47 protein-coding genes (1 of these 47 running past the window's edge) are annotated in these 57671 nt (G+C 46.4%); 23 read left to right on the top strand and 24 right to left on the bottom strand.

Features of this window, described 5'->3' with window-relative positions; all coding sequences use genetic code 11:
- On the bottom strand, positions 1 to 372 hold the 5' portion of the coding sequence (locus QUB06_RS16545) for a phosphate-starvation-inducible PsiE family protein (RefSeq protein ID WP_333436188.1). The gene continues 156 nt to the left of window position 1, outside the view; the window shows 372 of its 528 coding nt (coding positions 1-372); it begins with the start codon at positions 370 to 372; its stop codon lies off the left edge, out of view.
- Between the two features lie 381 nt (positions 373 to 753).
- On the opposite strand from QUB06_RS16545, the gene QUB06_RS16540 reads away from it, so the two are divergent.
- Positions 754 to 1356, top strand: a complete 603-nt coding sequence (locus QUB06_RS16540) for a superoxide dismutase (RefSeq protein ID WP_333286234.1) — start codon at positions 754 to 756, stop codon at positions 1354 to 1356.
- 421 nt (positions 1357 to 1777) lie between these two features.
- Here the strand turns inward: QUB06_RS16540 and QUB06_RS16535 are convergent, their stop codons facing one another.
- Positions 1778 to 4498 carry a bifunctional acetate--CoA ligase family protein/GNAT family N-acetyltransferase gene (locus QUB06_RS16535; RefSeq protein WP_333436187.1) on the bottom strand — a complete coding sequence of 907 codons (2721 nt, stop codon included), beginning with the start codon at positions 4496 to 4498 and terminating at the stop codon, positions 1778 to 1780.
- 418 nt (positions 4499 to 4916) lie between these two features.
- Here QUB06_RS16535 and pflB point away from each other — a divergent pair, with 418 nt between their 5' ends.
- From pflB to clpS, 4 genes are all read left to right on the top strand, one after another.
- Positions 4917 to 7145, top strand: a complete 2229-nt coding sequence (gene pflB, locus QUB06_RS16530; protein WP_333436186.1) for a formate C-acetyltransferase — start codon at positions 4917 to 4919, stop codon at positions 7143 to 7145.
- 299 nt (positions 7146 to 7444) lie between these two features.
- A complete protein-coding gene (gene pflA / locus QUB06_RS16525) occupies positions 7445 to 8185 on the top strand; it encodes a pyruvate formate-lyase-activating protein (protein ID WP_333436185.1) in 741 nt (246 codons plus the stop codon).
- A gap of 124 nt (positions 8186 to 8309) precedes the next feature.
- A complete protein-coding gene (gene adhE / locus QUB06_RS16520; protein WP_333436184.1) occupies positions 8310 to 10943 on the top strand; it encodes a bifunctional acetaldehyde-CoA/alcohol dehydrogenase in 2634 nt (877 codons plus the stop codon).
- A gap of 227 nt (positions 10944 to 11170) precedes the next feature.
- Positions 11171 to 11464, top strand: coding sequence for an ATP-dependent Clp protease adapter ClpS (gene clpS / locus QUB06_RS16515; RefSeq protein ID WP_006633998.1), 294 nt, complete (start codon positions 11171 to 11173; stop codon positions 11462 to 11464).
- Between the two features lie 70 nt (positions 11465 to 11534).
- Here clpS and QUB06_RS16510 read toward each other — a convergent pair whose 3' ends face one another.
- A complete protein-coding gene (locus QUB06_RS16510; RefSeq protein ID WP_333436183.1) occupies positions 11535 to 12035 on the bottom strand; it encodes a plastocyanin/azurin family copper-binding protein in 501 nt (166 codons plus the stop codon).
- A 103-nt stretch (positions 12036 to 12138) separates the two neighbouring features.
- On the bottom strand, positions 12139 to 13257 hold the full coding sequence (locus QUB06_RS16505) for a tocopherol cyclase family protein (RefSeq protein ID WP_333436182.1): 1119 nt from the start codon (positions 13255 to 13257) through the stop codon (positions 12139 to 12141).
- Positions 13258 to 13453: 196 nt separating this feature from the next.
- Between QUB06_RS16505 and QUB06_RS16500 the strand changes: the two genes are divergently transcribed.
- Positions 13454 to 14035 carry an Npun_F5749 family FMN-dependent PPOX-type flavoprotein gene (locus QUB06_RS16500; protein WP_333436181.1) on the top strand — a complete coding sequence of 194 codons (582 nt, stop codon included), beginning with the start codon at positions 13454 to 13456 and terminating at the stop codon, positions 14033 to 14035.
- A gap of 128 nt (positions 14036 to 14163) precedes the next feature.
- Here QUB06_RS16500 and cysE read toward each other — a convergent pair whose 3' ends face one another.
- Positions 14164 to 14970: a serine O-acetyltransferase gene (gene cysE, locus QUB06_RS16495; RefSeq protein WP_333436180.1), complete on the bottom strand. Its 807-nt coding sequence runs from the start codon at positions 14968 to 14970 to the stop codon at positions 14164 to 14166.
- 333 nt (positions 14971 to 15303) lie between these two features.
- On the bottom strand, positions 15304 to 15786 hold the full coding sequence (locus tag QUB06_RS16490; protein ID WP_333436179.1) for a hypothetical protein: 483 nt from the start codon (positions 15784 to 15786) through the stop codon (positions 15304 to 15306).
- A gap of 545 nt (positions 15787 to 16331) precedes the next feature.
- On the opposite strand from QUB06_RS16490, the gene mrdA reads away from it, so the two are divergent.
- Positions 16332 to 18158, top strand: a complete 1827-nt coding sequence (gene mrdA / locus QUB06_RS16485) for a penicillin-binding protein 2 (RefSeq protein ID WP_333436178.1) — start codon at positions 16332 to 16334, stop codon at positions 18156 to 18158.
- Here mrdA and QUB06_RS16480 read toward each other — a convergent pair.
- Positions 18155 to 18331, bottom strand: a complete 177-nt coding sequence (locus QUB06_RS16480) for a hypothetical protein (protein WP_333436177.1) — start codon at positions 18329 to 18331, stop codon at positions 18155 to 18157. The two genes, mrdA and QUB06_RS16480, sit on opposite strands and share 4 nt — an antisense overlap.
- A gap of 190 nt (positions 18332 to 18521) precedes the next feature.
- A complete protein-coding gene (locus QUB06_RS16475) occupies positions 18522 to 20276 on the bottom strand; it encodes a DUF3352 domain-containing protein (RefSeq protein ID WP_333436176.1) in 1755 nt (584 codons plus the stop codon).
- Positions 20277 to 20526: 250 nt separating this feature from the next.
- Here QUB06_RS16475 and QUB06_RS16470 point away from each other — a divergent pair, with 250 nt between their 5' ends.
- On the top strand, positions 20527 to 21153 hold the full coding sequence (locus QUB06_RS16470) for a Uma2 family endonuclease (RefSeq protein WP_333436175.1): 627 nt from the start codon (positions 20527 to 20529) through the stop codon (positions 21151 to 21153).
- A gap of 9 nt (positions 21154 to 21162) precedes the next feature.
- Here the strand turns inward: QUB06_RS16470 and QUB06_RS16465 are convergent, their stop codons facing one another.
- Positions 21163 to 21768, bottom strand: coding sequence for a pentapeptide repeat-containing protein (locus QUB06_RS16465; RefSeq protein WP_333436174.1), 606 nt, complete (start codon positions 21766 to 21768; stop codon positions 21163 to 21165).
- Between the two features lie 135 nt (positions 21769 to 21903).
- Here QUB06_RS16465 and purL point away from each other — a divergent pair, with 135 nt between their 5' ends.
- From purL to QUB06_RS16415, 10 genes are all read left to right on the top strand, one after another.
- The gene (purL, locus tag QUB06_RS16460) at positions 21904 to 24567 is read left to right on the top strand and encodes a phosphoribosylformylglycinamidine synthase subunit PurL (protein ID WP_333436173.1); all 2664 of its coding nucleotides are present in this window, start codon (positions 21904 to 21906) and stop codon (positions 24565 to 24567) included.
- Between the two features lie 218 nt (positions 24568 to 24785).
- On the top strand, positions 24786 to 26867 hold the full coding sequence (locus QUB06_RS16455; RefSeq protein WP_333436172.1) for an SUMF1/EgtB/PvdO family nonheme iron enzyme: 2082 nt from the start codon (positions 24786 to 24788) through the stop codon (positions 26865 to 26867).
- Positions 26868 to 27223: 356 nt separating this feature from the next.
- On the top strand, positions 27224 to 27583 hold the full coding sequence (locus QUB06_RS16450; RefSeq protein WP_333436171.1) for a DUF433 domain-containing protein: 360 nt from the start codon (positions 27224 to 27226) through the stop codon (positions 27581 to 27583).
- Positions 27584 to 27587: 4 nt separating this feature from the next.
- Positions 27588 to 27935: a DUF5615 family PIN-like protein gene (locus tag QUB06_RS16445; protein WP_333436170.1), complete on the top strand. Its 348-nt coding sequence runs from the start codon at positions 27588 to 27590 to the stop codon at positions 27933 to 27935.
- A gap of 17 nt (positions 27936 to 27952) precedes the next feature.
- Complete coding sequence (locus QUB06_RS16440; protein WP_333436169.1) at positions 27953 to 28399, top strand: hypothetical protein; 447 nt, start codon at positions 27953 to 27955, stop codon at positions 28397 to 28399.
- Between the two features lie 230 nt (positions 28400 to 28629).
- Positions 28630 to 30678 (top strand): bifunctional serine/threonine-protein kinase/formylglycine-generating enzyme family protein, encoded by a 2049-nt coding sequence (locus QUB06_RS16435; RefSeq protein ID WP_333436168.1) that lies wholly within the window; start codon positions 28630 to 28632, stop codon positions 30676 to 30678.
- 243 nt (positions 30679 to 30921) lie between these two features.
- Positions 30922 to 31170 carry a type II toxin-antitoxin system ParD family antitoxin gene (locus QUB06_RS16430; RefSeq protein WP_333409209.1) on the top strand — a complete coding sequence of 83 codons (249 nt, stop codon included), beginning with the start codon at positions 30922 to 30924 and terminating at the stop codon, positions 31168 to 31170.
- Complete coding sequence (locus tag QUB06_RS16425) at positions 31167 to 31493, top strand: type II toxin-antitoxin system RelE/ParE family toxin (RefSeq protein WP_333436166.1); 327 nt, start codon at positions 31167 to 31169, stop codon at positions 31491 to 31493. The genes QUB06_RS16430 and QUB06_RS16425 overlap by 4 nt, the downstream gene beginning before the upstream one ends.
- Before the next feature lie 693 nt (positions 31494 to 32186).
- A complete protein-coding gene (gene purF, locus QUB06_RS16420) occupies positions 32187 to 33653 on the top strand; it encodes an amidophosphoribosyltransferase (RefSeq protein WP_333436165.1) in 1467 nt (488 codons plus the stop codon).
- 729 nt (positions 33654 to 34382) lie between these two features.
- Positions 34383 to 35468 carry a DUF3474 domain-containing protein gene (locus QUB06_RS16415; protein ID WP_333436164.1) on the top strand — a complete coding sequence of 362 codons (1086 nt, stop codon included), beginning with the start codon at positions 34383 to 34385 and terminating at the stop codon, positions 35466 to 35468.
- A gap of 222 nt (positions 35469 to 35690) precedes the next feature.
- Here QUB06_RS16415 and QUB06_RS16410 read toward each other — a convergent pair whose 3' ends face one another.
- The 8 genes from QUB06_RS16410 to QUB06_RS16375 all read right to left on the bottom strand — a co-directional run bounded on the left by QUB06_RS16410 (position 35691) and on the right by QUB06_RS16375 (position 44350).
- On the bottom strand, positions 35691 to 36368 hold the full coding sequence (locus QUB06_RS16410) for a cysteine hydrolase (protein ID WP_333436163.1): 678 nt from the start codon (positions 36366 to 36368) through the stop codon (positions 35691 to 35693).
- On the bottom strand, positions 36359 to 36721 hold the full coding sequence (locus tag QUB06_RS16405) for a cupin domain-containing protein (protein WP_333436162.1): 363 nt from the start codon (positions 36719 to 36721) through the stop codon (positions 36359 to 36361). Before QUB06_RS16405 ends, QUB06_RS16410 begins: the two co-directional genes overlap by 10 nt.
- A 17-nt stretch (positions 36722 to 36738) precedes the next feature.
- Complete coding sequence (locus QUB06_RS16400) at positions 36739 to 38328, bottom strand: ABC transporter ATP-binding protein (RefSeq protein WP_333436161.1); 1590 nt, start codon at positions 38326 to 38328, stop codon at positions 36739 to 36741.
- Positions 38329 to 38574: 246 nt separating this feature from the next.
- Complete coding sequence (gene biuH, locus QUB06_RS16395) at positions 38575 to 39264, bottom strand: biuret amidohydrolase (protein WP_333436160.1); 690 nt, start codon at positions 39262 to 39264, stop codon at positions 38575 to 38577.
- Between the two features lie 29 nt (positions 39265 to 39293).
- Positions 39294 to 40220, bottom strand: a complete 927-nt coding sequence (locus QUB06_RS16390; protein ID WP_333436159.1) for an ABC transporter permease — start codon at positions 40218 to 40220, stop codon at positions 39294 to 39296.
- 41 nt (positions 40221 to 40261) lie between these two features.
- Positions 40262 to 41368 (bottom strand): ABC transporter permease, encoded by a 1107-nt coding sequence (locus QUB06_RS16385; protein ID WP_333436158.1) that lies wholly within the window; start codon positions 41366 to 41368, stop codon positions 40262 to 40264.
- Positions 41369 to 41440: 72 nt separating this feature from the next.
- Positions 41441 to 42727 carry an RNA-guided endonuclease IscB gene (iscB, locus tag QUB06_RS16380; protein ID WP_333436157.1) on the bottom strand — a complete coding sequence of 429 codons (1287 nt, stop codon included), beginning with the start codon at positions 42725 to 42727 and terminating at the stop codon, positions 41441 to 41443.
- A 441-nt stretch (positions 42728 to 43168) separates the two neighbouring features.
- On the bottom strand, positions 43169 to 44350 hold the full coding sequence (locus tag QUB06_RS16375) for a BMP family ABC transporter substrate-binding protein (protein ID WP_333436156.1): 1182 nt from the start codon (positions 44348 to 44350) through the stop codon (positions 43169 to 43171).
- Positions 44351 to 44904: 554 nt separating this feature from the next.
- Between QUB06_RS16375 and QUB06_RS16370 the strand changes: the two genes are divergently transcribed.
- Positions 44905 to 45489, top strand: a complete 585-nt coding sequence (locus QUB06_RS16370) for a hypothetical protein (protein WP_333436155.1) — start codon at positions 44905 to 44907, stop codon at positions 45487 to 45489.
- Between the two features lie 303 nt (positions 45490 to 45792).
- Here QUB06_RS16370 and QUB06_RS16365 read toward each other — a convergent pair whose 3' ends face one another.
- From QUB06_RS16365 to QUB06_RS16350, 3 genes are all read right to left on the bottom strand, one after another.
- A complete protein-coding gene (locus QUB06_RS16365; RefSeq protein WP_333436154.1) occupies positions 45793 to 46671 on the bottom strand; it encodes a calcium-binding protein in 879 nt (292 codons plus the stop codon).
- A gap of 986 nt (positions 46672 to 47657) precedes the next feature.
- Positions 47658 to 48242 (bottom strand): hypothetical protein, encoded by a 585-nt coding sequence (locus QUB06_RS16355; protein ID WP_333436153.1) that lies wholly within the window; start codon positions 48240 to 48242, stop codon positions 47658 to 47660.
- A 237-nt stretch (positions 48243 to 48479) separates the two neighbouring features.
- Complete coding sequence (locus tag QUB06_RS16350; RefSeq protein WP_333436152.1) at positions 48480 to 48869, bottom strand: DUF1830 domain-containing protein; 390 nt, start codon at positions 48867 to 48869, stop codon at positions 48480 to 48482.
- 375 nt (positions 48870 to 49244) lie between these two features.
- Here QUB06_RS16350 and QUB06_RS16345 point away from each other — a divergent pair, with 375 nt between their 5' ends.
- Together QUB06_RS16345 and QUB06_RS16340 are read left to right on the top strand one after the other, a co-directional pair.
- Positions 49245 to 50825, top strand: a complete 1581-nt coding sequence (locus QUB06_RS16345; protein WP_333436151.1) for a photosystem II high light acclimation radical SAM protein — start codon at positions 49245 to 49247, stop codon at positions 50823 to 50825.
- A 565-nt stretch (positions 50826 to 51390) separates the two neighbouring features.
- Positions 51391 to 51840: a hypothetical protein gene (locus QUB06_RS16340; protein WP_333436150.1), complete on the top strand. Its 450-nt coding sequence runs from the start codon at positions 51391 to 51393 to the stop codon at positions 51838 to 51840.
- 261 nt (positions 51841 to 52101) lie between these two features.
- On the opposite strand, the gene QUB06_RS16335 is transcribed toward QUB06_RS16340, so the two are convergent.
- The 3 genes from QUB06_RS16335 to ntcA all read right to left on the bottom strand — a co-directional run bounded on the left by QUB06_RS16335 (position 52102) and on the right by ntcA (position 54935).
- Positions 52102 to 52497: a pre-16S rRNA-processing nuclease YqgF gene (locus tag QUB06_RS16335; protein ID WP_333436149.1), complete on the bottom strand. Its 396-nt coding sequence runs from the start codon at positions 52495 to 52497 to the stop codon at positions 52102 to 52104.
- Between the two features lie 36 nt (positions 52498 to 52533).
- Positions 52534 to 54192 (bottom strand): DUF3084 domain-containing protein, encoded by a 1659-nt coding sequence (locus QUB06_RS16330; RefSeq protein WP_333436148.1) that lies wholly within the window; start codon positions 54190 to 54192, stop codon positions 52534 to 52536.
- 77 nt (positions 54193 to 54269) lie between these two features.
- Positions 54270 to 54935 (bottom strand): global nitrogen regulator NtcA, encoded by a 666-nt coding sequence (gene ntcA / locus QUB06_RS16325; RefSeq protein ID WP_006634020.1) that lies wholly within the window; start codon positions 54933 to 54935, stop codon positions 54270 to 54272.
- A gap of 639 nt (positions 54936 to 55574) precedes the next feature.
- Here ntcA and fabI point away from each other — a divergent pair.
- Both fabI and hisB read left to right on the top strand, forming a co-directional pair.
- A complete protein-coding gene (fabI, locus tag QUB06_RS16320) occupies positions 55575 to 56351 on the top strand; it encodes an enoyl-ACP reductase FabI (protein WP_333101974.1) in 777 nt (258 codons plus the stop codon).
- Positions 56352 to 56558: 207 nt separating this feature from the next.
- The gene (gene hisB / locus QUB06_RS16315; RefSeq protein WP_333436198.1) at positions 56559 to 57197 is read left to right on the top strand and encodes an imidazoleglycerol-phosphate dehydratase HisB; all 639 of its coding nucleotides are present in this window, start codon (positions 56559 to 56561) and stop codon (positions 57195 to 57197) included.
- Between the two features lie 45 nt (positions 57198 to 57242).
- On the opposite strand, the gene QUB06_RS16310 is transcribed toward hisB, so the two are convergent.
- A complete protein-coding gene (locus QUB06_RS16310) occupies positions 57243 to 57467 on the bottom strand; it encodes a hypothetical protein (RefSeq protein ID WP_333436147.1) in 225 nt (74 codons plus the stop codon).
- Positions 57468 to 57671: the final 204 nt, after the last annotated feature.

Here is a 57671-nt window from a genome sequence, read left to right as displayed (position 1 = left end):
GCCTGTTGATAATATTTGAACCGAGGGAGTTTCCAGCACTCCCCGCACTATCACTTCTCGCAAAACTGATACAATACAAACTTCCACAGCTACGCCGATCGAAACTCTTTTTTCTTGCAAGTAAATAATTAGCAACCGAAATAATTCCACTAAAACTAATAGAAACAAAATATCTGCCGTGACTTCCTGGAAATTCAAAGGAGGTAGCAGCGAAAAGAACATTTCTCGCAGTTCTAGCACCATGAAACAAAACAAGCCAATACATAGGGAAATTACAATTAAGTCTTGGACTGTTTCCAGAGCGGTGACGATTAATTGCAGATTCAACCATTGAGGGGGGTGACTGGACGAGTTGTTTAAACGCTTTTCCATTGACAGCTCCTGCAACTTGTTTGACTTTTTTACAGCTTAATTGAACTTAGGTTAATCTTTGACAATTTACAGGTTTAATCTATTTATCAGTCTCATAAAATTTCGATTGGTTGACAATTTCACACACACTTTTATTTGCCACCCAGGTGGCTTGACATTTAGTGATACTTTATGCTATGTGAAGCCTGCAATAAGTAGCTTTGATATCTCAAAAATACAAGTCTGAATGCTGGAATGCCCCAACTGCTATAAAATATGAAAATTGTAAAGAATTATTTACCACAGCTTGATAAACTCAAGCTAGCGACTCTCGGCTTTAATCATACAACAGCCGGAAAGTTAGCCCAAAAACCAAAAGTAATCCAGAGAGGATTGAACACAATGGCATTTGAACTTGCACCATTACCCTTCGCCGCTGACGCCCTAGAGTCAGGTCATATGTCGGCCAACACTTTTTCATTCCACCACGACAAGCACCACGCTGCTTACGTGACCAATCTGAATAAACTGATTGAAGGAACTGAAATGGCGAGCAAATCCCTTGAAGAAATTGTCAAGGAATCTGCTAAAGACCCATCCAAAGCCGGCATTTTCAACAATGCAGGTCAAGTTTGGAACCACAATTTTTTCTGGAATTCCCTCGCACCGGGCGGCGGTGGCACTCCGACAGGAGCTTTAGCTGAGAAAATCAACGCCGACTTCGGCAGCTTCGACAAATTCAAAGAAGAATTTAAGACTGCTGCGACAACTCAGTTCGGTAGCGGCTGGGCTTGGCTGGTTTTGGACAACGGCACTTTGAAAGTCACCAAAACTGCTAACGCTGACACTCCGGTAGCACACGGCCAAACTCCGTTGCTGACTTTGGATGTGTGGGAACACGCTTATTATTTGGATTTCCAAAACCGCCGTCCCGACTACATTACTAATTTCTTGGATAATTTGGCTAACTGGGAGTTTGCAGCAGCAAATTTGGCTGCGGCTTAGTAGCTTCTGAGTTTGAGGACTAAAGTCCTCACTACAAACTTTATAGGTTTGTAGTGAGAACTTTAGTCGTGATAAATGAGAATTATATCGATTCCGGTTGCACCGTTCGTCATTGTTGACTGTTGACTGTTGACTGTTGACTGTTGACTGTTGACTGTTGACTGTTGACTGTTGACGGTGAATCAAAAAACTGGAAATGGCGCGCTTATTTGTTGGCAGCTTGGTTCGACTTTTTCAGGACGATGAAACGCGGATTTGATATCATTGCGGCGCAGCCGGAATTGATATTATAGCGGTTCTCAAGCGTGGTGAGGTATGGGGGCGAATCCTATGCCCTATGCCCTATGCCCTATGCCCTATGCCCTATGCCCTATGAGCACCTCATGTTACTGAGAAAGGCTATATTTAACCAAACTTGCTATTAGCAGACAAAAACAGCTTTCAACATTCCTTCGCCTCGGTCTGGTTGGAGTTCAAATCCTAGTTTTTTACAGAGGCTCTGCATCTGGTAGTTGCTATTGAGAATGTAGCCAACGATCGCCTCTAATTTCTCTTCCTGACCAATTTGCAGCATCCGCCTCAATAATTCTGTTCCCAAACCGCGCTTCTGATAGCTATCGCTAACGATCAGCGCAAATTCGGCTTGGTTTGTGCCGTGGAGTTTGCTCAGACGGGCTACTCCCAAAACCCGGTGTTCTGAGGTTTCCGGGTCTTGACGATCGGCTACTAACACCATTTCGCGATCGTAGTCAATAAAACAAATCCGGGTCAAACGTTCGTGAGCGATGCGGTGCTTTAACTTTACCATGTGAGCGTAGCGCAAATACACGCTCTCTTCCGAAAGTTCTTGGTGGAAGAGCACCATCAGCGGCTCATCTTCTGGGCGAATCGGACGGATCGTGAGGGGACGATCGCCGTTTGTTGACCATTTTTGAACGTATTGCGTAGGATAGGGGCGAATCGCGGGTGAAATGCGGTTTTCTGTTGTCTGGAGAACAACGCGGGCATCAAGAGCGATCGCACCTTCAGGAGAAACCAACAGCGGATTAATATCAATCTCGGAAATTTGAGGTTGCTCTACAATTAGTTGACTGAAACGAACTAATAACTGTTCGAGTTGTACCAGGTCAATTGCCGATCGACCGCGCACTCCTTGCAAAGCTTTATAGATGCGCGTTTGCTCCATCATCCGCCGCGCTAGGGTCGTATTTAAAGGCGGAAGTGCCAGCGATCGATCTTGAAAGACTTCCACTAATTGTCCCCCGGAACCAAACAGCATCACCGGCCCAAATTGTGGGTCAATACTGCTACCCAAAATTAGTTCATAGCCTTCCAAATGCACCATCGGCTGCACGGTTACGCCAAGCAACGCTGCAGGATCGATCGCCCGTACCCGCTGGGAGATCCCCTCAAAGGCACTAATTACAGCGTTAGCATCGCCTAAATTTAGTTTTACACCCCCCACATCGGTTTTGTGAGTAATCGTCTCAGAATGGAGTTTTAGCACCACTGGATAACCGAGGATCTCGGCAATTTCCACAGCTTCGGCCGCACTTGCTGCAATTTCTGTCGCTACGGTGGGAATGCCGTAAGCTGCTAGCAACTGTTTTGATTCGTACTCGGTTAATAGAGTGCGATTGTTTTGGCCCGCGGCAGTCAAAATCTTCGCAGCAGTCGCACACCCGGAAGTCTCGATTTCGCAATCAGCGGGGAGAGATGGCGTTTCGTAGATAGCGCGCAGGTTGTATGTGTACCGCCACATATAGTTGAATAACCTGACGGCGGTATCGGGATAAGGGAAAGTCGGAATATTTGCCTGATTGAGAATTTGCGTTCCCGCTGACACTTCCACACCGCCCATCCAGCTTGCTAATAAGGGCTTTCCGAGTTGGCTGTAAGACTTGAGTTTTTCTGCGGTTTGGGTGGGATTTGTCATCGCTTGTGGCGTCAGGATGACCAGCAATCCGTCACTATTGGGATCGGGAGCGACCACTTCTAGAGTTTTGGCGTAAAGATCGCTACTAGCATCGCCCAAAATATCGATCGGGTTGTGATGACTCCACTGAGGCGGCAAAAACTCATCAAGCTGCTGCACCGTCTCCGGTGACAGATTTGCCAGCGCACCGCCGTCGCTAATTAAGGCATCAGTGGCGATCGCCCCTGGGCCTCCTGCATTGGTGACGATCGATAGGCGGTTGCCCTGCGGTCGCGGTTGCTTGGCCAGAATTTCTGCCATGTCGAACAAATCGGAAATCGTATGTACCCGCAACGCGCCACAGCGGCGGAAAGCAGCGTTAAGCACGTCATCGCTGCCGGTCAAAGCTCCCGTATGGGATGCGGCGGCTTGGGCGGCGGCGGCGGTACGTCCTACCTTGAGAATGATGATCGGTTTGTCGATCGCCACTGGGCGGGCGGCGGACAGAAACGAACGAGCATCACCCATAGATTCCATGTACAAAACGATACTGTGAGTATGGGGATCGTCCCCGAAATACTCGATCAGATCGCCCCAACCGACATCGAGCATAGAGCCGATCGACACAAAGGCGCTAAAACCGACATTTTCCCCCAAACTCCAGTCGAGAATCGAAGTACAGAGGGCGCCGCTTTGACTGATGAAGGCGACATTACCCGGACGGGCGATCGTACCTGCAAAAGTAGCATTGAGGCCAACCACAGGATTCATCACACCGAGGCAATTTGGGCCGATAATCCGCATTCCGCCCAGACGCGCTTGGGCGAGAACTTGCTGTTCTAAAGCCTCCCCAGCCGCACCAATCTCTTTAAAGCCGGCAGAAACAATAATTGCCCCTTTCACCCCAGCAGCGATACATTCGCGGATCACTTGCGGCACCCCAGCAGCAGGCGTAGCAATCACCGCCAGATCCACTCTTTCCGGGACGCTAGCAATGTCAGGATAAGACTTGAGTCCCAAGACGCTGTGGCGCTGGGGATTCACTGGAAAAACTGTTCCGCCAAACGGATTCCGAATCAAGTTCCACAGGAGAGTTCGTCCGACGCTTCCTTCTCTCTCTGTTGCGCCGATTACAGCCACGGAGCGAGGCCGAAAAATCCGATCGAGCGGATGACGCTGTTCTTTCCAAATATCGTGAGCCCGATCGCTCGCAGTGCTTTGATTCATTGAATTTATCTGCATAATACCTACTTCAATTAATCAGCAATTAATATTGCTCTGCTTTCGATAACAATCACCGAATCAAATCCGAACTCTTTTTCGGCTTTTTCTTCATCTTTCTCTCGTGTTCGCGGTTCGTGACCCAAAAATCTCATTCCCGTTGCCGATCGACCCGCCCTTAAACAACATTTCCGTTGTCCAAGTGTTAGTTGGGGAGCCAAGTTGCTCAGAGCTTCCTCAACAATAATTCAAGAGGATGCTCTGGATACTATCTATCTTAATTCTTCCCACGGAATTAGCAAGTCAACTTTTGTAACAAATAGCGAACTGAGGATTTAAAATAGTGAAATTAAATATATACTAGATGTAGTGGTCGAAGAAGAAAAGATCGATCGCTAACAAAAAATTGAGGGGAAAGCAAGCTATGTTTGCAGAATGGCACGGCTTTACTGAAGGCAACTGGACAAACGAAGTCAACGTCAGAGACTTCATCCAAAAGAATTACACCCCCTACGAAGGGAATGCAGAATTTCTCACAGCACCAACCGAAAAAACCCAGCAGCTTTGGCAAAAAGTTCTGGAATTAATGAAGCAAGAGCGCGAAAAAAGTGTATTGGATGTTGATACAAAAGTTCCCACATCTATCACGGCTCATGCAGCAGGATACATCGATCGCGACTTAGAACAAATAGTAGGTTTGCAAACAGATCGACCTTTGAAACGCGCGATTATGCCCTTGGGGGGAATTCGCGTGGTCAAGTCCGGTTTAGAAGCTTACGGCTATCAGCTCGATCGGCAAACAGAAGAAATATTTACGAAATATCGCAAAACTCATAACGATGGTGTATTCGATGTTTACACGCGCTCGATGCGTCTGGCGAGACGTTCTGGTATCATCACAGGTTTGCCAGATGCCTATGGACGCGGGCGGATCATCGGTGACTATCGGCGCGTTGCTTTGTACGGTGTCGATCGCCTAATTGATGATAAAAAAACCCAGCAAGAATCACTCGAACTAGAGGCGATGGACGAGGCAACAATTCGTTTGCGCGAAGAGTTATCCGAGCAAATTCGGGCATTGTTTGAGTTAAAAGAAATGGCTGCTAGCTACGGCTTTGATATTAGCCGTCCGGCGGCAAACGCACGAGAAGCTGTCCAGTGGGTGTATTTTGGCTACTTGGGAGCAGTGAAAGAACAAAACGGGGCAGCGATGTCTCTCGGCCGCGTATCGACGTTCTTAGACATTTATTTCGAGCGCGATTTGCAAAGTGGCGCGAGTTCCGAACAGGAATTGCAAGAACTGATCGACCATTTTGTAATGAAACTCCGCATGGTGCGGTTTTTGCGAACTCCCGACTATAACGCTCTGTTTTCTGGCGATCCAACTTGGGTAACAGAGGCGATCGGCGGTATAAGCACTGACGGTAGAACATTGGTAACTCGTAACAGTTTCCGATTCTTGCACACCCTGTCAAACCTCGGTACTGCACCAGAACCAAACCTCACTGTTTTGTGGTCGGAAAACTTGCCGGAAAACTTCAAAGAATTCTGTGCCAAGGTATCCAGCGAGACGAGTTCGATTCAGTACGAAAACGACGACTTGATGCGTCCTCAATACGGCGATGATTACGCGATCGCCTGTTGTGTTTCCGCCATGCGAATTGGCAAGCAAATGCAGTTTTTCGGCGCGCGAGTTAACTTGGCTAAGACTTTGCTCTATGCGATTAACGGCGGTAAAGATGAGAAGTCCGGCGAGCAAATCGCGCCGCAGTTCCCACCGATTACTACCGAATATCTCGATTATGAAGAGGTAAGAGCCAGGTTCCATGACATGATGGCGTGGTTGGCAAAAACGTATATCAATACGCTGAATGTCATTCACTATATGCACGACAAATACTGCTACGAACGCCTGGAAATGGCATTGCACGATCGCGATGTTTACCGGACAATGGCCTGCGGAATTGCCGGATTGTCTGTGGTGGCGGACTCCCTATCGGCGATTAAACACGCTAAAGTTAAGGTGAGTCGCAACGAGCAAGGTTTGGCAGTGGATTACTCGATCGAAGGAGAATATCCCAAATACGGCAATAATGACGATCGCGTAGACAGTCTGGCGATCGAACTTGTGCAAAGCTTCATGAACGAAATTCGCCAGCACAAAACCTACCGTGGGGCTGTAGCGACTCAATCGGTACTAACGATTACCTCTAACGTAGTGTACGGCAAAAAAACTGGTAGCACTCCCGACGGACGTAAAGCAGGCGAACCCTTTGCTCCCGGTGCTAACCCGATGCACGGCCGAGATTCCTGTGGGGCGATCGCATCCTTATCTTCTGTAGCAAAACTGCCTTACAGTGATTGTCAAGATGGCATATCGAATACTTTTTCGATTGTACCGCAGGCCTTGGGCAGAATGGAGAGCGATCGGACTAATAACCTAGTTGGTCTGTTAGACGGTTACTTCCACGATGGCGGCCATCACATCAATGTTAACGCCCTCGATCGGCAAACATTACTAGATGCGATGGAACATCCAGAAAACTATCCCCAGCTAACAATTCGCGTCTCCGGTTATGCGGTTAATTTCATCAAACTTACCCGCGAACAGCAATTAGATGTGATTAAACGGACTTTCCACGAGCGCGTCTAAATCCCAGCAGAAAAAACTCGGCGGTTTCAACCGCTCAATAGTCAAACTTTCATCCGAACAGAGGGGGACTGAAGAAGCTGTTAAACAATTAAGCTCAATCCCCCCTAGCCTTAAGAAAGGGAGAACCGGAAAGTCTGAAAATCCCCCTTCGTAGGGGCGGTGCCCCCGTGCCCGCCCTTGGCCAGGGGGAGCGAGTCTCGGCTATAAACAAAAGATCCGAAAAGTTTTCCGGCTATTGTTAACCCCGCCCTCCCGCTCCTCCCTACTCTCAAAAGCCCAACCAACCAACAGCAAATTAAATGTCTGGAATTGGTCGCATTCATTCAATCGAAACATTTGGTACTGTAGACGGCCCCGGAATCCGGTTTATCGTCTTCACCCAAGGCTGTCCGTTACGCTGTCTTTACTGTCACAATCCCGACTGTCGCAATTCCCACGATGGTAAAGAAGTAACAGTCGATTATTTAATCGATCAAATTACAAAATGTAAATCCTACCTGCGGAAAGGAGGCGTTACAGTCAGCGGTGGCGAACCATTGATGCAGCCGGATTTTGTCAGAGAAATCTTTACCCGCTGTCATCAAATGGGCTTGCATACAGCCCTGGACACATCAGGCTTCTGTGTTTTAGAAGTTGCTAAACCGGTGCTAGAAATGGCCGATCTGGTTTTATTGGACATTAAATCCTACATTCCCGAACTGTATTACAAAGTCACCAACGTTTCGATCGAGCCTACTTTAGCAATGGCCAAATATCTCAGCGAAATTGGCAAACCGACGTGGATTCGATTTGTTCTCGTTCCTCACCTCACCGATCACATCGAAAACGTAGAAAAATTAGCGGAGTTTATTGCCAATCTGAACAATGTGGAAAAAGTAGAAGTATTACCATTTCATAAAATGGGAGAATACAAATGGGAACAATTAAAATTTGATTACGAACTCAAGGATACACCTCCCGCTTCACCGGAACTCGTGCAACAAACTGTTGATATTTTTCGGAGTCGCGGCGTCAATGCGATCGGAGCTAGCGGTATATAATAATTAAAAGACCGCGTTCACAAGTCACCCACAATCTTGAAATGATCTGCGTTGATCAGCAGGTTCCCTACCAATCAAAGATTGAGGCAATAATTTTCCCGAAATAAACATCAGTAAAAACAACATGAAAGTTACCAATTTAGAAGAATTAGAAGTCCTAATTCAAAAAGTGAAAGCAGCCCAAGCTGAATTTGCCACCTACACTCAAGAACAAGTCGATCGCATATTCAAGCAAGCAGCTTTAGCCGCTAATGCCGCCCGCATTCCCTTAGCCAAGGCAGCAGTCAAAGAATCGGGAATGGGAGTCATCGAAGATAAGGCAATCAAAAATCATTTTGCCTCGGAAATGATTTACAACAAATACAAAAACGACAAGACTTGCGGTATCATCGAGTCCGATCGGCATTTTGGCTACGAACGCATTGCCGAACCCGTGGGAGTGCTGGCGGGAATCGTTCCTGTAACTAACCCGACTTCCACCACCATCTTTAAGTCTTTAATCGTGCTCAAGACGAGAAATGGCATTATATTTTCGCCCCATCCCCGCGCAAAATCCTGCACGGCTGCGGCGGCAAAAATCATCCTCGATGCTGCTGTAGCTGCAGGAGCACCACCGGATATTATTGGGTGGATTGATGAGCCAACTGTGCCGCTTTCCCAAGCTTTGATGCAGCACCCCGATATCAAACTAATTTTGGCAACTGGCGGGCCGGGAATGGTAAAAGCTGCCTACTCTTCAGGGCATCCCTCCCTCGGTGTCGGCGCGGGAAATACTCCCGCCATCATCGATGAAACCGCCCACATCCAAATGGCTGTCAGCTCAATTTTGCTGAGCAAAACTTTCGACAACGGCACGATTTGTGCTTCGGAACAATCGGTGGTTGTTGTGGATGAGGTGTACGATGCAGTACAACTGGAATTCATCAAGCGCGGTGCTTATTTCCTGAATGCGGAAGAACGGGAAAAAGTGCGGCAGGTAATCTTAATTGATGGTCGATTGAATGCCGAAATAGTCGGACAATCGGTGCAAAAGGTGGCGCAGATTGCTGGTTTTACAGTGCCGTCAAACATCAGGGTTTTGATTGGAGAAGTTGAGGGGGTAGGTAAAGAAGAACCCTTTGCTTGTGAAAAACTTTCGCCGATTCTCGCCATGTATCGCGCCAAGGACTTTACTGAAGCAGTAGACAAAGCTGAAGCGCTGATAATTTTTGGCGGACACGGACATACTTCTGTACTCTACACGGCTCCGCACAATCAGAAGCACATTCGTTATTTTGAAAGCAAACTAGAGACTTCGCGGGTGCTGATTAATACGCCTTCTTCTCAAGGTGCGATCGGCGATTTGTACAATTTCCGCCTCGATCCCTCCCTTACCCTCGGTTGTGGTAGCTGGGGCGATAATTCGATTTCTGTCAACGTGACACCCCATCACCTGCTGAATATCAAAACCGTAGCAGAACGGCGCGAGAATATGCTCTGGTTCCGCATTCCTCCCAAGATTTATTTTAAGTCGGGTTGTCTTCCTGTAGCTTTGAGGGATCTTGCAGGTAAGAAGCGTGCTTTGATCGTCACGGATAAACCTTTGTTTGAATTGGGATTGACTAAGGAAGTCACAGATAGTTTGGAAGAAATCGGCATCGATCACTACACATTTTACGATGTGGAACCCGATCCTTCGCTGGCTACTGTTCGCAAAGGTTTAGAAATCTGCAATAGTTTCCGTCCAGATGCGATTATTGCCTTTGGTGGTGGCTCGCCGATGGATGCTGCTAAAGTAATGTGGCTGATGTATGAGCATCCAGAAATTGAGTTTGAAGGATTGGCGATGCGGTTTATGGATATCCGCAAGCGGGTATACGAACTGCCGCCTTTGGGTTCAAAGGCAGTTATGGTGGCAATTCCAACTACTTCGGGAACGGGTTCGGAAGTCACGCCTTTTGCCGTTGTTACGGATGAACGATCGGGGATTAAGTATCCGCTTGCAGATTATGCTCTGACTCCGAGTATGGCGATCGTCGATCCAGAACTTACGCTGAATATGCCTCGAAAACTGACTGCTTACGGTGGCATTGATGCGCTAACCCACGCTTTAGAAGCTTATGTTTCTGTGTTGGCTTCTGAGTATACAAATGGTTTGGCTTTAGAATCGATTCGTTTGCTGTTTAAATACCTGCCCAGCGCTTACAAAAATGGTGCTAACGATCCGAAAGCGCGGGAGAAAGTACATTATGCTGCTACGATGGCCGGGATGGCATTTGCCAACTCTTTTCTGGGGGTTTGTCACTCAGTAGCTCACCAATTAGGTGCAACTTGCCACGTCCCTCACGGTTTAGCGAATGCGCTGATGATTTCCCATGTAATTCGCTACAATGCAACGGATGTTCCGTTCAAACAAGCGATTTTTTCTCAAAACAAGTATCCTAACAGCAAGTGGCGTTATGCTCGAATTGCGGACTATCTGAATTTGGGCGGCGATACAGAAGATGAGAAAGTTGAGAAGTTGATCGAAGCGGTGGAAGCTCTCAAGCGTGAGGTAGAGCTTCCTAGCACGATTCAGGAGGCGATCGCCAGTCAGGGAATGAGTGATGATTTCTTTTTTGCTCGCGTTGAGGAAATGGCCGATCGCGCTTTTGACGATCAGTGTACCGGAGCGAACCCCCGCTATCCGCTGATTGAAGATTTAAAGCAACTTCTGGTGCAAGCGTACTCTCACAGCGGCGACACTTCTGAGGTCGATCGAGTGTTAACTGTAGTTTAATCGGCGCGGTGCAAGAGATTTCTCCTCAAAAGCCTGTCAATGGGGGGTAGGATGCCTAACCCCTACTCCCCACAATTTCTGGAGAAATCTAACGCAGGGCCCGGTGGTGAAAATAAACCCCGAAGCGGATCAAAATACCAAGTAGGGGTTGAAAAATTTTGAAATAGTGTTACAATTTTAGAGGTAACTATTTTACAAATCTTGTAGTTTCAGTGGCTGTTCGCGCGATGACCTCTTCACCAACCATAGCACCCGTTCGATCGAGTCAAGTTACCCGCAAACCTTATCCCAACTATCGGGTAATAGTCCTCAACGACGATTTCAACACATTTCAGCACGTTGTGGAATGTTTGACCAAATACATTCCAGGGATGACGAGCGATCAAGCTTGGAAACTCGCCAACCAAATCCACCACGAAGGCCAGGCCACCGTCTGGGTTGGCCCACAAGAGCAAGCAGAACTTTATCATATGCAATTGAGCCGTGCTGGGCTGACAATGGCTCCGCTAGAGTCTACTTAAACAGTGTCTAGAGGGCCGAAAGTTCGATCGTTTTTCGGTAATTCATCTGAAATTGAACGGAGATTGGGATTTAAGAGGCGATGGTAATTTTGCCAATCATCCCCGCCTCTGTATGTCCGGCTACCGTACAGCGCAGGTTGTAGCTTCCTGATTTCATCGGCACAAACACCCATTCTGCCATAGCGCCCGGTTTAAGTTCTAATTCGTGAATGGCTCCTTTAATTTCCACTTTCCCAGCTTCAACTTTTTGAGTCCAACTCGCATCAGCAAAGTTTTTAGCAGTAAAATAATGTTTCTGCGAACTGGGATTTTTTAGAACTAATTTATAGCGCTTGCCTGATTCAAATTCTAGCAAATTGGGAAAGAATTTGAGTTCCCCAGCTTCGTTACCCAAACTAACAGTAATTTCGGTAACAGGTTGGCGAGACAAATCACCGGCAGCACTAGCAATTGCCGCCGGCATCAAGATTGTACTCAAACATAAAATTAGTCCCAAAATAACCTTGAGAGCTTGTTGTAACCGCTGGCGGCCGTAGAATTTGCCTAATTGCAAACCGAGTAAATTGATCATGGCTGTTATGACTACTGTTAACTATTAACTGACTACTGACTAATGACTACTGACTAATGACTAATGACTACTGACTAATGACTAATGACTACTGACTAATGACTTAATTCGATCGCCAAACTTCATCCCAAGGCCCGCCCCCAACTTCCAAACCCGATAAAGAACTTTGAGCCTCTAAGATAATTCTCGAACGCTGCTTGCCATTTTTTTCCACATTTCCCCCCAACAACTCTCGCAGTTGCAAGCGCAATTCGCCGTGCGTCGTATCCCGGCAGCAAAAAGCCAGACCTTTTTCTGTAGGAGCTCGCAGATAAGTACCAGGACTGTTTGTAGTGGCAATTAACTCAACTTCAAACTGACTGTTTCTCGCCTGCATTTTCCAGCTTCCCCAAGGTTCAATAGTCCAACTAACTTGCGAATTCCAAGGCACAAATTCGTAAAATTTGCCTCGGTAATGCAGACAAATCATTGCTACAGATTCCATCCACCACAGCACGCCCCGCTTGCCGCCGCCAGCAGTTAAAGCTAAATCGCTTTCGCCTTGAAAACAATTGCAATTAACCCAAAACCACTTTTGCGGAAAAGCACCGCCCCAGTTTTTTTCGCTATAAGCAGGAGCATCTTTAAATTCGTAGCGTTCGTCATTCCAATCGATCCAGCCCGTGGCTAAACCGTGAGCCATTAAAATTTGCCATCCCGGTTCAAATATGGGTAGAAAAGATACCATTCCCGCCGTGGACTTCTGGATTTCCTCAGAGTTTCCCCAGCCATAAATAGGTTTAATTTCGTACTGCCAAAAACAGTGGCTGCCGCTTCCTGGATCGTGCAAATAACCTTGATTCAAAGTAGCAGTAGCTTGATAGCCTTCTTCGACGCGGCTGTCGAATACTTGCGGCTCTAAATATTGGGGTTTAATTTGTAAATCTGTTCTGCCCCAATGTCCGAAAGCCAAGCCTTCTCGGTGCGCCCAAAACTTATTTACATCGGGCAAGGTGCGGCACAAATAGCTATCTTTCGGGCCGAGAATTTGAGCTGCACCGCCACTGTAAGGTTGACCGCCTCTGGGGTCTTCGATGGAATACATGAATGCAAAGGATTGTCCGTGAATCGGTAATGTTATTCGGTAGTACCAGCCTTCAAAAAAGCGGCGGGAACTGCCGTCCCAGTGGTAGCCACTGTGGGGAGTTTCAATAGTTTTGAGTTTTGAAAGTGAATTTGACATAAAATTACCAATAGCAGAAAGAAGGGTCAGTAGTCAGTAGTCAGTAGTCAGTAGTCATTAGTCAGTAGTCATTAGTTAACGGTTAACAGTCAACAGTCAACAGTCAACGGTTAACAATGCCCAATGCCCAATGCCCAATGCCCAATGCCCAATTCCTAATGACTAATCCCATTACCAATATGATAGGTTATTAATTATGTCTTTAGCACTTTGGCGATCGCCCTTAGCTCGCGCGCTCCACCGCAACCGCAGTCTTGCTTTTGCCCGCTACTTGCAACTAGCAACGGTTCGGGCTACCGGGCGACCTGCCAACCGCACTGTGGTGTTTCGAGGCTTTTTAGCAGATACTAATCAGTTAAAGTTTATTACAGATATTCGCAGTCAAAAGGCAGAGGAGATTAATCTCTATCCTTGGGGGGAAATTTGCTGGTATTTCCCGAAAACTCGCGAACAATTTCGGATTGCTGGAAAGCTAGTTTTGGTAGGGGCAGATTATCCAGAAGCAGAGTTGTGTTCATCGCGCCGCACAACTTGGCAGGAGCTTTCTGAGCCGGCTAGATCGCAGTTTGCTTGGCCTCATCCGGGGGATGACAAAGCCGAGGCTAGTGCTTTTGATTCTGCTTCCCCAGATGCGATCGAGCCGCTGCCTAATTTTTGCTTGCTGTTGTTAGAACCGGAAACGGTGGATTTGTTGGAGTTGCGGGGGGAACCGCAAAATCGATCGCTTTATCGCCGCGACGGGGAGGGAAATTGGTCTGTGCGATCGGTTAATCCTTGAAAAAGAAGTCATTAGTCAGTAGTCATTAGTCAGTAGTCATTAGTTATTAGTCATCACTTAACAGTTAACATTCACCAATGCCAAATGCCCAATGCCGAATGCCCAATGCCCAATGCCCTATTCAAATTTTAGATGCCGCTGCCGTCGAAAAATTCTTGAATTGCTTTATCTTTTAACTTGCAGCTAGGGGTTGTAACTACCTGTGTTTTTTCGGCTAAGGCTACATTGCTGGCTTGGTTTAAAGCTTCTGATACTGAGTGGAAATTGTGGGAATTGGGAACAGAAGTTAAGGAGACAGATGCTTGAGGAAGCAAACTTTTTACTTGCTGTTCGAGGGACTCGATGCGATCGAGCAAAGAGCGAATTACCACAGCTTCCGAATCCGGCAAACTGCCGTGTTCTAGGGGATTGACGCGCACTCCCGATCGATAGACGATGCGGCCGGGAATCCCTACCACTGTACAGTCAGATGGTACGTCCCGGAGTACGACGGAACCTGCGCCGATACGAACGTTGTTGCCAATTTGCAGATTGCCGAGTACCTTGGCGCCGGCACCGAAAACTACGTTTTCGCCGACGGTAGGGTGACGTTTGCCACTTTCCTTGCCAGTACCGCCCAGGGTGACACCTTGGTAAATTAGGGCAAAATCGCCGATAATCGCTGTTTCGCCGATCACAACCCCCATACCGTGGTCGATGAATACGCTTTTGCCGATGGTTGCCCCTGGGTGGATTTCAATTCCGGTCAAAAAACGAGCCAGGTGGGAAATCAAGCGGGGGATGAAGGGAAGCCCCAACACATAAAGCCAGTGTGCGAAACGGTGCAGCACTAGGGCCTGAAGACCGGGGTAGCAAAACAAAACTTCCAGCCAGTTGCGAGCGGCAGGGTCGCGATCGAAAATTATACTGAAGTCAGCTCTAAGAGTCTTTAGCACTTTCGGAGTTACCTATTTTGGTTAAACACGCCACTTTCGATTTTACATTTTACTGGATGGCGGAAGTGAGCGGTCGATCGGGAGATTGGGTAGTGGGAGATTAATAGATTGGCAGATGGGGGGAAATTGGGGCATGGGGCATGGGGCATGGGGCATGGGGCGTGGGGCGTGGGGCATGGGGCATGGGGCATGGGGCATGGGGCATTAGGCATTGGGAAGAAGGCCCGCGCAGGGCAGTGGAACTGACAACAAATAACCAATAACCAATAACCAATAACTACTGCCAACTGCCAACTGCCAACTGCCAACTGCCAACTGACTACTGACTACTGACTATTCCTGTACTGAGATTGTATAGTTAGACTTGACTCCGGATTCGAGAGTACCTACCCAAATTTTGTAAGAGCCTGCTTGCCAGTCTGAATCAAGTATGCCAGCATCTTTATTCTGACCTATATCATCTCCGCAGCGCACCGCATTACCGGGGCCTTGTACGAGTAAGGTCGTGTCTTTGCCTCCGCTGTTGACTTGGAGTGTGAGTTTGGAAAAGTTTTGCTGCAAGACTATGATGTGGTCGGGAGTTGGGGTGGCAAAACCCAAACATTTGTTTTTGTGGCGATCGGCGTTGGCTATGACAGATAGAGAGTACGATCCGCCTGTGGAACCTCTCAAAACTGCTGTTGGGGCTGCAAAACCTCGCGATAAAGTTAAAGTGCCGAAATTGGCTGTTTCTGCTAAAACTGGTAGGGCTGCGATCGCCGCGATCGCACCCAAGAGCGCACCGTTTTTGAAACTGGCTCCCTGATTAAACAACATGGCAATACTCCTCGGTCAGAACTTAAAATCACAACTCAGAATTTACCCATCGCAGCCCCCTAGAATACAAACTGTGGAGGAAGAATAATTTTTAAGTTAGTTCAAAACCTCCTGGCTTCTCTTCCTTATGTCTATCAGGACAATCCCTGTACGATCGCGCTCGCTTGTGCCACTCGGATTTCTGCCACAGGCGATCGACTCATATCCGAAATTGTACGGTGTCAGGATGATAAATTTGATACTTCTAGTCTTGCTGTTGGCGCTCGGTTCCCTATTGACACAGGCCTTGGTATTGTTACCTATAGGTCTATCTCGCTGGCTGCACCTCCCTAATTGGCTGAGCCTGGCCTTGATTTTTCTGGCTATTTCTTGGTGCTTGGGGGATTAGTCAGCAGTCATGAGTTATTAGTGATTAGTCAAAAGTTAATGATCAATTATTCGGCTTCCCCCAATGGTCAAGGCCCGATTGGGCCCGGTTTGATGATGTATACTTCACAATTGACAATCAGAAACCTAAAATCTAGGATTTGACATCTACCTATAGAATGATGCAACGACAAGTTTATTCAATCTCAGCATTTCACTCTTCTGACAAAACCCTGGGGGAAACTCCTAAAAAACAGGATCGTCCGATACACCGGGCGCTCGTGTTCATGCTGGTGGCAACAGGTTTGCTGGGCCTGCATGCTAGTCGGCTGGTGGAATTGCAACTGATACAAGGGAAGCAACACCGGGAACGAGCCGAAAACAATCGGGTTCGCCTAGTGCCCATGCCTGCGAATCGCGGACACATTATCGATCGCAAAGGCAAGTTGCTAGCGGCAAACAATTTAGCTCGATCGGTATATTTGTGGCCGAAAGAACAAACGCCGGAACAGTGGAAAGCGACAGCAGAAAAGTTGAGTCCGCTGGTTAAAATCCCGGTCGAAGAAATTTTAAAAAAAATAAAAGAGGTCGATCCTCAATCCTATAGACCGGTGCGGCTCAAGCAAGCAATGCCGCCAGAGGTGTTTGTGCCACTAGCAGAAGAGGTGGGACAAATGCGGGGAGTGGAAGTGCGGCCAGAAGCGAACCGCTACTATCCCGAAGGCAGTTTGGCGGCTCACGTTATCGGATATATCGGCGAAGCTACCGCAGCAGACTTGGAAGCTCATCCCGAATATCCGATGGGGATGATTGTGGGTCAAATGGGCATAGAAGCGAGCTCTAACCAGAAGATTGCCGGAGTTTGGGGCGATCGGCTGATCGAGGTAAATGCCCAAAATCAAGAATTGCGGCTGATGGGAGAGACACCGCCCAAACCCGGTGAGGCGGTGCAGCTAACCATAGACTTGTCCATGCAAAAAGCAGCAGAAAAAGCCCTGGGGAACCGCCGGGGAGCAGTAGTGGCGTTGGATGTCAAAACCGGGGCCGTATTAGTTATGGCCAGCCACCCGACTTTTGACCCCAATTTGTTTACGCGAAAAATCACTAAGGATGAGTGGGAAACTCTTCAAGACCCGGAAAATCCATTTTTGAATCGGGCCACGCAAGGCTATCCCCCCGGCAGTACCTTTAAAATTGTGACTTCCGTCGCGGGCCTGGAGTCGGGCAAATTTTCGCCGGACTCAATTCTGGGTACTTCGTCTTACATTACTGTGGGGGGAATTGATTTTAACGAACACAGCGGCGGTTTCGGCGACATCGGCTTTCGGGATGCTTTGGCTTTCAGCAGCAATACGTTTTTTTATCAAGTAGGGATTAGTACAGGGCCGGAGCAAATTTCTAAGTGGGGACACCGCTTGGGAATTGGCAAGGAGACGGATTTGAATCTTTTGGGGCTAGGCGGCGGCGATCACGGTCAAGCCCCGACGCCGGCCGAGAAGGAGAAAATATATAAAGAACCTTGGTATGCGGGTGATACGGTAACGATGTCGATCGGGCAGGGGTTGGTGTTGATGACTCCTTTGGAGGGGGCGGTGATGGTGGGTTCGATCGCTAATGGGGGCTATCGCGTGAAGCCTCATCTTTTGACTTCCATGACCGGCACAGCGGAGACTCAACGGGTACATACGGGGATGAAACCTTCAACAATTCAGGTGGTTAAGGAAGGACTGATCGCTGTGGTTGCCGAGGGTACTGGACAGGGGCTCAATGACGGTACGATTCCGCTGACGGCGGGCAAAACAGGGACTTCGGAGGTTATTGGACAAGAGGATCACTCTTTGTATGTGGCCTTCGGGCCTGCTGACAAGCCGGAAATTGCGATCGCCGTGGTTGTGGAAAATGGCGGTTATGGTTCTGTTGCCGCGGCCCCGATCGCCAAAGAGGTATTTCAAGCTTATTTTGGGCCACAGAAAAAGGTGAAGCAGCCAGTAGTTATTAGTCCTTAGTTATTGGGAATTGGGAATTGGGAATTGGGAATTGGGAATTGGGAATTGGGAATTGGGCCTTGGGCCTTGGGAATTGGGAATTGGGCATTGGGCATTGGGCATTGGGCATAGTTTCTTGTTTTTCCTTCTTCCTTCTTCCTTCTTCCTTCTTCCTTCTTCCTTCTTCCTAACATCCGTTACATCCGTTACAGAATCCGTTGCCGAACTTCCTTCTATCTGTTACATCCGTTACATCCGTTACAGAATCCGTTGCCGAACTTCCTTCTATCCGTTACATCCGTTACATCCGTTACAGAATCCGTTGCCGAACTTCCTTCTATCCGTTACATCCGTTACAAAATCCGTTGCCGAACTTCCTTCTGACTAATTGAGCCGCATAAATATTGTAGCTTTGCGAATTCCTGTTATTTCTCCCGTACTGGTGACAGTGAGCGATCGCAAGTGGTCGAACAATGGTCTTGCCGAAAGTTCAATTAACCTCAACAGCGGGATTTGTTTTTCCCAAATTGCCCTGCTGGAGGGCCAGTCTAAATAAAAATAGCCGTCGTTAGATGGCGGTAGCGGTTCAATGCTGGTTTGAAAATCTTGATTGGCAACTAAAGAGCCTGTTTCTGCTGCCTCTAGTGCTGCGTCCATTGCTTCTACTGAAGTGGTGAAAATTTCGTATTTGCCGACGCTGGCTCGGACTCCTTTTGCCTCGGTTTCGATCGCACTTTTTCTCTTATTTTCTTTATCATAATTTTGACTCGTTGTCAACTGCGTCCAAGCGGTAATTTTCTGGTTTCTCAGAGTGAAGCTGCCGATGCTGTATTCTTTGCTGCGGGCAATTTCATCGAGTTTGTCGATCGCCTTTTGGGAATCAGCAGATTTTTCTGCCGCGAAAATCCAGTCAGCACTATTTGACGAATTCGGAAGCACTGCTAAAGCGTATTCTCCTTGTACCCAGTCAAATATATCCTGCGGCAGGTTCACGCCCCAAAGTTGCTGAATATCTGCCAAGGCGCGATCGACTAAATTTGAGACTTCTGCATTAGTGGAAACCGCCGATGACAAATCAGCCCAAAAATTCCTTAAGTCGGTGCTGGCGACCGCGAAAGGACTGGCTGAGGGAATGTATTGCAAGGCTTGCACTGGTTCGGAGAGTGTTGGAGAAGCTGTGTTTTCTCGCGATGTCACTAAAGCAGTTTGAGCCAGCAATCCCCGTCGGTTGACTCCGACAGCAACTGCGAGGGAATTAAGAGAAACTTGGGGATTTTGCTCGGTTGCTGACTGCGGGAGATTGACAAATGCTAAAGCGATTCTGCCTTGAGTTAGCTGCTGCAAAGCTTTTTGATATTCCGGGGTATTATCGAGATTTAGGTTGGCTGATTCAACGTTATTAATTGCATCTCGAATCACAATTGGGCTATTGGAAAATAAAACAAAACTTTGGTTATTACCCGAATTAAAATTACCGCCGATGGCTGCTGTTGCGAAGCTGGATGGGAACTTGGAAGTCGGCAGAGAAAACGGGTTAAAAGGCGAAAGCGAAGCAGATTTTTTCTGGGCTATGGGTGCTTGTTTATAATTAATTCTCACGCCTTTATATATTTCCGACTGCACTGTTTTATCGCCACGAGATTGTTGGCGCCAGTAGGAGTCGAGAAATTTTTGGCTGCGATCGACCTTTTGGGAGGAAACCGCCAGCAAAAACCCGGCTTGTTTGCCGTTGCTGCTGTCGCCATCGAAATCTGGGTTTGTGACGGCGAGGGTAATTTCGTCACCTATCCAAGGTTGGATATCTCGACTGTAATCCAGGCCTGTATTGGCGAGGAAACTTTTTTTGATTTGCTCAAATTCTGCGTGCGATCGACTTCTTTCTTCGGGAGTGGCAAAAACTTGTCGCAATGCTTCGAGGCGATCGGGATTTACCAACATTGATGCTAACAAAGGTGCTTGTTTCGAGACAAACACAGCCGCAGCCGGAGTAGTTGTCGGCCCGCCAGCGAGCAAATTCAGGGGAGTGTGAGTTGTCAGCCAGTAAAAACCACCGGCACTCAAGCCTAAGAGTGCCAAGACGCCAGCAATGAGGAAAGAAAAGAACGATCGCAGCTTCATACAACAAGGACTAATGACCACAGTCTATTATTAACTATAGCCTTTCTCAGTAAATGAGGTGCTCATAGGGCATAGAGCATAGGGCATAGGGCATAGGGCATAGGGCATAGGGCATAGGGCATAGGGCATAGGACTTGCCCCCATACCTCACCACGCTTGAGAACCGCTATAGAGTAGCGCATAACCGTGGCTATCGGCAGATACTTTTTGTGCGGTTCGCAAAAAAAAAAGGCTAAAATAAAATATTCTCAAACTATAAAATCCAAGTAAAATGCTAACAATATCAACGCCCCCCGAACAGCGAGTTTTACTGCAAAATATCAGTTGGCAGTTATATGAAAGCCTGCTAGGGGAACTGGGCAACAAACGTTCCACCAGAATTGCTTATCATCAAGGTCAATTAGAAATTATGGTGCCGCTACCGGAACATGAAAATCGCAACAGGCTGATCGATCGCTTAATTGTAACTCTCATCGAAGAACTCAATCTTGAGTACAACCCCTTTGGCTCTATGACGATTAAAAAACGCAAAAAAGCAGCGGGTAAAGAACCAGATTCATGCTATTATATCCAAAACGAAGCACTGGTCAGAGGGAGAACCGAATTAGACTTTGCTCAAGATCCGCCGCCAGATTTAGCACTGGAAATTGATATTACCAGCAGTTCCTTAAATCAATTCGATTTATATGCAGATTTAGGCGTACCAGAAATTTGGCGGTACGACGGACGAAGCATCAAGTTTTATCAATTGCAAAATGGCGAATATGCCGAGTGCAATTTTTCCCTGGCTTTCCCGATGCTACCGACTGCAAAAGTTGACGAATTTATCGATCGCACTCAAACTACAGGCGCAACCACAGCAGTGCGAGAATTCCGGGAATGGGTAAAAAATCAGTAATTGTGTACTCTACCACGGCACTCCTCGCGCATCGGAAAAATCGGCATCTAGAACCGCCCCCCGATCGAAAACAGCATCAGTTAAATCAGCTTTTCTAAACGACGTTATCGACAATTTTTCTATTTCTTCAACAGCGATAAAAAAGCCGATCGCAGTTAACCCAAGAATTACCCCAGAAACCAAAAATAAGACAATTCCCCTAAGAGTATCTCCGCCCAAAAATGTCACAATACCGCTAGCGCCGATCGCAGCAGCAGCCCCAGCCACAGCCCCCGCCACAATTCCAGCCTCGCACCGAGTCGCAGCAATCGCCGTAGCAGCCGTTCCAGCCACCGCCACAGCCCCCGCATCCGCCCCGGCTATCAGTCCAGTCAAAGCCCCAGCCGCCGTCACTGTCACCGCCGTTACCCCAGCCCTAGCAATCAAATTTCTCACCCGCCTGCGGCTTTGTCCGGTTCTGACACCCTGAAAATTTGCCCCCCTCAAAATCGCCCCGGTGAAATTGCAGCCTCGAATGTCGCAACCGCTGAAATTCGCCCCTGACAAGTCAAGCCCTTTAAAAGAACGGTTCCGCAAGTTTTGGTTAGCAAAATTGAGATTTCGAGGTAAAGTCATTCGATTTTAGATTTTAGATTTTAGATTTTAGATTCACAACCCAAAGACCTAGGATTGTAGATTTTAGATTATAGATTTTAGATTAACCAAGCGCAGGGCATTTAGAATATAGCCTGTGGTTTATAACGAGTTTCCATGTCTCCCATCTCCGAATCTCCATTTTCCCCCCAACAAATTGCCACTGAAAGACTCACACCAGAAGAATATGAAGAAATCGTTCAGCGTCTCGGTCGCCATCCTAATAAAGCTGAATTGGGAATGTTCGGCGTTATGTGGAGCGAACACTGCTGTTACAAAAATTCGCGGCCACTATTAAAACAGTTTCCCACAGAGGGCGATCGAATTCTAGTCGGGCCCGGAGAAAATGCCGGCGTCGTAGACTTGGGAGACGGCTTGCAACTCGCCTTCAAAATTGAATCCCACAACCACCCGTCAGCAGTCGAACCTTTTCAAGGTGCAGCCACCGGTGTCGGCGGCATTCTACGCGATATCTTCACAATGGGGGCCCGCCCGATCGCACTTTTAAATTCCCTGCGTTTCGGCAATTTAGACGATGCTAAAACTCAGAGATTGTTCAAAGGCGTAGTATCGGGAATTTCCCATTATGGAAATTGCATCGGAGTGCCCACAGTTGGGGGCGAAGTTTACTTCGATCCTGCTTATTCCGGCAACCCGCTAGTTAACGTCATGGCCTTGGGTTTAATGGAAACTCAAGAAATAGTCAAATCCGGCGCTTCTGGCATCGGAAATCCCGTGCTTTACGTCGGTTCAACCACTGGCAGAGATGGCATGGGAGGAGCAAGTTTTGCCAGTGCAGAATTGACAGACAAATCAATGGACGATCGCCCCGCAGTGCAAGTCGGAGATCCCTTTTTAGAAAAATCCTTAATTGAAGCTTGTTTAGAAGCATTCAAAACCGGTGCAGTCGTCGCCGCCCAAGACATGGGTGCTGCCGGAATCACCTGTTCCACATCAGAAATGGCAGCCAAAGGCGGCGTCGGCATTGAATTCGATTTAGACAAAGTTCCCGTTCGAGAAAGCGGCATGATTCCCTACGAATACCTGCTTTCAGAATCCCAAGAACGGATGTTGTTTGTTGCCCAAAAAGGACGCGAACAGGAATTAATCGATATTTTCCACAGATGGGGATTGCACGCGGTAGTAGCGGGGACAGTTATCGAAGAGCCGATCGTCCGAATTCTCTTTAAAGGCGAAATCGCGGCGGAAATTACCGCCACTGCTTTGGCAGATAACACGCCAATTTATCACCGAGAACTGTTGACAGAGCCGCCAGAATATGCTAAAAAAGCCTGGAAATGGACGGCGGATTCGCTGCCACAATCCACAGTTACAGGTATCGAAATTAACGGTAATGTCCAAACTTGGAATCAGATTTTGCTGACGCTTTTAGATACTCCCACCATCGCTTCTAAACGCTGGGTTTATCGCCAATACGACCATCAAGTGCAAAACAATACTGTTGTTTTACCGGGAGGCGCTGATGCTGCGGTTGTCAGATTGCGTCCGCTAGAACCTTGCCACTCTTCCCTTGCTAACGGGTTAGAAGTACACCCCCTTGCTAAGGGGGATCTACTGAGAGAAAATGCCGTTTCTCTAGCTTCCGAAAGCAAACAGGAAGAAGAGGTAATTCCTCTATTTACAAAGGCACAAGGTAGGGAAACTCCCAAACTTTCTCCCCCCCTTAGCAAGGAGGAAGCGCCGCAGGGGGCTATTCCCGGAGTTGCTGCAACGGTTGATTGCAATTCTCGTTATGTTTATCTCGATCCTTACGAAGGTGCAAAAGCAGTCGTAGCGGAAGCAGCAAGAAATTTAAGTTGTGTGGGTGCTGAACCTCTCGCAGTTACTGATAATTTGAATTTTGGCAGTCCTGAAAAGCCGATCGGATATTGGCAGTTAGCCTCAGCTTGTCGCGGGATTGCTGATGCTTGTCGGGAGTTGGGAACGCCTGTGACTGGGGGGAATGTTTCTCTTTACAATGAAACGGTTGATGCTGAGGGTAATCCTCAACCAATTTATCCGACTCCGGTAATCGGAATGGTGGGGTTAATTCCCGATTTGAAGAAGATTTCCGGCCAAGCTTGGCTAAAGAAAGGTGATTTAATTTATGTGCTGGGAATGGGGCGGCACGACACGGATGATGACACGGATACACGGATAAATTTGGGTGAATCTTCGTTATCTGAAAATTCCCAAGCGCACGACACGGATGATGACACTGATACACGGATAAATTTGGGTGAATCTTTGTTATCTGAAAGCTCAAAAATCGAAACTTCTCCTACTTTGGGAGGTTCGGAATATTTAGCGGCAATTCACGGGATTGTCGCCGGGAAACCCCCAAGGATAGATTTTGAGTTGGAAAGAAAAGTGCAATCGGTTTGTCGTGATGGAATTCGGCAAGGTTGGGTAGGTTCTGCCCATGATTGTGCGGAAGGTGGAATTGCGATCGCCCTCGCGGAATCTTGTATTTCTGCTAAAATGGGTGCGGAAATTCATCTCAGTTTCAATTCGGCAAATGTCAGCCGCTGGGATGAAATTTTGTTTGGTGAAATGGGCAACTGCATTGTAGTTTCAGTCGCACCGAAAAATCAAGAGATTTGGGAGACTTACCTGCAAGAACATTTGACCAAAATGTGGCAGAAGATTGGTTTAGTTTGCTGTGCTGAATCACCTTTGCGGGTTGTGAGTGCTGACAATCAAGTGTTAATTGAGGTTTCGATGGGTGATATGGGCGATCGATTCTATAATGCGATCGAGCGTCGGATTGCATCTGTCTGACAACTTGAAGTTTCGATCCCCCTAAATCCCCCTTAAAAAGGGGAACTTTGAATACTCTTGTCCCCCCCTTCTTAAGGGGGGCTAGGGGGGATCTCCGGGTTTAAAAAACACCCTAGAGCCCCGACTTCTTACAAAATTCACGATTCTTGCAAAAACATATTACATAAATCGGGGTTCTTAGACACTATACAATATAAACAATATCATTCCTAAAACAAATGATTTGCTGTATCAATCCCGACTGCCCCAATCCCGAAAACCCCGACGGGCCAACATATTGCATCAGTTGTGGCGTCAAACTCGTACCCATCCTGCGAAACCGTTACCACCCGATCGGATTCCTCGGTAAAGGTGGCTTCGGCAGAACTTATTTAGCAGAAGATATTGATAAACTAAATCAACCCTGTGTCGTTAAACAACTAGCACCAAGTGTCCAGGGAACTTGGGCGATTAACAAAGCGGTAGAATTATTTAAGCAAGAAGCCCGACAACTGCAACAGCTAGGACAACATCCCCACATTCCATCCCTTGATGCCTATTTTGAAGAAAACACCTATTTGTATCTGGTACAGCAGTTTATCGATGGCGATAATTTGTTCAAGCTGTTGCAAAATCGGGGAAGTTGGCAACAAAGCCAAGTTAAGCAACTATTACTCGAACTTCTACCTGTTCTCAACTTTATTCACGAACAAAAAATTATTCACCGAGATATCAAACCTGAGAATATTATGCGCCGTCGCAGCGACGGTGTGTTAGTCCTCATTGATTTCGGAGTTTCCAAACAGTTGTCGGGAACAGTGATATCGAGACAGGGAACGCAAATTGGTTCGCATGGTTATGCACCGCTTGAACAAATGCAAGGGGGTGAAGCTTATGCAGCCAGCGATTTGTTCAGTTTGGGCGCGACGGCTTTTCATCTACTGACGGGGGTACATCCTTATGGTTTGTGGGTGGAACAGGGTTATAGTTGGACTGGAAATTGGCAGCAACATTTGAAAACTCCCATAGACAAGGGATTGGAAGTGATTTTATCTAAGTTGTTGGCAAAAGATATTCAGCAGCGCTATCAATCAGCAGATGAAGTTTTAAAAGATTTTCAAAGTCAGTCAAGACCAACTCCCGCACCGATACCAAATCCCACAATTCCTGTGATTCCACAACACACTTTGCCGTTATCGACTAACACAACAAGGCGAGGTTTATTGCAATTAGCGGGTTTTGCTGGGGGAGGATTTGCATTAGCCCTGCTGATTCAAAGTTTGTTGAACAACAAATTTTCTTCAACTTCACCAAATCTTTCACCTTCATCAGATAATAAGCCGCCATCTCCTGAATCATCGCCTAAAAAATTATCTCCAAACACTACAGCCAAAAACTCATCCCCTCAACCATCCCCAGAACCCCTAGCACCATTGGCTCCAGCCCCTCAACCATCCCCAGAACCCCTAGCACCATCATTGGTTCCAGCCCCTCCACCATCTTTAAAAACCTTTAATTTTGAAACAGTGACAGTCAACTCAACGGGGCAAATTGCCAACCGCCGTCAAGGACAAGCACGGGTTTTTATAGAAAATATGGGGAATGGTATTACTCTAGAGATGGTAGCAATTGCGGGAGGCAGTTTCGTGATGGGTTCCCCCAATACTGAAGAAGGGCGATATGACAGTGAAGGGTCGCAGCGTACTGTGAATATCTCTCCTTTTTTTATGGGTAAATATGAAGTCACTCAAGAACAGTACCAAGCGGTGATGGGATATAACCCCTCTGCTTACAAAGGTGCGAAACTTCCTGTCGAAAAAGTAAGCTGGAATGACGCTGTGGAATTCTGCAAGCGGCTTTCTCAAAAAACAGGCAAGACTTATCGCTTACCTTCGGAAGCGGAATGGGAATATGCTTGTCGCGCGGGAACTACAACACCTTTCTATTTTGGTGACACGATTACGCCGGATTTAGTTAATTATGATGGCCATAATCCCTACGGTTCTGCGCCGAAGGGAATTTACCGTCAACAAACAACGGATGTGGGGAGTTTTCCGCCGAATTCGTTTGGACTTTATGATATGCACGGGAATGTTTGGGAATGGTGCAGCGATAAGTGGCATGGTAATTATAGTGGCGCACCGACTGATGGAAGTTCTTGGGAAACTGGAACAGATAATAACCGAGTGCTGCGTGGTGGTTCCTGGAACGGCAATGCGCTCTATTGCCGTAGTGCCCGTCGTAGCTACGAATTGGCGATCCTCTGGTGGAGGGACTTCGGTTTTCGCGTTGCGGTAGCTTCGGTTTCTTCCTCGTCCTAGTTTCCGCGTAGTAGTGGTAGGGTGCGTCGCATTGAACAATCTACAAATCAAATCGACAATCTCGCAGCGACACACCGCGAGAGTCAGTCAAGAGATTTTAGATTTTAGATTTTAGATTTTAGATTTTAGATTTTAGATTAAAGAATTCAAAGATAGACCCCACGGATAAATCCGGGGGCTTGTGAAGAGGATTCGGAGATTAGGCCGGGGCTGGTTTATTATGTTGTTGGTTCCGACATAGATGGCTGGTAAAACCCGCCCCTAGCGCAGAATTAAGCCTATCGAACTTGATAACTGATAGAGATATCGCCTTACAATATCAAATAGCTACACAATTCATAAATCCCAAAATTTATATGACAATCGAAGAATTAGAAGTACAACTCCTGGCCTTAACGGCGATCGAAAAAGCTCAGGCGATCGGCATCTTAACTCAAAGCCTGAAAAACAGCGGCCGCCCGATAACCAAAACTCCCGGCGTGATGGGCGGTGATGCTTGTATTGACAAAACTCGCATTCCCGTTTGGTTGCTCGCCAGCTATCGCAATGACGGCGCTACCGATGCTTTTATTCTAGACTGCTACTCCCATCTCAGTGCTGCTGATTTGGTAAATGTTTGGGCTTATACTGAAGCTTATCCTGACGAAATTGAGTCAGCAATTCGACAGCAAGATGATGCTGAGGAAATCTTAGATACACCTGAAAATATCAAATAAACCTATGGCACGCCTCTATGCAGACGAACAATTTCCCCGACAAGTTGTGCAAAATCTGCGGTCTTTGGGGCATGATGTCCCGACAGTTCAAGAATCAGGAAATGCTCGACTACCTGATGAGGATATATTAGCATTTGCGACCAGTGAAAATCGGGCTGTTTTGACCGTCAATTGGCGCGATTTCTTTCAACTGCACAATCTGAAACCCTACCATTATGGTATTACTGCCTGCACGCTAGATGACGATATGCCTAGACTGAGTGCGAATATTAATGATGCGGTATCTACTGCTGAGATACTGACGGGAAAAGTGATGCGTGTCTATCGTTATGGGCCGCCGTCCATATCTTAATTGAATTTAATAATTCTATGACTGCTACAGCCGATCGCCCTTTAAAACATTTTTGTATAGAAGACTTGAAAAGTGCCGACCTCGCAGGCATTACTCTAATCCCCCAACCTTTAACCTTGCGCTTAGACTTTACATTCGGAACCGGGATTTATGACACTTCCATCGAATTCTCTCAACTCGTTCAGCAGGTAATCTCTCAACCTGTCAACTCCGACTCTGAAGAGTCTTGCTTCTGGGTGGGTAACGCAGAATTAAGACAATTGACAGAAGATAAGAGTCAAATTTTATCTACTTTGTCCTATCCTTTTCAAAATCAAGCAGGTTTGGTTGAGACAGGTTTGTCGCCCCTTTTCTACTTTCGACTGGAAGGGGATATTTGTATCGAAGTAGTTTGCGGTAGTTACAAAATTTTTCAAGAATTGGAATCGGCGGTTGAAACCGCGTCTACACCAACGAAAACCTGATGTTGCGTGGGTTGAAGCTTTAGGGTGCGTCGCCATCTACAATATCCAAGTAAGATGCAAATCTCACATATCCGCCCCCTACAAATTAGACTACTGGACGCACTCCGCCTTCATCAGCGGGTTTTTTACCGAATCTGCGAGAGCGAACGAAGTATTTTCATAAAAAAACCCGGTTTCTGGGCCCCATGCGTAAGTCCTATACAATATAAACAATATCATTCCTAAAACAAATGATTTGCTGTATCAATCCCGACTGTCAAAAACCCGAAAACCCCGACGGACAAACATATTGCATCAGTTGTGGTCTTCAACTCGTACCCCTCCTGCGAAATCGCTTCCGCATGATCAAACTCCTCGGTAAAGGTGGCTTCGGCAGAACCTATTTAGCAGAAGATATTGATAGACTAAATCAACCCTGTGTCGTTAAACAATTAGCACCAGATGTCCAGGGAACTTGGGCGATTAACAAAGCAGTAGAATTATTTCAGCAAGAAGCTAGACAACTGCAACAGCTAGGACAACATCCCCAAATTCCATCACTAGATGCCTACTTTGAAGACAACAAATATTTGTATCTCGTACAGCAGTTTGTGGATGGAGATAATTTGTTGACGCTTTTCCAAAATCAGGGAATTTGGCAAGAAAACCAAGTTAAGCAACTATTACTCGAACTTCTACCTGTTCTCAAGTTTGTTCACGAACAAAAAATCATTCACCGAGATATCAAGCCTGAGAATATTATGCGCCGTCGCAGGGACGGTGTGTTAATGCTGATTGATTTCGGAGTTTCCAAACAGTTGTCGGGAACAGTGATATCGCGACAGGGAACGCAAATTGGTTCGCATGGTTATGCACCGCTTGAACAAATGCAAGGGGGTGAAGCTTATGCAGCAAGCGATTTGTTCAGTTTGGGGGCGACGGCTTTTCATCTACTGACGGGGGTACATCCTTATGGTTTGTGGACGGAATACGGTTATAGCTGGACTGGAAATTGGCAGCAACACTTGAAAAGTCCCATAGACAAGGGATTGGAAGTGATTTTATCTAAGTTGTTGGCAAAAGATATCCAGCAGCGCTATCAATCAGCAGATGAAGTTTTAATAGATTTTCAATGTCAGTCAATACCAACTCCCGCACCGATACTAAACCCCACAGTCCCTGTGATTCCACAACACTCTTTGCCGTTACAAACTAACACAACAAGGCGAGGTTTATTGCAATTAGCGGGTTTTGCTGGGGGAGGATTTGCATTAGCCCTGCTGAGTCAAAGTTTGTTGAACAACAAATCTTCTTCATCTTCACCAAATCTTCCACCTTCATCCAAAAATGAGCGGCCATCTCCTAAATCATCAGCTCAAAAATCATCTCCAAAAACTACAGCCAAAAAATCACCGCCCAAACCATCTCCAGAATCTGTAGCAGCAAGTCCATCGCCAAAACCATCTCCAAAACCATCTCCAAAACCATCTCCAAAACCCGCACCAGAAACTCCAAAACCTCAGCCATTTTCCAATGCTTTAAAAAGCTTTACTTTTGAAACAGTGACAGTCAACTCAACGGGGCAAATTGCCAACCGCCGTCAAGGAAAAGCACAGGCTTTTATAGAAAATATGGGGAATGGTATTACTCTAGACATGGTAGCAATTCCTGGCGGCAGTTTTGTGATGGGTTCCCCCGATACGGAAGCCGGACGAAGTAGCTATGAAGGGCCGCAGCGTACCGTGAATATCCCTGCTTTTTTTATGGGTAAATATGAGATAACTCAAGAACAATACCAAGCGGTGATGGGAAATAACCCTTCTGAGTTTAAAGGTGCAAAACTTCCTGTCGAAAAAGTAAGCTGGAATGACGCTGTGGAATTCTGCAAACGGCTTTCTAAAACAACAGGCAAGACTTATCGCTTACCTTCAGAAGCGGAATGGGAATATGCTTGCCGCGCCGGAACTAAAACACCTTTCTATTTTGGTGAAACAATTACCCCGGATTTAGTGAATTATAATGGCAATAATCCCTACGCTGGGGCATCGAAGGGACTTTTCCGCAAACAAACAACTGATGTCGGGAATTTTTCACCCAATGCTTTTGGACTTTATGATATGCACGGAAATGTTTGGGAATGGTGCAGTCATCCCGACAACGATCGCAACGATCGCCGGGTGCGGTGTGGCGGTTCCTGGAAGGACTCTGCGGTGAATTGTCGCAGTGCGTATCGTCTTAGCAATTTGGCGGGCGATCGTTACTCGGACATCGGTTTTCGCGTGGCTTTGGTTTCCGCGTAGTCTCAGGTTTTCGGTTCTGTGCTGTAGTCTCCCGCGAGGACTTTTCTTTTAAGGCTTGGCGGTGTTAACCTGGTTTATAAATATAGTCCTGGACGCATCAAAACCAAAGAAACCGGGTTTTTTGCGGTTTCTGCGGTTTGTAGCGCGTCTTCTGGGCAAAAAAAACCGGTTTCTGACCACCCGTGCATAAGTCCTATAATAGTTAAAATATGCCAAGGTCACACATTAGGAAGGATAAAAAATATGACCCTCAATCTTCCTCTTCCCGATTCAATTCAAAATTTTATTAACGAACAAGTGGCAATCGGAGGCTACAGTAATGCAGCGGAATACATCTTGCACCTAATACGCCAAGAACAAGCAAGATCCGCGCGGGTTGAGTCGTTATTGTTGGCTGGTTTGGATAGTGGCAATTCTATAGAGATTACCGATGATTGGTGGGAGCAAAAACGCGCTCAGTTGGTGCAGAAACTTGACCCACAGCAGCAATGACTAAACGGATTGTCATTACACCAAGAGCAAGTCAAGATTTAGACGAAAATTTTGCTTATATTGCTCAAAATAATCTTGATGCTGCATTGCGTTTTTTTGATGCAGCACGTCAGACATTTGCGAGATTGGCTCAAATGTCGGGAATGGGTCGCCTGTATCCGGTTCAAAATCCACGGTTGGAGGGTTTGCGAAGATTGTCAGTTAGGGGTTTTGAGAATTATCTGATTTTCTATTTGTCTTTCGATGACTGTATTGAGGTGGTGCGAATTCTACACGCAGCGAGAGATTTAGAGGAAGTTTTGTCAGGAGATGAAGCTGATTGACTTTGTAGAGAAAATTTTTCAGGCTGCCAAATCTCCATCCCACGGTTCACTCCTGTCGGTATTACTTAATACTCGATCGCGCCCAAAATGACTTTACATGGCCGCACAGATTCCCATGATAATATAGTATGTCAATCTCACAGAAAAGTCAAGCTCGATCGCCCTTAAATTCTAATATTTGAAAAAGCCCGTGAAGCAATTTTCTAATTTATTTGCCATTGCACGATCGCCTATTTCTTCGTTCCCCTCTACTGGGAAGAGAGTTTGACTCTTAAGCGATTTCAAGAGACTGCTGGCGAATTTAAAAATGGTTTCACCCCTCACCCGTAAAAATAGTGGCTTTGGACTAAATATTTAATTAACCATATAGCTATTAAGTAGCCAGAACGAAAGAAAATGCTGCATTCGTGATGTGAGGGGTAACACCCTTGGCGAATTCGCCAACAGTATTTTTCAATCGCCGAATCCCTCGCCCACAATTAATCAAGGTTAATATAGGATCAGGGGGCGATCGATACTACAATGCGATTGAACGTCGCATCGCTTCGGTCTGAAATGCTACACAATTTGGAAATAATGACAGATCCGTGGCAAGATTAAGGGAATGTTAAGTTATGCGACGCCTTCGCAAACAAGATTTCCCGCTGAAACTGTCCCCCTAACCCACCTTCCCCATTAGGAACCCACCCATCTATGATTCCCAACCATTCCTTCGCGGCTGACGAGCATTCTAGCAAACCCGACAAGCCCGAGGAAGCTTGTGGCGTTTTCGGTATCTACGCACCGGGTGAAGATGTCGCCAAGTTGACCTACTTCGGTTTGTATGCTTTGCAGCACCGCGGTCAGGAATCAGCAGGAATTGCCACCTTTGACGGTGAAACAGTCCACCTGCACAAAGATATGGGACTGGTTTCCCAAGTCTTTAACGAATCGAGTTTAGGTCACTTGCCCGGTAACTTAGCCGTAGGCCACACTCGCTACTCTACTACCGGCTCGTCGCGCGTGGTCAATGCTCAGCCTGTGGTTGTCGAAACTCGTTTGGGAAGTCTGGCGCTAGCACATAACGGGAATCTTGTCAATACCAAAGAATTGCGCGAAGAGTTGCTGTCTCGGAAGTGCGAATTTGTGAGCACGACGGATTCAGAGGCGATCGCAGTGGCGATCGGTTCCGAGGTAGACAAGGGCAAAGACTGGCTGGAAGCAGCGATCAGTGCGTTTGCTATGTGCCAAGGAGCCTTTAGTTTGACGATCGCGACCCCCAAAGGCGTGATGGGAGTCCGCGACCCCCAAGGCGTCCGCCCGCTGGTAATTGGCATCCTCCCCACAACTCCGGTACGATACGTTTTAGCATCGGAAACTTGTGGCTTGGATATTATCGGTGCTGAATTTTTGCGGGACGTAGAACCGGGGGAATTAGTTTGGATTACAGAGGAAGGTATGGCTTCCTTCCACTGGAGTCAGCAGCAGAAGCGCAAACTTTGCATCTTTGAAATGATCTATTTTGCTCGCCCCGATAGCCAAATGGAAGGTGAAAGTTTGTACAGCTACCGACTGCGGATCGGGCGTTTGTTGGCAGCAGAATCTCCGGCTGATGCTGATATAGTCATCGGCGTTCCCGATTCTGGAATCCCGGCGGCGATCGGCTTTTCTCAAGCTTCCGGCATTCCTTACGCCGAAGGATTGATTAAAAATCGCTACGTCGGGCGCACTTTTATTCAACCGACTCAGACAATGCGAGAGTCAGGAATCCGCATGAAACTCAACCCTCTCAAAGATGTGTTGGAAGGAAAGCGAGTAATTATTATCGATGATTCGATCGTGCGCGGTACAACCAGTCGCAAAATCGTCAAAGCCTTGCGGGATGCTGGCGCAACCGCAGTTCACATGAGAATTTCCTCGCCGCCGGTGACACATCCTTGTTTCTACGGGATCGACACGGACAATCAAGATCAGTTGATTGCTGCTACTAAGTCAGTCGCAGAAATCGGCGTCCAAATTGGGGTAGATTCTTTGGCTTTCTTGAGTTGGGATGGAATGCTGAAGGCGACTAACGAAGACCCGATGAGTTTTTGTTCGGCGTGTTTCACTGGTGATTATCCGATCGACGTTCCAGAAATGGTAAAACGGTCTAAGCTCATATTAGAAAAAGCTGCAACCTAGAAAATCCAAAAGCGAGAAAGCGATCGCCCGTCACTTTCCGCAATTTAGGGATTTTTAAGTTTTTCTGGTAAGTCATTGCCAGAATGTGTGTAGAAATGTTACATTAACTTAGCTTTAGCAATTCTTGCAGAATTGGTGAACTGTAGTGAACAGTCGCTTGGCTAGAACTTGTGTGAAACCGAACCCTCGGATTGGAGATTGGAGATTGGAGATTTGAGATTTGTGCTTGAATCTAAAATCGCCAATCTAAAATCGGTGGTTTTTCCCTACACTCTCGTTCACAATTCCTGCTCGAAACGCTGTATGCTACCTGCAGACTGGAGGTAGTTCCTCCAGATGTCCACTCTCAGATTGAAGTCGCATTTCGCACCAACAACGGGGACATGAGATTTTTTCAGATAACAGGGTCGATCGCACTAATTTTTCCCACACAAGTATTCCACAAGCCAAATTGCTTGAGAATCGCGGACGGGCTATTCAGGCGAACTAAATAACTTTAGAAACCCTTGCAGAGTAAAAATATGGCTCCTTGCAGGTTGAAACTGACCTCACCTGCATAGGGGATACAACCCCCCGACTCCTGTCCGGGAGAGCCAAAAATTTAGATATTAGTTAAGCCCCCAAATTAATCTGTGGAGTGAATCTAAAATCTAAAATCTAAAATCTAAAATCGATTGACTGTTACAAGGCGGAATGCGGTTTCTCAAGTCAGCTTAAATCGGAAACTTCGTGCAATCAAATACTGTTCTCAATCAGCCGAGCAATCAAGGCTCATCCTCTCGTACAGCAGAGTTACCTTTTACTCTTCAAGATATCAAGGCAGCCATTCCAGCCCACTGTTTTGAGCCCTCGGCATGGAAATCTCTGGCTTATTTCTTTTTAGATATTGGCATCATCGCAGGTTTGTATGCGATCGCCTACACCCTCGATTCCTGGCTCTTTTATCCAATCTTTTGGTTGATGCAAGGAACCATGTTTTGGGCATTGTTTGTAGTGGGCCACGACTGCGGACACGGTTCATTTTCTAAGAGCAAATGGCTCAACAACCTGATCGGACACCTCTCCCACGCTCCAATTCTCGTGCCCTTCCACGGTTGGCGGATTAGTCACAGAACCCACCACGCCAATACAGGCAGCTTAGATAACGATGAAAGCTGGTATCCGGTATCGGAGAGCAAATACAATCAAATGCCTTGGTACGAAAAGCTGGGACGCTTTTATTTGATGTTATTTGCCTATCCAATTTATCTATTTCGCCGATCGCCCGATCGAACAGGTTCTCACTTCATGCCCGGTAGCCCGATTTTCCGTCCGTCCGAAAAATGGGATGTGTTGACAAGTTCCGCATCCTTGGTACTGATGGTAGGCTTTTTAGGCGCGCTAACCTATCAGTTTGGTTGGCTGTTTTTACTCAAGTTCTACTTGGTTCCCTATGTAGTATTCGTGATGTGGCTGGATTTGGTAACATTCCTGCACCACACAGAAGCCGATATTCCTTGGTATCGCGGTAATGATTGGTCTTTCTTGAAAGGTGCATTGTCTACGATCGATCGCGACTACGGAATCATCAATTCCATCCATCACGACATCGGCACCCACGTAGCCCACCACATTTTCTCGACAATGCCGCACTATCACTTGAAGGAAGCAACGGAAGCAATTAAACCAGTGTTGGGCGATTATTATCGCAAGTCAACCGAGCCAATTTGGAAGAGCTTTATTCGCTCTTACTGGGATTGTCATTTTGTCCCCGATACAGGTTCTGGAGTTTACTACGAATCACCTAACAGTCGGCGATCTGCTGAAGTTAAGTAGTTTAAATTAACAATAGAATACGTAAAAACTCGGCTTCTTTAAGAAACCGGGTTTTTCTTTTTTGCGCGTGTTTGATCAGATGTTCCACATCTGGAGGGGTGACAAGCCGCCCCAAACCCAGAGTTCTCTTCTTTGTGGAACAGGCATCTTGCCTGTTACGAAAAAATATATCAGCCACTGCTTTTTACCCCAAACATCCGGGATAGCCGACAGTTTTTTTATTTAAGGCTGCGATTTTTCCAAAGCTTGTATGACTACTTCAGCCCTCGCAGTCCAACCAATAATACCGCCTTGGGCGCGAATCATATCGATCGCACTCTGTTTAAATTCTGGAAAGTAGCTAGCTGTAGCATCCTCAACGAGTAAACCTTCAAACCCCCGATCGTTAGCCTCACGCATAGTTGTTTGAACGCAAACCTCCGTCGTGACTCCCGTAAAAATTAGGTGAGTAATCGCTTTTTCACGAAGTATTAATTCCAAATTAGTGTGATAAAAAGCGCCCTTACCTGGTTTATTAATTACTATTTCATCAGGCTTAGGTGTCAATTCTGAGATAATTGAATTCCCCGGCTCACCCAAAATTAAGATTCGTCCCATTGGGCCTCGATCGCCAATTTTTAGTTGACTTTGACCCCGCTTTTGCTTAGATAAAGGACAATCAGAAAGGTCAGGTTGATGACCTTCAATAGTGTGAACAATAGGGAGATGACGATCGCGAAATACCTCTAACAACTGCTTTACCGTTGGTACGATCGCCTGTAGTTGGCTGACATCATTGCCTAAAGCTTCACCAAATCCCCCAAGCTCCAAAAAATCTCGCTGCATATCGATGATAACCAAAGCCACCCCGCCAGAGACTGGCAGTTCATAATCATAAGGTTGGGCAGATATTAAGACCATAACGAGATAGGTTTTTCCCAAATTACTAGGACTATGCAGCCAGCTTGGCTGACAACACTGTGGTTACTGTTAGGGGGGTTAATAACAAAAGTTCCGGCTTGGTGTTCGCCATTCTGGTCAGTTTGCGATCCAGTTAGTACATAAATATGTTCAAAACCAGTATGCGTGTGCCTTGGGACACTCGCTCCCGGCTGATACCGCAGTAGAGCAGCAGCCGATCCACTTTCGTTGTCACCATAAAGTCGGTAGATTTCAACCCCATCACGAAATGGTTGCCAAGCCAACTCATTCTGCCACGTCGCGATATTAGGTAAATCCTTAAGGAGCAAAGTTTGCTTCAGTAATTCAGTCATAAATATTCCAAAATTGATTAATGTCCTGCCATACTCTTACCGATCTGAACAAAATCTGCATCTGCGATCGCACTTTCATAAGTAAAATTCCCGCCACTGATTACTAGAATTCGATCGGACAATTTCAGCAGTTCATCTAAATCTTCGCTCACCAGCAACACAGCTACTCCTCGGTTGCGAGCCTCAATAATCTGACCGTGAATATACTCCACAGCAGCAAAATCAAGACCAAAGCAAGGATTCGCGGCAATTAGTAACTTAATATGTTCGGCGGAGAGTTCCCGCGCTAACACTGTGCGCTGTACATTTCCCCCCGACAGATTGCCGATAGGGGTATCTGGCGAAGGCGTTTTAATTTTGAAAGTATTAATTAAGCTCTTAGCCGCTTGCCTAATTTCTTTCAGGATGAGTAAGATACTTGCTTTAGCTTGAGGAGGGCGGTCAAACGTCCGCAGCGCTAAATTTTCTGCCACACTCATGTGTGGCACACAAGCATTATGAAGCGGTTCTTCTGGTAGTGCGAAAACCTGATGTTTAAACATCTCGGCTCGTGTTGCCGTATAAACTTCGCCATTGACCAGCACATCTCCACTTGTAGCAGAACGCTGACCTGCCAACACCTCCACCAGTTCCCGCTGACCATTGCCAGAGATACCTGCAATCCCAACAACTTCGCCGCTGTGAACTGTGAGATTTACTCCTGTCAATACCTCCATACCGTTGTCTTTATTGGCATGAAGGTCTTGGACTTGAAGTACAGGGATAGTCGTTGGGGGGGCTGTCTTTTCAACTGGTTTCGGTTCGCGCCTTTCACCCATCATCATTTCCGACATATCCGAGACAGTCAGATCCTTTACCAAACCCTGACCTGCAAACTTCCCTTTACGCAGCACCGTGATGCTATCGCAAAACGCCATCACTTCCCGGAATTTGTGGCTGATAATTAACACACTTAATCTTCCAGCAGTAACTTCTGCGCGCAGTAAACCTAAAACCTCATCGGCTTCCTGCGGAGTAAGCACCGAAGTAGGTTCATCCAGAATCAAGATCCGACTCTGAAGATATATCTGTTTAAGAATTTCTAGCTTTTGTTTTTCCCCGGCAGCTAATTGAAAGACCGGGGTATCTAGAGGAACTCGGAAAGGAGCAGTTTTCATAAAAGCCTTTAACTGCTCGTACTCGGCTTTCCAGTTAATCAAATTAGGGCTATCAAAGCGTGACAAAACCAGATTTTCCGCTACAGTCATCGCAGGCACAGACGTGAAGTGCTGGTAAACCATGCCAATGCCATACTTATGAGCATCGCGAGGACTGGCGATCGCACTTTCCTGTCCATCAATCAAAACTTTGCCTGAAGTAGGAGTATAGAAACCCATCACACATTTAACAAGGGTACTTTTGCCTGCTCCGTTCTCGCCCAGCAAAGCATGAAACGTCCCTGGTTTTAGCGTCATCGAGAAGTTATCAAGTGCAGTCATCATGCCAAACCGCTTCGTCATGTTAACCACCTCTAGTTGTGGTGGTTGAATAAAGTTTTGAATTTGGAATTTTGAGTTTTGAATTTCCAGTGCGGATTTTTGATCTATAGAATCAGTTACTTCCGTCATGTTTTTGTCTCCCTTGTAAAGTTTCCAACTTATCGGCTACTTATGAGATTTAATTTTTTAGTGAGAGCGCAGGGTTCATTTCAATGCTTGAAATATTAATCTCACCTCTGGTAATATCTGCTTTTTTATCTGCGTTTATCAGTTTTCATCTGCGGTTAAAAATCAACCCCTAATTCCTACAGATAAATTTTCACCTCACTCTTACACTACCGTTCCCACCTAACATAATCTAACTTGACTTTTTCCTCAAAACTCATCTTTTAAAGCTTTGATAAATGCTTCTGAATCAGCAACCGTTCCAAACACTCCTCCCTGCATCTGGATCATCTTAAGTGCCGCCAAATGATTGCCATAATCTGTTGCGCCTGTACAGTCAGATAACAGCAAACATTCATAACCGCGATCGTTTGCATCTCGCATTGTGGTATGCACGCAGACATCGGTTGTAATGCCAGCCAAGACAATGTTTTGAATGCCTTTGCGTTTCAGTAACAGATCTAGATCCGTAGCATAAAACGAACCTTTTCCAGGCTTGTCAATCACCGCTTCCCCAGGCAAAGGCGCGAGTTCTGGAATAATTTCCCACCCTGCTTCACCTCGAACGAGAATTCTACCGCAGGGGCCGGGATCGCCAATTCCGGCGTTAATTTGGCGCGATCGCCACTGCTTGTTTTCGGGTAAATCTGCTAAGTCGGGGCGGTGTCCTTCGCGGGTGTGCATGATATGGAAGTGCTTCGCCCGTGCCACTTCTAAGACTCGCTTGATTGGCTCAATAGGAGCGCGAGTCAGTGACAAGTCGTAGCCCATCTTATCAACATATCCACCAATGCCGCAGAAATCAATTTGCATATCAATTATCAGCAGCACCGTATTTTCTGGGCGCAAATCGCCATTGTAAGGATAAGGATATGGTTCAGCTTCTACAAAACGTCCCATGTTTATCTTCCTTGCGATAAATTGCTGTTTTACGTGCTAGTTCCTAAAGATCCAGGCGCACCTGTCAAAGTTCGTTTTGGCGAACAAGTAATAATCATGATCGCCAGCGTCAGGATGTAGGGCGAAGCATTGAATAAGTAGTAATAGGAATCCACCCCTACTGATTGCAAAGCAGGCCCGATCGCCTGGGCTCCCCCAAATAGCAACGAGGCGTATAAGCACTGAACTGGATTCCAACGGGCGAAAATTACCAGCGCTACCGCCATGAGTCCTTGGCCGCTAGAGATGCGTTCTGTCCAGCTACCGGGATAGTAAAGAGATAAATAAGCACCACCAATTCCAGCTAAGAAACTGCCTGCGATAATGCAGAGCATACGAACTTTATTAATGGAGATTCCCATTGCTTTTGCAGCATCGGGACTATCCCCAACTGCCCGAATAAATAACCCCCAGCGAGTTGATTTAAAAAACCACTGCATTAAAGGGGCGATCGCTACACCTAACAAAAATAGGGGACAAATTTGTAGCGCTGATTGCACCGGAGGCAGATGACTCCAAGCACCCAGAGGCAAACTAGGCAACTGGGTGGCACTTGGTTGAATAAAAGGTTTGCCAAAAAAGAAAGCAATGCCGCTACCAAAAATAATCATGGCGATGCCTACGGCAATGTCGTTTACTTTTGGTTGTATGCACAGCCAAGCGTGGATAAAACCTAGTACCATGCCCGCTAGACCCGCGGCTAAAACACCTAACCAAGGCGATCCAGTCTGATAAGAAATAGCATAGGCACACATCGCACCCGTTAACAGTGTCCCTTCTAACCCCAAATTAATTTTGCCGCTTTTTTCAGTTAGGCATTCGCCCAAACTGACGAACAAAAATGGAGCGCTACCCCGCAAAGTTCCTGCTAAGATACCCAAAGGTACTCCCCACCAACCTAATACTTCTGCTGCCATTGTGGATTCCTCCGATTTGAGATTTTGGCTTAACGTATTGCTTAGACAGTGGCTACTGATGGCTGCTCGCTAGAAGGTGGCGGCTGAGGGCGATCGGTTGACTGTTCTTTGAAAAATGGCAAACGTCCGTAGAGCGATTCGCTATACAGAACTACCAAAAAGACCAACCCTTGGAACACTAAAACCGTTGCATCGGGCAGTCCGTGTGCCCGTTGCAAGATGCCTCCACTAGCAAGAATTCCTCCAAGCAGAATTGCCACAATAGTCGCAGCAAGAGGGTTGTGTCGAGCAATGAATGCGACTAAGATACCGCTGTAGCCATAGTTAGCATTAAGTGATTCGTTAGCTCGACCATGCACGGCTGCCACTTCCACCATGCCTGCCAAACCCGCACAAGAGCCAGCTAAGAAACAGATTGCCATTGTCAACTTGCCGACAGGAAGTCCGGCAATTCGAGCAGCGCGGATGTTACCTCCCGCTGTCCGCGCTGCAAAGCCAAAGGTGGTGCGCTGGATCAGGAAGTAGGCGATCGCACAAGCAACCAACCCATAAATTAGACCGTAGTGAACGCGGGTTCCTGGAATATTCCCTAACATATTCACATCAGGAATCGGGTAACTAGAAATTTTATTGACACTGCTGGGGTCACGCATCACGCCGCCGACTAAATGATTCAGCAGGGCGATCGCAATATAATTCAACAACAAGCTGCTAATTGTCTCATTCACTGCCCGGTAATAGCGCAGAGCTCCCACTGCACCAATCCACACACCTCCACAGACAATTCCTGCCAGCGCCATTGCAATTTGAACTAACGTCGGCGGTGCAGAAGATAAAGCCAGTCCAGCGGCGACAGCCCCCAGACCCCCAACTACTAAAGCGCCTTCGTTGCCGATAATCATCAACCCTAAACGGGCAGGTAGAGCCGTACACAAGGAACTCAACATCAACGGTGCAGCCCTGATCAGGGTGTTTTGGAAGGAATGCCAACTGCCAAACGCTGCTTTGTAGATTGAGGCATAGACAGCAAAGGGATTAGATCCCGCCGCCGCACAAAAAATTCCAAACAATACCAATGAGAAGACGATGGCGGCGATCGGGATACAAACCGCTTCCAAAGTTGTACGCCAGTTTTGACGGTTAATCATCTTTCTTCCCCCTTGGAAACCCCCACCATATCTGTACCCAGATTGGTGGTGGGAGGAAAAGGGGGGCGGGGTCTAGGCAACATAAGCGTAGCCATCCTTTTTGTGAATGTGTATGCAGTATTTGTGACTAATTCCTTGAACTAGCCCATCGGTTGTTGAGATGTTGAAACTTCCAGTGGCACGAGTAGCTACTCGACCCACGTAAGTCCCAACCTTCTTCCCAGAGGTAACATTGGCTTTTACAATGTCACCTGTCTGAAAACCTTTGTGGAATTTGGTTCTAGAACAATAACGAACTGGAAAACCAAACTTGTCTGTGCGGCATTGCTGACGGGTTCCATGCCCTTTAGCGGCAATCAGTAAGGGCTTGACGACCTTTGTGATTAACCGTTCTGGAGTAGATGCTCCCACGCAAGCCGCGTCCCAGTAATGCGTCTTGTCTAAACCTCGAATCGTGCGGTTGTACTTTGTGCGACCCCCTGTGCCAACTTCAACAGGTAAGCCTGTTTTTTTGAGGTTTTCGTACAGATTCCATCGGGTCGCATTAACGGCTGCCGTATCAGCCAAGGGTTTTTTAGCTTGTGCCAAGATTCGTTTGAGCAAGTCAGGTTTACCTTTGAGAAAGTCTTTGATATCCTGATTACCCTTTTTCTGATTACAAGGGACACAGGCTAAACACAGGTTGCTGACTCGGTTTGAACCTCCTTTTGACCGAGGTTGAATATGTTCAATCTCAAGTCGGGTGTCTTTTACACCGCAGTAAGCACAAGTTCTGTTCAACTTGGAAAGAAGAAACTCACGAATTTCGTATCCGGCTAAAGTTCCTTGTTGATAACCAACCCCGCTAATTTCGGAGCTTTCCATCTGTTGTGTGTCAAATCTGACCAATTCTTGAGAAATGGCAGTAATTCGACACAGTGCAGATAGTCGTTTAACCCAAGTCAAAATATTAGCAACGCGACTGTTTAAAGAGGGTGGTAGCCAACCCTTTAGTCGAGTGCGGTTGAGAAAGCGTGGTTTGCGATATCGCGTCTTACGGTTACGGCGTGACCGTCGTAATTGACGGCGTGAAGTTAAAGCATCCCGAATTTGGAACCCACGATGTTGTAGTTCAGCTATCCAAACAACTTCGCCTGTGGTCTCGTTGACCAGCGCTATTCCAGTGGTTTTGGCACCCGGATCGATCTTTATTTGCAGTGGTTCAACTTGAGAATTTAACACCTCCTCTTTCAGTATTAGTGTGAAGGGATAGCTGCGAAGTACAGCAGCTTTCCCTTGAGCTAACAGCATTCTCGCTCTACCTGGATGAATAGGATTGAGAGGCTGTTTGTTGGTGTCCAGAACGAAAACTTTACTCACGAGTGAGTCTCCTTGCGGGTAATGTTAGCCTTGACAATGTTTTAGAAGTTTGTCGCGTCAACGACACTGACTTCGACCCGATATGTCTGTTTAATCGTTGACCACAGAGCTACAGACTGGCTTCGTATCCGTAGGTGTGATGGCTTCTAAAACGAAGTACACAAGGTACTTAGTCGGGTAAACTCTGGGCTTCTCTTAAAAGCCCCCGCTAGATTCGGTACTCCGAATTAGCGGCGGGTAGTTTACCATCAGAATAAAAGATGAATTACTAAGAAAATAATCAGTGTTGAATTAAAAACTTGCTTGTATAGCAGTTGCCCACGGGCGTGAAATACTTTCTTAACGAAAGGAAGGGGTATGTAGGGGCAAACCTGCGCGCCCCTACTAAGCTAATCAGCGTTTAAGTTGTCCGCTATACAATGTTGAATGCACATCAGCTAATTAACTCGTAACTTTGCCGATGACGCCTGATGCCAGCCAATTCATCTTTTCTAGTTCTGCGTCTTGCTGCTTGTAATCCTTGCCTTCAGGAATCACAACTTTCCCGGTGTTATCTTTTATTTCCCCCTTATAAATGACCATGCTGCCATCAAGAAACTTACTCTTAGCAGCATCAGCATCCTTTTTCGCTTCGGCCGTTACGGCGCTACCGTAGGGCGACAGCTTCAAAAAACCATCCTTCAAACCACCACGTACTAAATGGGGAATGCCTCCGTTCATTAGCGTCTTGCCAGCTTGAAGCATTTCAGCATACTTAGAATAGACATTCGTCCAGTCCCACTCGGCACCTGTTAAATATCCTTTGGGCGCAAGTTGGGCTTGACTCGCATGGTAGCCAGTACAGAAAATGCCTCGTTTCTCAGCCGTTTCTATCACTACTTTGGGGCTATCTACGTGACAGGTAATTACATCAACCCCCTGGTCAGCCATACTATTAGCAGCATCAGCTTCTTTTACAGGCAAAGACCAATCTCCTGTAAAAATCACCTGAGTTGTAACTTCTGGCTTAATGCTACGTGCCCCTAATGTAAAGCTATTGATATTGCGTAATACTTGCGGTATGGGTTTAGCAGCAATAAATCCTAATTTTCCGGTTTTAGAGGCGTGGGCAGCAACAATGCCTGCTACGTACTCACCCTCATCAATGTAGCCAAAATAGCTGCCAACGTTATTTGGATGCTTACCTTCCTGATAAAGTCCACCGCAGTGAAAGAATTGTACCTCTGGGTAATCCTTTGCCAGTTTCAGAATATGGGGGTCAAAGTACCCGAAGGACGTAGGGAACAGAACCGTTGCCCCATCCTGTTCAATCATGTTCCTCATGGTTTCTTGTACCGATGTAGTTTCAGGAACATTTGCTTCCTCTACGGTTTTTACCCAGGCTAATTTTGAAACCCCAGCGTTCCCTTCGGCTTGGGCTTGATTGTAGCCGTAGTCATCTTTTGGGCCAACATAAATAAATCCCATCACAATTGGCTTATCTTTTCCAGGCGAGTTTGCTTGAACCTCTTTAGCAGGAGTACATCCAGTCCAAAGGCGCGAGGTGACTGCAAACGCTGTAGTAGATAAAATCCCACGAATTACTTGACGCCGAGGTATAAACAATGACTTTTTGGTACTCATTCTCTATGTTCTCACTAAAAGTATTTAAGAGGAATTCATAGCTAAGCTGTAACGCTTATACTTGCTGGGAATTGCTAGATAGATTCACGCTACATTTGCCAGCTTTTAGTCGAGCTATTCAGCAATGAGATTAAATGCGTTAATAACTATTTACATTCACATCACATCGTGAATTTAATGAAAAAATACATGATGAACCACAACTAATTCTAAGATAAAATTAGTTTTTGCTGGAAAGGTTATTTTAGGAAAGTTGAATCCCCTAAAATTTAATGATGTTTATCTTATACCAATTACTTTTAGTGGTAAGTTTTTTTATAAAAACTTAATAATATTCGCCAAATTGTCTCCCAAAAAGTTCGCTAGAAACAAAATTAAACAATAATGTTCACCACAAACAAAAATTATTTTTGAGTTCGGGCACGCAACTAGCTTTTTAGTCTTGGACGCAACGTAAAAATAAGTCGAGGCTGAATCAAAAATAATAGAAATCGATCTTATAAAATCAGAAAAAATGTTATTGATTTCTAATAACAGTCAATAAGACGTATTTTATGTCTGAACAACCTAGTTTTCCCATCCCAAAAACTGCCCAAGCCGATCGAACAACAGGGCGTTATATTATTACTTTCGGCGAAGATGCGGTGACAGAAGGGTTAGCCCTCCTAAGTGACCAAGCTGGCATCACGGGACTGGCCAATGCTGCCGATTTCCCCGACTCGGTTCTAGACTTGGGCAAAATTGAAGGAGCAGGGGAAGCGGTGTTCCCAACTCTCGGTGTGGCCGTCGTCTCCTTAGAGGAAGGGGGTTTCAGCAGCATCATGACATCAGCGGGAGAGGATTCTACCATCTTGGCGATCGAACCGGAGCGCACTTTCTACGCCATTGAGGATGGATTGTCCCTAGAGTATTTGCGGGGCTATCGCGATGCGGTGGATAACCTGTACGAGAAAGCCACTACTACAGAGGTAGAAGGAATCAACCAACAAGAATGTTTTGCTGATGATATCGAGTTTACTTGGGGTCTGAAAGCAACGAAGGTGATGAACTCTCTGTTGACTGGTAGCGGAATGAAAGTTGCCGTGCTGGATACGGGGATGGATTTATTGCATCCTGACTTCGCGGGCCGATCGAATTGAGTTAGCAAGTTAACTTTAAACTCTTTAGACTCAAAAACCCGGTTTTTCAAGAAAACCGGGTTTTTTGAATTTATAGAACCCATTTGACTTCTTTTAGCGATCGCCCATAGCACTCTATCGCTTCACAGCAGTCGATCTTTCCACAAAAGTCGATCGCCCATAGCAGTCTCTCGCTTCACAGCAGTCTCTCGCTCACAGCAGTCGATGGCCCTCAAAAGCTCTTTTTTGAGGTCGTTGTGTTTAAACCCAAGCTCGGAAACCCGGTTTCTTGAAGAAACCGGGCTTCTATTTCACTGCTTATGACTACACCGTTACGGTGAAGGCTGTATTGGAGAGGGTATCGGGAGAACCCACAATTGTGGCAAACTTACCACCACCTGGCCCAAAGCCTGCCAGATTATTGTTCGGGTTGTAGAACAAACTGCCAGTCAGACGGTTGTAAACAATCTCATTTGGGTTGTTTCCTGCTATGCTGGCTTCTAATGCGGCAGCCACATTGATTGACGCAAAGTCTGTAGGCAGCAAAACATTACCAGCAAGAGGAAACGTTTCGAGAGCTGAGAAAACTGCCTTGGACAGGAAAATTTTGTCGATCCCAACCACGAAGTCATTGATTGTATCTACACCAGCCCCAGGAAGATCCGTATCGAAGTCGAATCGGTCACTACCTAATCCGCCAGTAAGGATGTCACTGCCACCTTTCCCCTCAAGGGTATCATTGCCACCTAGGCCACTAAGGTTATTGCTGGCGCTGTTACCCGTGATTCGGTTGTTGAGGGCGTTACCCGTACCGGTGATGGCACCTACCCCCGTAAGGAGTAGGTTTTCCACGTTAGCATCCAGGGTATAGCTGGCAGAAGACTGGACAATATCAATGCCCTGATTGGGACCCTCAAACAGGTCGTCAACGGTCGTGCTGACGATGTAAACGTCATCACCTATTCCACCGAAGAGGTTGTCAATACCCGCTTCAAGTGCATTAAGGGTGTCGTTGCCTTCCCCACCGTACATGAAGTCTAGACCTGGGCCAGCATTTAGCGAGTCATTTCCCGAATCGCCATAGATACTGTCGTTACCACCACCCCCATTGAGGGTGTCATTTCCACCAGCGCCAAAAATATTGTCCGCTGCTACACCTCCAGTAAGGTTATTAGCAAGATTGTTTCCGAATAAATTTGCCATGATATTTGCCCCTGAAAAAATTCAGTACATTAAATGTGAATTTGGAGGATCGAAATAGGCTGTGAATAACTCTCAGATGTTAATATTGCCAAGCTCAATTAATACAAGCCTTGACCATAAATTATTTGCTTGATGCTGATGAGTTGTATCAGTAACAACTCTGATGAGATAAATCCCCCCTTCCTCTGAGATTCATCGTTGAAATTACTGACTTCAGCAACCTACTTATTGACACTCCTCGGCTTAAAGGCACGAGGATTTTTGATTCATAGAGCAGACTTGCCGATAAGCGAATTGCTTCAACATCAGTAGCGGTAATATCTCCACAAACGTTTAGGGCTTCACCCCAAGTTCCCGTATGCCCTACGGTACTTAATCTCCGACTCAGGATATTCTTCGCGGTATTGTGATCTCGATCTAAAATACATCCACACTCACAAACATGAGTAGGTGTTGATAGATTTTTCACAGGGCACATTTGCGCAGCTAGAACATTCTTGAGATGGCCCTTACCTAGAATCACTCTAGCTAGAATCACTCTAGATATAATTCGGTAGAACCCTTCTTTTATAGCAGCTATTACTTAAGTAGTCCTATATTATTTACAATACTTTACAAAATAGTCTAGTTATTTGGTCGTATCGGCTAAACTTTAAGCATAGCTTGGAGTCCAAGATAAATCCCGAAAAAAAAACAGCTTTTAAATGAAAAATATAAGCATCTCAAAAAATTAGTGCAGTTTTTATTAATAAATCGTCCGACCCTCATCAGAAGCTTGATTTCTGACTGCTTGACTCTGACGGGGCAGGCAGTCAGAAACCAACCTGACAAAGGATTTGGAAGTTTTTGGAGAGGTCTATTGCATCGCCTCTTAAATGAAGGAGAGTTGATTATTAAATGGCGAACAATCAAAAACAAGCGTAATGCTTGTATCACAGTTTCAATGCACAACAGCTTATTAACTCATAATTGACTACTTGAATTCCTTAACTTTTCAGGCTAATAGCCGTGACAATAGTCCACGCATCCACCAACAGCAGCAGCAGCGTACATAAAAGTAAAATAAGATACATCCAAGGCTGCGACAAAGGGCGGACATCTCTAGTATCAATACCTGTTTTTGCTTCCACCAAACCGACTAATTTAGCAAACCCAGCCACTCGCATGGGCAGCAAATAACCTTCACCCGCATGACTCAAAAAATAGTAAACTAAACCTCCTTGACCGGTCGAGCGAGGTTTGAGAGCTTTTACCTCAGTCCAAGGTAACGACCAACCCTTGCGAAACAAACGCGGAAACCACTTGGGATATGTGACTTCAATCCCTTCCTCGCTCAAAATTACCCTTTCACTGAGTACGCCGTACAGGCCCACAGCCCCGACAACAATTCCTGCCCAGAGTGCGGCGGGAGGAACGGCTGCTTTCGTTACTTCCGACAAAAACGGCAAGGGAATTGTCAGGGCTGTGTACAAGCTCAACAGCGTGATTCTAATCAGGGGAGAAAGCCGGAATATCGCCGGCTCAAATACTGGGGCAGAAGATGGGGAAGAAGCAAGAGGTTGTGCTGACATGGCTGAAATTCGAGAAGCTGTTTAAAGATATTTTTGCACAGTTGTCGAGCCCGCCAACACAACTCAGGGAAATACGAAAAACCGGACAATATTTGCAGTTGTGAGTTTTGATCTAAAATTCATTTCAGAAACTTTGATTTTTAACTGTTGAGTTTTTACCGCTTTGCAGAAGTTGGAATTTTGAGCGCAGAGTTATCAATTAACTGACAATTTATAACTCAAAACTCACAACTTCGATTAATCAACGGCGGTTAGTGCCGGTACAGTCAAAGGTTCTGAGATTTCTCGGGATTTGGGGCGGCCGGCCATTACTGTTCGATCGCCCTGAACAGCCTCTGGGGATCTGCTAGGATGGACGTTTGAATAGGGGCCTTCGTTAATCTGCAAGCGAGCGCAAGGAATTTTATCCGACAAAATTGCACTGGCCATCATCCCGGTGTGAATTTCCAATGCTGCAGCGGGCATCGCTTCAAACACTAAGCGCTGTCCGGGAAAAACTACTCGTTCAAAGTACCAGTTAGGAATGTTGGCGATGCGAGCAATCTGAATCTGACTGGTGGCATTGACGTAGCAGCACAGAATCTTGCTGTCGGTGTCTGAGGGTACGGGGTCAAGAATTTGAGCCATAACTGCTGAGGGAGCCTTGCCTAAAAGTTTTAGTTATCTTCTCAGGCTAACACTAGGCGATCCCGCCTACTGTAAAGCCGACTACCAACTCCCTAATACATGAGAGACCGATCGTACCTAACTTAAAATCTAACCGGATAAATATCTAATTTTTGACTCCTAGCTGGGATTTTCATTCAAAATACGCTGTATTGACTTAAAAATTAGCTTTTTTCTGCTGCTCTCGCCGATCGACACCAACAAGCTCGGCTTTTAGCCAGTTTTAAAAAATTTAAGAATATTTAATGTCAAATTGCGAAAATTAGACATATTGTAAAGTTATATTAAAAGAATATTAACATAGCTGAAAAAGTTCCACTTTAGGATATGGCAATCATGGAAAACCGAGAAAACCGAGTCCTGTACGTTCGCCTCCCTTGCAATCCTATTTTCCCGATCGGAGTTGTGTATCTTTCGGATCACGTACACAAGCTGTTTCCCGATGTCGAACAACGCATTTTCGATTTAGGTGCCGTACCCCCCCTGGATTTCGCTAAAGCTTTAGATGCCAGGATAGACGAGTTTAAGCCGACTCTGCTGGTTTTCTCTTGGCGGGACATTCAAATTTACGCGCCCGTGGGCGGCAGAGGTGGCAATCCGCTGCAAAATGCCTTCGAGTTTTACTACGCCAAAAATCTGCTGATCAAGTTCCGGGGAGCCCTCGGAGGACTGCGTTTAGCCGGGTCTTACTACACCGAACTCTGGCGCAATTTGGGACTGATTAAGCGCGGATTGAAGCGGGCCCGGAAATACCGCCCGGAAGCTCGTGCAGTGGTCGGCGGCGGTGCTGTGAGCGTGTTTTACGAGCAGTTGGGACGCAGTTTGCCGGCGGGAACTGTGGTTTCGGTGGGGGAAGGGGAAGCTTTGCTGGAGAAGTTGATTAAAGGCGAAGATTTAGCGGAGGAAAGGTGTTATGTGGTGGGAGAAACCGTGCCGCGCGCGAAGCTAATTCACGAAAAGCCAGCCAACATCGAGAAAACTGCCTGCGATTATAACTACATCGAAACGATTTGGCCGGAATTTTCCTATTATCTACAAGATATGGACTTCTACGTCGGAGTCCAAACCAAGCGCGGCTGTCCTCATAATTGCTGTTACTGCATTTATACGGTGATTGAAGGGAAACAAGTGCGGATCAATCCGGCGGATGAGGTGGTGGCGGAGATGCGGCAATTGTACGATCGAGGTATCCGCAATTTCTGGTTTACCGACGCTCAATTTATCCCCGCGCGCAAATTCATCGATGATGCAGTTGAATTATTGCAAAAAATCATCGCCGCCGGCATGACTGACATACACTGGGCTGCTTACATCCGTGCGGATAATCTCACACCAGAGTTGTGCGATTTGATGGTAAAAACGGGGATGAATTACTTTGAAATCGGCATCACCAGCGGTTCCCAGGAACTGGTTCGGAAAATGCGGATGGGCTACAACTTGCGAGTAGTTTTGGAAAATTGCCGCGATTTAAAAGCAGCAGGTTACAACGATGTGGTTTCCGTGAATTACTCATTTAACGTCATTGACGAAACCTTTGAAACCATCCGGCAAACTATTGCTTATCACCGAGAATTAGAGCGTATTTTTGGAGCAGATAAAGTAGAACCGGCGATTTTCTTTATTGGGTTGCAGCCGCACACAATTTTGGAAGAATACGCCTTTAAACAGGAGATTCTGCAACCTGGTTACGATCCCATGAGTTTGATGCCTTGGACAGCGCGCAAATTGCTATGGAATCCCGAACCTTTGGGTTCGTTCTTCGGACAAATTTGTTTAGAAGCGTGGCAGCGTAATTCCAATGATTTCGGCCGCGAAGTGATGGCAATTTTGGAGGAAAAACTCGGCTGTGCGGATTTGGAAGAGGCATTAACCGCGCCGGTGGAAATCAAAGACAAACAGTTGGCAGCCGTTAATTAATTACCAGGTTCGCAGTCAGGACGACCGTCCGTGAAAAAAGGGGAAATGGAAGAAAAAATGTGTTTTCTGTTTCCCTTTTTATTATTCAATAAATAGGTAAGTGCAAATAAACATTACCGTGTAAAATCAAATCCGCCCTTCATCGTCCTGTATTCATCTCTCTGTTCTCTGACTCTGCGTTCTCTGCGTTCTCTGCGGTTTAATCATTCCAATGCAACCGGAATTGATATAACAGAGTCAGTTCGCGACATGGGGGCGCTTATTCCCGGTTTCTACGAAAATCAAAGGTTTAGTAACGAGAAATATATGAAGAAACCCGGTTTCTCAGATCAGCGTGAACAAGTCATAAAATCTTAAAAATCTCCTCAATGCAAGAGATTGCTTTCCTGCGATCGCATTGAGATACTTATGTATTTTCACTGGTGTAGCGTGCACAGTTCGCACCTTAGTTAAACCGACGGTGTACCGGGTTCCGTGCACCTCTCACCTCTGATATTAAATATTATTAATATCCAGCAAAGATCGCTTAAGATGTAATTATATAGTTAAAACCAGGAGTAACAGGATGTTTTATAAAGATACAGTTAAGGGCATTAAAGAAGTAGTTCTAGTTATGGCAGGCATTAGTGCGATTCCCTTCGGGATAGCTTCGCTTCACGGCTTTTTGACAGCCTCAGCAGAAGCAACTGCACTACATCAACCCGCACCCAACACTTTGGGCAATAATCAACCGCTGCAAATTGCTCAAGTTGAGGGATGTCCTAGGGATCAAATGGTGCAATTTTTCGCAACGCCCAACTTTTCTATATACATTTGCAAAACCCAGGAAGGCGATATTTTTTACCGCGGCCTCAGCAAAATAAATGGCACCCAAATCAATGTCATGCAAGTAACAGCAGGTGATGACGGAAGTTATGAAGCGACTAACGGCAATATTATCTACTCGATTAACCCCCAACGCCTACAAGTCCGCCAGAATGGTAAGGTAATCTTGACCGAAGCTGTCATTAAGTAACACTAACTGTTATTTAATGATAAATTCACTAAATTTAGGGTGTATTTTATTTAATATCATGTCCGATGGATTAACCATAATATCCCGGCCGGGCGGGTTTTTGAGATTGTCAATTATTGGCAGGTATTGTTGGTGAACCCGCCCCTACAAAAATTGCGATGGCTCGACCGGACATGATTTAAGTTAAAAATTTAAGAGGCACCAAAACATATTGATTCCTTAATAATCAAAGAGAATCAATGGTAACGGTTATAAGATTGACTAACTTTTGTTCAAATATCTCTCAATCAAGACGATCGCCACAATATCATCCACTGGTCTCGGCGGCGTCCGCATTCCCTCCGGAATCAAGCGCGAAAGTCCCGTCGGAGGGTACATTTGCCAGTAGCGTTCCCTCGCTTCTAAACTGCTGTACCTCTCGTCAACCTGAACAATTTTTATCAAAGGCGACAAACTCTGCGTCAGTTTTTGTTTCCAACTCTTAGAAGTCGTTTGATCTCCGATTACCAATAACTCAATGGGAAACTGTTCGCACAAAGATTGAATAGTAGATATCGCTGCTTCCGACAGCACAACTTGATGGTAGCAGACCTTCTTATCTCTACCCATTACAGCTATGCCGCATTTGTCTTTACCCGGATCGAAACCTAAAATCATAGCCAGTTACCCATTATTAATTACCCAATTTATTTTTTAATTTTCGCCTCCGCCTTGAATCTGTTGTCCGGTGCGAAAAACAACGACTCCGTTTTCACGAGCAACTAAATCTATTTTAAGCGGGCCGGCAATGTAAGTGACATCTGCGGCGATCGCCTGAACATCCAGCGGTTTATCGTACTGCTGCAACCGCTCGATAAAACCAGCTAAAGTTTCAACCCGATTGTCGGCCACTTGAACTCTCCCGCCGACAACACCGATCAGGCGAGCCCGAAATTGACAAGCTTCTATCAATTGCAGCAACTGCTGCCGCACCTGTTCGTCGGTCAAAGTCACGGAATCGACAGCAACCCCTGCAATCACATCTCCAGCGCGGAACACAACTCGATTGATTTCTGCTTCTGCAAATACCTTAATTAGCTTTTCTTCCCGCAGGTAATTAGCACCAGCGACAATTCGCACCACGTAGTCTTGACCGTCTTTAATCTGACTAATTAGTTGATCAATTTCTGCTTTAGTAATTTGAATAACCTGGTCCCTAACCTTGGTATTTTCCGGCTGCATCAGTCCGACGGTGGTTTTATTTGCTTCTCGCAAAAGCCGATCGATCGCGCCACTTGCCATACCGGGTTCGACAATGCGAACGACGCCAGCAGCTAAAATTTGACCGCGCCTGATGGCAACTGTACCCTCGCGAATTGCCTGAAAATCGCGTTCCAAAACTTGCACTTGCTGCTGCAATAAAGTTTGTTGCTGTTCGAGTTGAGTTTGTTGCTGTGCCAAGGTTTCTAGGAGTGCTTCCCTCTCGGCAATTACTTTGTCGCGCTCGACAATTATTCGATCGCGCTCGGCCAGATTTTGCACCCGCTGGGCAATTTCCTTGTCTCGCTGGGCAATTAGTTCGTTGCGAGCGACAATTTCTCGATCGCGTTGGGCAATTTCTCGATCGCGCTGGGCAATTTGAGTTTTTACCTGCTCCCGCTGCTCGATTAACTGTTGGCGCTCTTCTTGCAGTTGGGCGATTTCCGAGCCTAAAGTCGTTTTTTGAGCAGAAACTGTTTTCAATTGGTTCTCGGTGCGATCGAGCTGAGCTTGTGTAGTCGATCGAATCGTTTCCACCAGTTTCAATTGTTCTTCGGTGCGGGATTTAGCTGCTTCCACGCTGCTGAGCTGTTCTTCTGTCTTAGATTTAGCCGCTTCTACCTGACTTAACTGCTCTTCAGTTTTAGACTTGGCTGCTTGCACGCTGTTGAGCTGGGCCCGCAGCGAGTTTAATTTTGTTTGCGTCCGAGCTTGCTCAGCATTAGCTGCTTGGAGGGATTGATTTATTTGCTCTAAATTGGCTCTAGCTTGCGCTTGAGCAGCTCTGGCTTGAGCTAATTCACTTTCAACTCGATTTTTTTCTTGAGTGGCTTGGTTGATTTCTCTGCGGGCGTTGTTGAGCCTTTTTTGAATCTCGTCTATTCTAAAAACTCCCGTTCGCAGCGGCTTGCTAGTTGCAAACAAAATGCCCAGAGTAATTGCTGACAGGATGCTGCCGGCCATCACTGTCACAACAACAGCAGTATCGCGGGGGCGAAGTTTGAACAAGCTCAACCTTGCCTTGCCGACTTTCGTCCCAAGGCGATCGCTGACAGTGGCGATCACACCCCCCAACACTAAAATTACAAATACCAGGATGTATCCAGCAGTCATTCCGATTTTAGATTTTGGATTTTGGATTTTGGATTGAATCTAAAATCCAAAATCCAAAATCCTATACTTTCTCGGCATCAAGTGAATTGCTGGCTTAGGGCCACCGGGTTGTGGACTGTGATCTTTTTCTTGTGGATCGAGATCATGGTTTCTTGCCTGAGATCGCCCAGCAAACGAGTCACCGTTACCCGCGTCGAGCCGATCGCTTCGGCGATCGCTTGGTGGGACAGCTTCAAATCTATCGTAATCCCCTCTGTACCGGGCACGCCAAAATCCCGGCACAGAATCAGCAAAAAGCTGACGAGTCTCGATCCCATATCTCGGTGGGCCAGCGTTTCGATCATCATCTCGGTTTGCAAAATCCGAGACGACAGTCCCCGCAGCATCACCATCGATAATTCCGGGTCTTCCTTAAGCGCTTTCTCGACTTGTTCGATCGGCAGCGAGATCAATTCCACCGGCGTAAAGGCTACCGCGTGGTAAAACCTGTCCGATCGGTGTCCCGTGATCAGAGACAGCACCCCAAATACGCTATTTTCGCGCAGGAGGGCGACTGTAATTTCTTCACCTGCTTCGTACACCCTGGAGAGCTTCACAGCACCTCTAATGAGAACGTAGACGCGCTCAGCCGGGTCTCCAGGGAAAAAAATTGTCTTGCCCCGTTCAAAGGTTTCCACAATGGGTGGAAACGCCCCGCCGCTGATTTGGCGGAACACGGCTGCTAGCGGTCTATCATGCGTCACGACTAGATCCTTTGTACTAATCAATACTTTATAACTTGCGGATTAACCTTATTGAGTAAATATACTTCCCAACCTCCAATATGCAAGGATTCTGTTACTTCCATTTAATATTAAGGTAAACACACGCTGTATGATTAAATCTAGCCCTTCTCTTAACTTTTTCAATTCCGCCTCCATGTAGCTCCACAGCCAAATTAATATCAACTGTGTCTCAATTGTGTCTCAATTGTGTCTCAATCAGTTAAATCTGAATCAGTTGTGTCTAAACTGGCGGGGTTGTCGCATAGAGCCAGTCAGGAACCTCAGCCTAAAGGCATGAGGCTTGGAAGAGAAATCTAACAAGCCGTTCTGACCAGCCTAAGTCCGCTTGCGGACTATGTTTTTTGAGTCACGATACCGGAGAATGCGTAGCTAGTTTTCCGCTCTATCGCTGGAGGTTAAACAGTTCTAAGGTCACTGGAACAGTGCTTTCAGCCTAACAAGCTCACTAAACTTTGGCGAAGCTAACATTACCCAAAAATGGGATGGAGACAACCATATCTCCAATGGAGGGGCAACCATACCCCTCCACTCCGAAAGGGGTTTTTATTTAATGTAAAGCCGTCCTGGAAGGACGGGGTTTCTAACCCAGCAATTTCGATGATAGATTTGACCGGAAAAAATGCTCTTGTTACGGGCATTGCCAACAATCGCTCGATCGCCTGGGGCATCGCTCAGCAGCTCCACAAAGCTGGGGCCAACCTCGGCATAACTTATTTGAAGGACGAGAAAGGCAAGCACGAGCGTAAAGTCGCTGAACTGGTGGAACCGCTCAATCCCAGTCTGTATTTGCCCTGCAATGTCCAAGACGAGAGCGAAATTGAGTCTACTTTTAAAACCATCGCCGACAAGTGGGGCAAGTTAGATGTCCTGATCCACTGTCTGGCTTTTGCTGGCAAGGACGAACTTTCGGGAGATTTCACCAACACTTCGCGCCAAGGTTTCTCCAATGCTTTGGATATTAGCGCTTACTCGCTGGTGCGGCTTTGTGCTGCTGCTAAACCGCTGATGGCCGAGGGTGGCAGTATTGTGACCCTGACTTATTTGGGCGGCGTCCGGGTAGTTCCTAACTATAATGTGATGGGAATTGCTAAGGCGGCTTTGGAAATGAATGTTCGTTATCTGGCTGCTGAACTCGGCCCGTTAAATATTCGGGTAAATGCAATTTCTTCGGGCCCGATTCGGACTCTGGCTTCGTCAGCAGTTGGCGGTATTCTGGACATGATCCACCACGTTGAGGAAGTGGCGCCGCTGCGGCGGACGGTGACTCAGCAGGAAGTGGGAAATGCTGCGGCTTTTCTGTGCAGCAATCTCGCTAGCGGGATTACGGGTCAAGTTTTGTATGTCGATGCCGGTTACGAAATCATGGGAATGTAACTGTTGTCGATAATTTTGAGTGATGTAGGGGCGGGTTTAGACAAAAAACTTTAACTATAACAAGTAAGTTTTATGCAAAAGCCGCCCCTTTCGAGAGTTTTGAGTTTTGCATAATTCTCTTAACTAAACACTTGAGCATCAGCGCCGATCAAGCTGTAAAGTTCAATTACTAATTATCAATAACTAATGAATGACCAATTGCGAATTATGGAGATAATCGATCGCCCTTCTGGGCCTCCTGCAAGTTCAGTTCAACCAGCTAGGGCCGCCTTGGTGAAACGCACGACACTGGAAACGGATGTCACGGCCAGCCTCAATCTAGACGGTGTAGGAACTTGCAAGGCGTCTACGGGGATTCCGTTTTTAGACCATATGTTGCACCAGATTGCTTCTCACGGATTGATCGATTTGGACGTGCAGGCGATCGGCGATTTGGAGATTGACGACCACCACACGAACGAAGATGTGGGAATTACCTTGGGCCAAGCGCTAGCAAAAGCTGTCGGGGATCGATCGGGCATTTCTCGCTTCGGGCATTTCATCGCACCTTTGGATGAAGCTTTAATTGAAGTAGTGCTAGACTTTTCGGGACGGCCTCACTTAAGTTACAGCTTGGAAATTCCCAACCAGCGGATCGGCACTTACGATACCGAATTAGTGAAAGAGTTTTTTTCGGCGGTAGTGAACCACACTCAAATGACACTGCACATTCGACAGTTGCAGGGGGGAAATTCTCATCACATTGTGGAAGCGGCGTTTAAGGCATTTGCGCGAGCTCTGCGGATGGCGGTGGAAATCGACCCCCGGCGCGCCACTCGGATTCCTAGTTCTAAAGGAGTTTTGTAGTATTGGGTTTGTAGTAGCGTTTGGGCGCTACTACGAACCTGTAAATCAAAATATATCTGCTATATAGTTAAAAACACCTTGACTTCCCTCGCCGTACTTCCCGATAAATTCAGCGATTAGTCGATCGCTACACCTTTCTATAGCTTCATCAATAGAACGTTGTGCTAAAACTTGACGAGCCGACTGACGCAAAACTTCAAACAGATTCACTGTATAGCGAGTATCTTCACTGACAAAATCCCACAGTTCTCGACCGATTAAAGTGATCATTTCCGAATTTGGCAAAATTTGCTTCAGCAAACCAAGTGTTACAGTTTTATTAGTTCTTTTGCCGTAAGCTATACCAATATAAGCGCGATCGCCCTCGTTAATTTTTTCCTCAATTTTCGCAGCCCAATATATAGGACTTACGCATTGACAAAATAACCAAATAGTGCATTGATAAAGAGGGAACGTCTACTAACGGGTATCAGA

It is taken from the genome of Microcoleus sp. D2_18a_D3 (assembly GCF_036702455.1).
Lineage (GTDB): Bacteria > Cyanobacteriota > Cyanobacteriia > Cyanobacteriales > Microcoleaceae > Microcoleus.
This window is presented reverse-complemented; position numbering and strand designations above follow the sequence as displayed.

Bases quoted from the DNA above. Each gene is read 5' to 3' on its own strand.
- QUB06_RS16540 (WP_333286234.1), top strand. From the start codon at position 754: ATGGCATTTGAACTTGCACCATTACCCTTCGCCGCTGACGCCCTAGAG.
- QUB06_RS16535 (WP_333436187.1), bottom strand. From the start codon at position 4,498: ATGAATCAAAGCACTGCGAGCGATCGGGCTCACGATATTTGGAAAGAA.
- pflB (WP_333436186.1), top strand. From the start codon at position 4,917: ATGTTTGCAGAATGGCACGGCTTTACTGAAGGCAACTGGACAAACGAA.
- pflA (WP_333436185.1), top strand. From the start codon at position 7,445: ATGTCTGGAATTGGTCGCATTCATTCAATCGAAACATTTGGTACTGTA.
- adhE (WP_333436184.1), top strand. From the start codon at position 8,310: ATGAAAGTTACCAATTTAGAAGAATTAGAAGTCCTAATTCAAAAAGTG.
- clpS (WP_006633998.1), top strand. From the start codon at position 11,171: ATGACCTCTTCACCAACCATAGCACCCGTTCGATCGAGTCAAGTTACC.
- QUB06_RS16510 (WP_333436183.1), bottom strand. From the start codon at position 12,035: ATGATCAATTTACTCGGTTTGCAATTAGGCAAATTCTACGGCCGCCAG.
- QUB06_RS16505 (WP_333436182.1), bottom strand. From the start codon at position 13,257: ATGTCAAATTCACTTTCAAAACTCAAAACTATTGAAACTCCCCACAGT.
- QUB06_RS16500 (WP_333436181.1), top strand. From the start codon at position 13,454: ATGTCTTTAGCACTTTGGCGATCGCCCTTAGCTCGCGCGCTCCACCGC.
- QUB06_RS16490 (WP_333436179.1), bottom strand. From the start codon at position 15,786: ATGTTGTTTAATCAGGGAGCCAGTTTCAAAAACGGTGCGCTCTTGGGT.
- mrdA (WP_333436178.1), top strand. From the start codon at position 16,332: ATGATGCAACGACAAGTTTATTCAATCTCAGCATTTCACTCTTCTGAC.
- QUB06_RS16480 (WP_333436177.1), bottom strand. From the start codon at position 18,331: ATGTTAGGAAGAAGGAAGAAGGAAGAAGGAAGAAGGAAGAAGGAAGAA.
- QUB06_RS16470 (WP_333436175.1), top strand. From the start codon at position 20,527: ATGCTAACAATATCAACGCCCCCCGAACAGCGAGTTTTACTGCAAAAT.
- QUB06_RS16465 (WP_333436174.1), bottom strand. From the start codon at position 21,768: ATGACTTTACCTCGAAATCTCAATTTTGCTAACCAAAACTTGCGGAAC.
- purL (WP_333436173.1), top strand. From the start codon at position 21,904: ATGTCTCCCATCTCCGAATCTCCATTTTCCCCCCAACAAATTGCCACT.
- QUB06_RS16455 (WP_333436172.1), top strand. From the start codon at position 24,786: ATGATTTGCTGTATCAATCCCGACTGCCCCAATCCCGAAAACCCCGAC.
- QUB06_RS16450 (WP_333436171.1), top strand. From the start codon at position 27,224: ATGACAATCGAAGAATTAGAAGTACAACTCCTGGCCTTAACGGCGATC.
- QUB06_RS16445 (WP_333436170.1), top strand. From the start codon at position 27,588: ATGGCACGCCTCTATGCAGACGAACAATTTCCCCGACAAGTTGTGCAA.
- QUB06_RS16440 (WP_333436169.1), top strand. From the start codon at position 27,953: ATGACTGCTACAGCCGATCGCCCTTTAAAACATTTTTGTATAGAAGAC.
- QUB06_RS16435 (WP_333436168.1), top strand. From the start codon at position 28,630: ATGATTTGCTGTATCAATCCCGACTGTCAAAAACCCGAAAACCCCGAC.
- QUB06_RS16430 (WP_333409209.1), top strand. From the start codon at position 30,922: ATGACCCTCAATCTTCCTCTTCCCGATTCAATTCAAAATTTTATTAAC.
- QUB06_RS16425 (WP_333436166.1), top strand. From the start codon at position 31,167: ATGACTAAACGGATTGTCATTACACCAAGAGCAAGTCAAGATTTAGAC.
- purF (WP_333436165.1), top strand. From the start codon at position 32,187: ATGATTCCCAACCATTCCTTCGCGGCTGACGAGCATTCTAGCAAACCC.
- QUB06_RS16410 (WP_333436163.1), bottom strand. From the start codon at position 36,368: ATGGTCTTAATATCTGCCCAACCTTATGATTATGAACTGCCAGTCTCT.
- QUB06_RS16405 (WP_333436162.1), bottom strand. From the start codon at position 36,721: ATGACTGAATTACTGAAGCAAACTTTGCTCCTTAAGGATTTACCTAAT.
- QUB06_RS16400 (WP_333436161.1), bottom strand. From the start codon at position 38,328: ATGACGGAAGTAACTGATTCTATAGATCAAAAATCCGCACTGGAAATT.
- biuH (WP_333436160.1), bottom strand. From the start codon at position 39,264: ATGGGACGTTTTGTAGAAGCTGAACCATATCCTTATCCTTACAATGGC.
- QUB06_RS16390 (WP_333436159.1), bottom strand. From the start codon at position 40,220: ATGGCAGCAGAAGTATTAGGTTGGTGGGGAGTACCTTTGGGTATCTTA.
- QUB06_RS16385 (WP_333436158.1), bottom strand. From the start codon at position 41,368: ATGATTAACCGTCAAAACTGGCGTACAACTTTGGAAGCGGTTTGTATC.
- QUB06_RS16375 (WP_333436156.1), bottom strand. From the start codon at position 44,350: ATGAGTACCAAAAAGTCATTGTTTATACCTCGGCGTCAAGTAATTCGT.
- QUB06_RS16370 (WP_333436155.1), top strand. From the start codon at position 44,905: ATGTCTGAACAACCTAGTTTTCCCATCCCAAAAACTGCCCAAGCCGAT.
- QUB06_RS16365 (WP_333436154.1), bottom strand. From the start codon at position 46,671: ATGGCAAATTTATTCGGAAACAATCTTGCTAATAACCTTACTGGAGGT.
- QUB06_RS16355 (WP_333436153.1), bottom strand. From the start codon at position 48,242: ATGTCAGCACAACCTCTTGCTTCTTCCCCATCTTCTGCCCCAGTATTT.
- QUB06_RS16350 (WP_333436152.1), bottom strand. From the start codon at position 48,869: ATGGCTCAAATTCTTGACCCCGTACCCTCAGACACCGACAGCAAGATT.
- QUB06_RS16345 (WP_333436151.1), top strand. From the start codon at position 49,245: ATGGAAAACCGAGAAAACCGAGTCCTGTACGTTCGCCTCCCTTGCAAT.
- QUB06_RS16340 (WP_333436150.1), top strand. From the start codon at position 51,391: ATGTTTTATAAAGATACAGTTAAGGGCATTAAAGAAGTAGTTCTAGTT.
- QUB06_RS16335 (WP_333436149.1), bottom strand. From the start codon at position 52,497: ATGATTTTAGGTTTCGATCCGGGTAAAGACAAATGCGGCATAGCTGTA.
- QUB06_RS16330 (WP_333436148.1), bottom strand. From the start codon at position 54,192: ATGACTGCTGGATACATCCTGGTATTTGTAATTTTAGTGTTGGGGGGT.
- fabI (WP_333101974.1), top strand. From the start codon at position 55,575: ATGATAGATTTGACCGGAAAAAATGCTCTTGTTACGGGCATTGCCAAC.
- hisB (WP_333436198.1), top strand. From the start codon at position 56,559: ATGGAGATAATCGATCGCCCTTCTGGGCCTCCTGCAAGTTCAGTTCAA.
- QUB06_RS16310 (WP_333436147.1), bottom strand. From the start codon at position 57,467: ATGATCACTTTAATCGGTCGAGAACTGTGGGATTTTGTCAGTGAAGAT.